We start from the raw sequence: 51,901 nt of genomic DNA, 5'->3' as shown, positions 1-51,901 counted from the left end.
GGAATATCGTTTATCGACAACTTCGGCGGTTACAGAAACTACCCCGGTTATTGAAGTCTTTTTTCGGTCATCCGGACCTGGCGTATATCGCCGGGTGATGTTCGCTTACTTTGTTTCTGATTAGTAGCTTTCGGTAACCACAGAGAGGCCATCGAGTTAGGACGATGCCATGCTGGGTTAAAGGTATGGGCGTTGAGCTTTCGTGGGTACCACGACGGCAAGCGAAATCCCCGCCACGCGCGTCTTCTCCAACTAACAGTAACTCCTAACGGACGAGCTCACCGTTCGATAGCGACGCAAGCTATCCCATCACTTACCACCTCAAGGGAGGTGAGCTCGACTTTAAATCTAAGGAAATCATTTATGAGAAAAAGAAAAGTATTACCACTAGTTAAAAAGGCCTTGGACCAGGCTGTTCATGACCAAGCCCTGTCGTATGGTGCTGCTGCCTCGGTAGCATCCAAATTCATAAAATTTCAAGACTATATGGAGAAAAAAGGATATTCAGGAAATCTGAAAAATATTACTAAACAAGATGTTTTGGATTATGCCAAAACGCTTGAATGCTATAGCACCGCCTATAAGCATGGCCTAATTTCTGCTGTTAATGTGGTTTTTAAACACATTACCCACGGAGTCTGGGTTCCCGTGACAGGAGTTAAGGATTGCGGCTTAGAGAAAAGGAATTTTGTGCGTACTGAGAAACCGTTAGAAGATTATCACTTCGACATTGAAGGTTTATTTCACTCTCTCATTGATAAAAGAAATAAACGTGCAACGATTGTCGCGCAAACATGCTTGCTTTTTGGACTGAGACTAAAAGAAGCATCACTTTTAGATCACCGGGAAGCACTGATAACTCTGATTGAAAATCAACTTATTGAGGTTAAGTACGGTACAAAAGGAGGGCGGCCTAGAACTGTGAATGTTGAACCAGACGAGCTTGCAATCGAAACGCTCACTCGTGGCGCCGCACTTCAAGCTAATCATTATTCAATTATTCCAGAAGATAAAAAGTGGATACAATTTTGCCGATCCGAAATAGATCGTTATAGAGACCACTTGAAAAATGTCGGGATAAATTCTTACAAAGAACTTCGAGCGATCTACGCATGTCGTAAATATTATCTTAAAACCGACATCGCCCCACCAGTTTACGGGGGAAAGGCAAGTAAACAACTAGATTCTTCTGTGAGAAAAGAAATCGCGGAGGATTTAGGGCACAAAAGATCGTCTATTTCCAATTCCTACATTGGTAAATCGAAAAATGAAAAAGATAGCAAGTAAATCTACAAGCCTAAACTTCAGGCTCAAAAACTATTCTAAAAAAGGTGGGAAAAAACACCGTAATCGTCAACTACAAAGGATTTATAAGTTCATAAAATATTGTGATTGTCCACCTGACCAAATAGGAAACCGTCATGTGACTAAGTTTTTTGAGGATAATATTATGGCTCAGTCCACCAAACGTGACTATTACTATGCTATCAAGCTCCTATGGCACATGTTGGGGCGTAATAAAAACCCAAAAAAACCAAAAGTATTGGAAGATTGTTTATGATTACTCTTATAAAGATTTATTTTAGTAATTTAGATCATTAACTGAACTTTTTTAATTATAGCCAGGAAGTTGTCACCCAGACCCTACTATCTGATTTCTAGTAGTAGAGCCTGAGCATCGATACCTCCTGGCGTATTTTTTTGTATTAGGAGCACACCTCTTCAGTCACTGTTTTTTTTTGCATCCATCTCTCTTGGCAAGACATAGGCCTACAGAGCCAGTGCAACTGTCAACAGACTTCGATCAAACGTAATCTCGTTTTCCGTTTGTGAGCAGCCATCACCGTTACTTCTATAGTTTTTACAGCCCCAGAATTCCCCATAACGACCTTTACGCTGTACCATTTCTGCACCACATTTGGGACAGACCGGAACCCAGTTCAAGCATTCCGGATTAATACAAATCTTGAATCGGCCAGCTCGGCGCATTTGGGATTCGCACTGAGCGCAACCTCGCTCACGGTGCGTACAAAGAGGGTATTTGTTACAACCAAAAAAGCCTCCGAATTTACTCTGCCTTGGAACCATGGTTCCAGTTTTGCATTTCATACATTTGAGCATGTGAAGCAGTTGCTGGCTGAGTGAGGTCGCGAATTCATTCAGCTCGACGTCGTACCCTTCCCTTAGCAACTCGACTACAAAATCTGAAGCTACAGCCATATCGGCAATCATATAAACGCGATTTCTAGCCCGTGTGAGAGCGACGTACAACAACCGCCTTTCCTCAGCATTGGGGTGTTTCTCTTTTCCTGGCAATAATGCCTCAAGGAGGGGGTGCGTCGTTTTCATGGATGGGAAACCGTGCTTGCCAGTCTCCAATCCAAGAACGATCACATAATCGGCCTCTTTTCCTTTAGAGGCATGTACCGTATGGGACTCCAGCACAATTGAAGGGTAGCGTTCGGCAATATGCCGCAGCTCTGCCCTGTCCGGTAGATTAAAGCCGTAACGCCCCAACAAATAGACACTACTGCCGGGCTCAGCAATCTCCGCTATGCGCGCAATAACCTTCTCCAACCGGCTTGGCTCGCCAGGGCTTTGCTTTTGCCTGTTGTCCTCGCGAAGAAGCGATACCGATGGTTTTATGACTTTTTTTAGACTGTTTAGCTGCTTCTTAACCTGTGCGGGATTCTGGAGCACAAAACGCGTTGCCACATCACCGATACCGCTGTTGAAGCGGAAAGTAAGGTCAAGTGCCGTTACCCTGGTGGGCCCGAACTTTTCCGGAAATGCGGTTGTAAAACTGAGATCACTACCCGTGAAACGATAAATCGCCTGCCAGTCATCCCCTACACAGAATAACGAACTATCTTTGACAGAATCCCGAAGATACTTAACCAGGCGGGCACGGGCATCTGAGATATCCTGAAATTCATCAACCAGGATGTATCGCCAAGGACTGACAAAGCGACCGTCTCGGACATACTCAATGGCCTTGCCGATCATGTCATCGAAGTCGATGTGACCTTCCCTGTCCAGCAACACCTGATAGTCCTCAAGTATCGGCTGGAGCAGCTTCAAGGCCGCCTTTACTTGCTCCTTGTTTTCAGCTTTGGCAATGGAGGCTTCCACTTGCCCAGGCTCATAACAGTTCGCACGATACCTTTTCAGCAAATCCGCCAGCAAAGCGGCAAACGTACTGATAGCCCCAAATTCACGCAACGTTGCCAAGACAGCTTCCGGCGGAAGCGGCCGATACTCCACCCCATTTTCAGCTAATTTTTCATCGAGCGCTTCAAATAGCACTCCTTCTACCAGCTCGTAGTGATACAGCTCAACCAGACAAGTGCCTTTCTCGGCATGAAGTTGTCGTTTCCAGGCCATTCCCTGATGGTAAAGCTCCCTATCAACATAAGGTGCAGTATTGCCATCCCGATCGATTCCGTAGTACTCGATATAGACACCATGCTCCGGCAGGTAAAAATCAGGTTGGTACTGGCGATGTAGCGGGTTTGCCGTCTTATGCTCATAAGCAGGCTCATATTGATACTCGATGCCTTGCTTAAAAAGGTAATTCGCGACTAGACACTCACCCAAGCTTTTGACCGCCTCACCTTTTAGCGTACGGATATCGTTAGCAAGGATATAATCAAAGTATTCCCCTTCTGTATCGAAATCGAAAGGGTTTGCTGCAGGGTAGAGATAATACTGGAAGTACCTGATCACCAATTGCCGGTAAGAACGCACCTTCAAATGCTTTTCAAACCACTGGTTCACCTGTAAAGCGAGCTGTCGGTCATCCTCTGCGAGGGGGGTCAGGGACGGTTGCTGTCCCTCTACTTTGGCAATAATGTCCTTGCCCAACTTGTGAAACGTACTTGCGGCAACCCCACAGCGCCCTAGCCGATTATCAATTCGCTCTTGCATTTCTGCTGCTGCTTTGTTCGCAAACGCAAGCATCAGAATATCGCAAGCCCTGGCTTGCCCGCTCTTAATCAAATACCCGGCGCGACCAACCATGACACTTGTCTTACCGGTACCCGCACCAGCCAACACTAGATTGTTATCTTCATCGACTACGCAAGCCTCTCGCTGACGATCAGTAAGCGGCTGACTTTCAACGGATGCAAAAAACTCGTCATAGAGCTTCAGTTGACGTGCCACATAGCTTTGGCGTAGTTGTTCAAGGTCTGACTCCTGCCAGCCGGCTACATCAGCTAACCACTGAAAAGGCACTTCTTTGATACCTTCACACCATTCAGCCTCCGGCACTCTTACAAATCGCCTCAAAACCTGCTGCGCCATTTCTTTAGCTAAATCTATTCTCGACTGCCGAGGGTACCCCTTAGCCAATAACGACCGAATATTGTCAGCGGTCTTCGCCACTTCCGGGGCAAGCTGCTTGAGCCAATGCTGGCGTAGCCAACGGAACAAGGCTTGGGCCTCTTTTTTTCTGAGCCCTGAGAAGGTTTTGGGGCCGACATCTGTTTGCAACACCAGTCTGGCAAAAACCATTCCCTCTTGAAATGTAGCCTCATTCGCTAATGACTCAGCTAGAATCAAGTATCTATCGCCGTTTTTTGTGACAACCTGCAAACCGCCATTAGCTAAATTGAACGTTGCAGACTCAGCTCCAAAGAGGCGCATTAGCCAGTGGGGGTCAATTTGTGTAGAAGAGGACACTGAATTCATGACGGGAAATGACTCACAATTTTATATGACGCCTTGTCGCTTTGGAGCGGCGCAGAAAGGTATCATCCTAACATTATCACTGATCATTGAGTGGCAAGACACCGGAGATTCAAACAATCAACGGTTGATGGCCTCGTTTACTTCCCGGATACCGCTCCGGCGCTAAGGATATTCCTGGTGATAACCCCCGTGGAGTCTAAGTCCCACACCACTGTGATTCACTGCCAGCACAATGCCCTGCTCGACGTTTTCTGCCACCAGGGCGCAATAAACAGAAATCGCCAATGCTTCCTCTGCGAACCAGCCTAGCCGAGTTCTTGGATAGCTATATGGTGTAGCTTGCCGGACTGACTCAGCTCAATCGCCTTATCCAGAGACGCCAATGTCTCCTCGTGACAACGCTCTGCTACCAGCAATGTCTTGGCGGTACCCGCATTGCCCCGGGACAACCTCTGCTGTCATTGCCGGCGGTCTATAGAACTCCCGGCTAATCCCGCACAGCACTCAAACACGCCATACCGGGTGCAGGTCACGCCGACTGTGCAGGTCCTGACCTGTCAGATTAATCAATAACATCACACACGGTGCGCTTAGACAATGTGTTCTTAGGCGCACTTCTAAGTAGAAATGTTCGCAAAATAGTCAGCATCCCGTCATTTGCCCGGTCAAAGTAAATTTAAACTTAAGCGAGACTATCAATTGGGAATATATATGGAATATCGCATGCCAACTCTGAAAATGATCGGAGCAGCTGAAAAAAATGCAAAAGCTCTAAACATCAAAATTCCCTGCATTGTTCTTATCGACTACGATGCTTGTTGGAGGTTCAACGAATACTGTTGGTTGCTTCAGCCACCTCGATACAAGGACGTTAGATGGGAATTTGAATTCTGCTACTTTGCTGGAATTCCTGTTGCTCTGAAGGACTTTAAATCAAAAGTGGGATTTCTATTCTGGTTTTCCGTTCACTTCAGAATCTTTGTGGTATCAGAGGTGAAGCCAAAAAAGTTAATAGATTTAACATGCTACCCATTTTTTACCTATTCGAGACGAAAAAAATTGGTGATTTGGTGCCTTAGACAAGTACTGAAAGATTAAATAATACAAGAAAATTTATTAAGCTGAAGTAGCTTTGACAGTCGAATTTTGGAATCTAAGGTTAACCTTACAGGCTCAATAACTCGACTTCAGCATATTGCTGGCCACCGTTATAAGGATCGCAGTGGTCCACCAATCCTTGGAAATAATCATGGCTCTTGATCCGCCCGCCGATATCCTCGCCCTTCCCTATGTAGGCCAATGGGCCCTCGTCATCTTCGCCAAATAACAAATATACACCGGCGTCGCTGTCTTCCCATTTCTTTAAGGCGGCTCCAAGGCGCGTGAGCGGAGCCATTAACACATGCCCGTCCAGTTAAACACCTCGACTGTCAGCATGCCATCGAGTTTTCCATCGATGAAGAATAGTTCGAGAGACTGGCCTTTATTGTTAATCATCATGTCCCACTATCGTTAGCTCGACTTTTGACTGCTTTACCATGACTACCTTCGGGTTTGAAACGAAAAGCTCCGCCGCCCAACCACTTGAAAATCACGCGAGTCAGCTAGTTTCTGCTCGTATTCCACATTGGCTCCATTCAGTCGAAGGTACCGCTTTGTCTTGCACGATTTGCAATCTGTCGCAAAGCCACTGGGTTGTTGATGAATCAGCTTAACTGGACTTGAGCAAACCGGGCATCGCTCAAGTGCCATGATTTCCTTCTGTCTTCTGCCCAGCTCGCTGACTTGATCAGCTGCATTGTCATCGAAAAGTGACCGCTCAACCCTGGAAAGATCTCCCGTGGTCAGAACCTCTACAACTCGAATCTCATGTCGTTTCGGTTCTACTACCAAGCCTTTAATTTCTTTGGCAATTCTTAGCGATTTGGCTGGGACTTTTAAGATCGGGCAACCGTATCCAGTCACCAGTTCCCTCTGTAAAAGCTGGTCAATTACATAACCAAATCTTTCAACACCATAAAGGTCGAACGGCGATAGCTGCACCCATACGCCGTCGGTAGCAGCTTCAGTGGAGGACAAGTGATCGTCACTCAAATTTGGCCAAGCCAATACTCTCGATAACGTGCCGTCAAGATTTTGCTTAATTTGAGGGACCTCTGGACGTTCGCCCAGCCCCATCCAAGGAACAACTTCCAAGAGGATTTTTTCTAATCCGCTTGAGTCATTGGAAGATAAAAGCAAGTGCCAGTTGAGCCCTACTTGTCTTAATACAAGATTTAGCCCGGCCCAACGCGATGAAAGCTCAGTTCCGAGATAAGGCACCAAAGCATGACGAAGAACCAGACCGGCGTATCTCGAATAGGTTACGTTCAGTGCTTCGTTTCGCGCCCTTCGTTCCTCAGGCGTAGTCCGCTTACCGCCAATAACACTCCTTAATTCATTCCAAAGGACAGGTAAATGGCGGTAATGCTGATCATGGCTCAGGATATTCGTAAGATGCAGCCCATCTCCAATATTCGCGGTGCGACTCACCAACAGGTAAAGGCCTCTCTGCTTGAGACCTCGAACTATCCCAAGTGCATTTTCAAGATGTTCGAGCGTCTCGGCGAGCTGTTCGGATGCTTTGCTGGTTGAATACTGCGTAAAGGCTTTTCCCCAAAGCCTGCATATTTCGTCGGTCAGGCGATGATGAAGATCATTGGCTCCATAAAATTCCAACGCCTCATTAACGGCGGACTGAATCTGCTTTAGCGTGCCGACTCGTTTACTCAAATACTGCTCGATTTTGTCGAGCAGCCGTGCGTACACACGATTTTCATAAATATTAAAATCGTCCTCGCTAAACCGGGCCTTCACCCTCTTGGGTATAACGCCCGACAATGTCTGACGCTGCCAGCATTCAGAATGCGAGGCCAGGTGAACTAACGCACCTTTGGCCAACTTCTTCGCCCTGGCGACATCCGTGACCTCTTCTTCATAGTGCAGGTCCAACCTTGGTCTCATCGATATCTGATGAAGATGCCCTGCTCCAATGATCTCCATCAGCTTCAAGTCAAATGAGTTCAGATGACTGTCGTCATCAACTACACCCTCAGGCATTAATGGAGATGCCAGCTCAGTCTCACTCTCAATGCTTGAATCTATCGTATCCAGGATGCGCTCGAATAACTCTGATTTCTGGGCAATTGCCTTGTCCGGCAGCCTAAAAGATTTTCGCTCCCCACCCACATTGGCAATTTCGCTCCCATCATCGACCAACAGACCGCTCGCTGCCACACTCAAAGATGATGAATCACCAGCCATCAGCTCAGCCAGGTAACGGCCGGACTCGATAACGTCAGGCAGACGATCGATATGTTGCCCGGTCAACCGATCCACCCACATTAAAACCCGCCCTCTTTCCGTTTGATGTCTTTCTCCAAAAGTTCAAGTGAGGTCGCCGGAAGGCTATCCAGGCTCGCTTCACTCCAGAACGCTTCCAGTGAGGACATCAATTTTCGAACAGAATCTGCATTTACATCGAAACGACCTGTCACCTTACCCTGTCGCATTATTCTGCTAGCGAGCAAATGATCCAGTGCCTCACCACTGGTAGCCCCTGATGACATCATAACGGGGACAAACCTGAGTGCCTGCTTCTCAAAGCGGTTGCCCCACCCCAGACCAAAGTCATTTTCAAGCTGTCTCGTGAAGTCGTTCTCGGTTAATTTACCGAGCAAAGCTTTCACAGAGGCGGCGTGTTTCTGGCATGCAGTATCAAAGGCGTATTGCAGAGAACTGTATGAATAGCTCGCAGGCGGATAATCCTTTATACGGAAACTGTGATCCTGCTTCGGAAGCGTCATCACATGGGAGCGATCATAGGTCTTGTCAGCTAACTCATTCGTCGTCTCGTCATGGTTTGCCGTACCGATAAACCAAACGTTATTTGGAACAAGAATCTGACGACCATCCATCAGCATTCTTGGTGCCCCGGGCAACGCTGTTTCAGAAAGGCTGATTAGTCGCTCGGCCGGATTATTTTTTTCAAGAGCGGACAAGAATTCTGCGAAATATTGCTCTGGCCGAGAGAGGTTCATCTCATCAAGCAGGATCACATTACAAGAGTCTTGCCAGCGAGGGGTCTGTGCCTTATATAGAGCTTGCAAGCAGTCCTTCTCGTAGAAACGGCGCTCAAAGGCGTTGAAATGACCCAGCAAATCGTCGCGATCTCTCCAGCCTGCCTGCACGGCTATGTCCTGACAGAACCCTCCCATGGCCTTAGCAAAGGCCTTCGCAAGGCTCGTTTTACCCGTGCCACTAATTCCTTGGAACACGTGTAACTGACTCATAGCCAAACCGCCGAGAAGCAGCCTGATATCCTCAATCGGATAGAATAGCTCCACATTCTTTTCAGCTCGGGCAATACGGTGCTGAAGTTCTTCTGCAAAGGACTTCAAATCTGGCACATGCTCAAGCTCGATGCTGGCCTGGAAGGCTTTATCAGTGTCCATGATCGACATCGCCGGGAATGCTGTTTTGGCCTTTTGCGCATTGGTCAACTGATCAATACGGGTTTCAAGATCGTCAATGTGGATTGTTAGCGTGTTTTTGTGAGACTCGAGAACCCGCTTCTCCCGGGCAATGGCTTCAAGCTCCGTAGCAGCCACACGCTTCACGCTCAACTCTCGACGCGCTTCGTCAAGTTCCGGGCGCAGAGCGGTGATGTCTCGCTCCAGGTCTGACACTTTATCCCGTAGATATTGATTGTCTCGCTGCAACTCAGCGGTATCTGAAGATTCCAGCTGTCTTTTAAGGTCGCGATTTTCAGACGTCAATCTCTCTAAATTCTCAAGTATTTCTGCTGGAGAGCGCTCACCCAGTGCGGAACCCAACTCCTGGAGGTCATGCAACCGTTCTTGTAGCGTCTGAACCTTTTCCCAAGCCTTCTCTCTCTGTGCAGATATCTTCGCCAACTCGAGCGCAAATCCCTGGCGCTCGGCTTCCACTCCCTCAGCTATGCGATTATCTAGCTCAGCTTGCTCTGTTCCGAGTTCTGACCACTCCCGCTCCAGCCTTGTTCTATCGCGACTTAGCTTTGCCTTTGTCTGGCTGAGCTCGTGCTCCCTCGCATCAAGTTCGTCAATTCGCTGAGTTTCTGCCTCAGAACAGCTATGCCTGATTTCTCCGAGCTTTCGTGCAGCCTGCTTTAATTCCTCTCCAAGCGCAGTCTTCTGATCCTGCAAATCCTTCAGATCTGATTCTCGCTGGACAATAAGCTGACGCTGTTGCTCTTCCAGTTGCCTCAGTGCTTTTTCATTTTCTTCTGCAAACCCTGCCTCTGCATTCGCCTCTCTCTGCTTGAGCAATCGCTCGAGGCTCAAAAGATTATTTTTCTTGTTGGCTAACTCAAGCTCCAGCTCGTCTATGTCAGCAATTCGTTGCTCCAAAGCCTCTCTATCTACCTCAACCCGCTCAGCTTCAAGTTGCAGGCGTTTGTTTTCGGCATCGTTTTCTTCACCGAGCTTGCTGGCCTGCTCCCAGCGTTGGAGATATTCCTCGTTGAGCTTCTCGTGGTACTTGCTGAGCTCCTTACATATCTCGGCAAATCGCTCAATCCAACGCGCTATCGCGGGAGAGTCGTCAGTTTTCTGGAGCGAATCCAGGACCCGATCGATCAATTCTTTGTCGACGTCAATTTCTATATTTGAACCAGTCGCTTGATAGACTTTCGACGCATTCTCAAATGAAGCTGCCCAAATTGGAGCAAACTTTTCCAGTGACGCGGGCTGACGCGAAGATGCCGTCGGGGCTCCCGTTGCCACCGGCGGTGCATTACGCTTGTTTCCATTCTTTTTAGCCATTACATCCAATCCTTAAAGCATTCCGTGAAATTCTTTGCATACGTAATCTGTGCTATCACGACATCCTGAGTAATCTCTGTCGACTTCCGTTGATTGAAGCGACTCTGCCCGTGACTACTCTGGTTTCGAAGGTCAGCAAGATCTAACAACTTCAACATTTGTAAGTCCTCAGCTTCCAGGATTTTCAGCGGGTGCTGATCTTCGTTAAGCGCCCCCATTCCGGCGGCGAAAAGCAAGGCTTTAAGTGAGCTTGTGGGGTTCTGGCATGCTCTTATGATCTGACGCAAATCCTGACGCGCCAGTGTTCGGACGACATCATGAGTAAAAGATGGAATCCCAAGTGCACCGAGAAGCCGCTCATTCAAACTCCAGTCCGACTTTCTGCCAGGGGGTAACTGGCCAACATTTGCCGGGTATGTTCTGATAAGCCACTGCATAACCACTTCTAGAAGCTTCTGACAGTCACCCAGAGCAGCCTCCAAATCAGAATCCCAAGTCGTGCCTGATTCAATCTTGCGCTGCCACTTTAATAACCTCGCGAAATATCGCCTTATGTCAGACTGAGCCTCTACCCACGGGTACTCGATCAAAATATCCAGTTCCGTTCTCTTTTGAAGCTCTCTCATCCACTCTTCATTGGTTAACTCTCCTGCGTCAGGAATACCAATCAGCGGCGCCAGGAATTTCCGGAGATTAGTGTCTGAGTCCAGCAGCTGTTGTATTGGTTGCTCAAGCCACCATGCGCTCTCTCTGAGACCGAACGGATCCTTTACTGACCAGAGTTCGTCTCCCTCTTCATCCCCCGTTACCCAAACAACAAGCCTGGCGGCCTCCGGTGAATCGTCCAGCCGCTGAAATCCTTGCAATCGCACTAAATCGGATGACGAGTGCCCACCGTGCAGTTGCTGGCTGGCCCGAAAGTCTTTCCGATAGTCACGGTAGGCCCGAGCGAGTGACTCGTTGTCTAAAGCAGGCAGGTTTTGCATTTTTGGTCCGGCGAGATAGGGCCGGAAGGTATGACCGGTCCGCCTCTCAAGAGAAAACACTGGAAACCTGGCTTGCGGATCTAAGGGCTCAATTTGTTCGAGCCTCGTTACCATTCGTGGCCAGAAATTTCCGCTTATCGCGTCCTGAATCAGGAAGCCAGCCTTGAGATTCGACGACTCATCTTCCTCATCGTCCAGCAGCTTGTGTCCTTTATCCGTCAGAGCATCTGCGTCCGAGGTCAACAAGCCATGACTAATCCCTTGCGCAACGATCAGGGCGATCAATTCCGGGTGTAGACCAGTCAGAGCGGCAATATCATCCTGTCTGTCGCGTTTGGCCCTGATCAGTCCGAGAACCGCCCGCTGAAACAAATTCAACTCGGGCTGCCTTGGCTCAGGATAGAGAACTCGATGAACGAGGATCGGCCAAAGAATCGCTTTTGATTTTGACCTGGGCCGATCGATGAATTTGAGGTAGCTGCCAGTTTCAACGAACGCTGCCATGGGCACCTCCACATAGTTCGTAGAAAGCTGCCAGCGCAGGAACAGCGTCTTCGGCATCAGGGTTGGTGGCAAGGTTGGCATCACCAACGCAAATCAACATTTGTCGCTGACGACTCATTGCCACGTTCATTCGGTTTGGTAACCGTAAGAAGCCGAACTGCCGATTCAATTGCTCTTCCCTCGCAGCGTCATCATCCTGCTGAGTTTTTGCTGTATGTGCAGGTTGATAAGTTCTCACGCAGGACAAGAACACCACATCAAACTCCTTCCCTTGGAAGGCATCCACTGACCCAACCCTTAGCCGCTCTTCTTGGCTCAATGATCCATCCGCGTTCTGTTTTCTTGTCCACTTGAAATCATCATGAGGTTCGAACCCGCCCTCTTGTCTGACCATTAAAGGCTTTCCGTCAATTTTCGTCTGCGCCAGTTTTTCCATGATGAGATCGCGCTGAGCGGCATAGAATGTAATCACGCCAACAGAGACGGATTCTCCACCGGCCACCATCACCCGCCGAACTTCATCCACGATACGCTCAGCCTCTGCTTCTCTAACGCGACTCGTCCCTCTCTTGCCAGCTTTGCCCTCTGTGAGTGGAACGTTAACCCATTGGCATACACGTTCTTGGTAGTGACGGCTCAGCTCCTTCATGCCATTCAGGAACGAATCGGAAAAAGCAAAATCCTCTGCCTTTCGACCAGACTGAACCTTTCCAAGCCCCGCAGCCTCGTAGAAATGTTTGCTCACAAAATCCCCCAAAACAGGATGCATACGGAACTGGGTATCGAGCATGACAACTCTCCGGATGTTGTCCTGCCGTTCGAGATCCTGGAGTTTCACTCTCAGTCGCTCAAACAAGCTTGATCGAAAAGCTGCCAGTTGCTGCTCTGTAAGGTCATGCTCCTCCTGCAACTGTCCCTCAATGTTGGGTTCGAGCATATGTGGTAACTGCCGATCATCACCCACCAGAACAATGCGCCGCTTGGCCATTGCCATCGGTACAAATAGGTCCAGCGGATTTGCCCTAGCAGCCTCATCAACAACCACAGTCTCAAACTCGATTTCGGTAGCATCAAAACCCGCAATCGACTTTAGATTGGCCATTTGCTGGCCAGCCGCTTGCTGGCAGGTAGCACCAACCACCATGGAGTATTCATCAACTACTGATCGAGCAGCCTGGCGATCAAGCCTGAGACTATCGGAGAGCTGCTCAAGTACCCAGGCGACGCCTTGCTTGCGCTCCTGAACCTTTCTTTCGATCAGCCGTTCCAGAGTGTTCAACAGCTCGAGACCTCTCGAATCAATTTTGAACCTGAGCGCTGGGGGCCGGTAATCTGGCAGGTATTGATCGAGTAGTCGGTTCTTAAGGCTAGCGAGCTGTTTGAGGGCCGCATCATTTACTTGTTCGGTGTCAGCCAATTCCTCGAGCAAGGAGAGATTTTCAGGATTACCACCTGGATCATTGCGCTTCAGCCAACTCAGTAAATCCCAGGCACGATCAGCCCCGTCGTCTTGAAAAGACACCGCAGTATCCCGTAGCGCCCTGATCTTTCGCAGGGCATTGGGGTCCATTCGCCCTTTGCTGGCCGCGACCTGACGGTTACGCCCCAACCAGTCAATGTACTCCTCCAGTTCCGCCTCTGTTCTTGGTGGTAGGATTAGCCCATAGGCTGAGAGCTCCCTGACTCCATCAAGAATTCGCTGAAGCTCATCGGCAAGTCGGGCGGGTTCATAACCAGCCACTCTTGCAAAGGTCAGGGCTTCGGACAACTTCTTGATTTTCTCCAGCTCTGGATATCTTACGTACTCCAGCTCAATCTTTTCTTTAAGATGCGCTGTCTGCCGGTCCAACCAGGGGTCTATCAGAGCAGCTTCGTCAGCAGCACCACGCTTCCCACCTACTCTAGTTGCCGGTAAACCCAGCACATCACTGCGATCCAAAGCATTATCAACTGCATCATGCTGGAAACTGCTGATGAGAACCTGCCCGGAAAGGTTCTGATCCTGTGATTCCTCCGCCAGCCGCCTTTGCAAAGCCGCAATTACCTGAGTCTTGCCCGTGCCAGGCGGGCCAATAATGATCGCCAAATCTGGCGTATTGAGCGCAGCGTCCAATGCCTGGATCTGCTTTTCTGTTGGCTTTCCGCCCTTGAACGTCTCTTTGGCGTAAGGTGTGAGCCCATCAATTCGTCTTCTGCGAGCAGCCGGAACAGCAACGCCCTCCAGGAGCCATTTCAATTGTGGCAAACGTTTTCCGGAATCAATTGATTGCTTGGCTGCAAGCCGGCGCTTACCTGCGGTGCGGTGTCCCGCCAATGAAAGATACAGCCAACCCTCTTTCTCGCGCGGCTGAACAGATTTTCGATTGGAGGCTGGCCTGAAAATTAAGTGATCATGTTTGAAAACGATCGTACCTCGGGGCGTGTTCGCAGAAGCATTTTCGCTTTCATCTGTCGTCAACTCCTCTGTCCAATCTGGTGGGTTCATTCCGATATCCACCTGGCGGTTCGATGGCAGATCAAGACCACTCCAACGATCGCGAAACTCTCGATAATCATCGGGTGTTCGCGGAATCAGGCGCCAGGCGTTCTCGCGCCCATCTTCAAATGCCTCCCAGTCTACAAATCTCAAAGATCGTAATGTCTCCGCCTCTTTCAGAGCGTTCTGCCATTCCTTGTCGTTGTATAAATTCCATAATTCCAGATAACTTTCGTTATCGCGCAACGTCGCATCCAGGATGGCTTGCTGAGAGCCACTGTTCAGCACAGCCGCTACGGATGCATCTACAAAATTGAACTCTCCAGTTAATAACGAGAACGCACTGTCTTTCCTGACATTGCGAGTGACTCTTTTGACCAGCAAGGCGCCATCATCCCTGCGTTCAATATCTGCTCGCCAACCGTTACCCAACAACTGAAAACTACCCTTGGAAGCTCGGTTGGAGAATCTCGCAAGGGTAAGCCAGCGCTCATCTTCTACTTCCACGACGAAATGGGATTCAAACCAGCGGCAGGCCAGGTCAACATCCCTCTCACCTATCTCCTGTTTGCCATAAAGGTCATCAAGGATCAGCTCATCAAGGCCAAGCTCCAGCCCCATGGGTGCAATTTCGACCGGAGTACAGTACTGAACAAGCAATTGGCCTTTGCGGGTTGTGGTTAACAACCATTGCACCTGGTCGCGCTGCGCCAGACGTTCAAAAAGAATTCGATCAACTGGACTGCAGCTAACAATGACACGAGCATTGCCCTGAATAGCCATCCAATCATCATCGTATGGCTGAAAAAGAACCCTTTGGCCGGCCTGAAAACCACTTAGGTCTTCTTTGCTCGATAAGGTGAGCAAGTCCTCGGAAAACAGCGGAAAGTCTTTAAGCTCCATGATTGATCACCACCTGAACTGCCAGACGATGTGCTGGTCTGTCAGCTCACCGATGTGAATCCAATACGGCGTATCGTATTTCCCACGGAGGCTCTCCTTCAGTCCCTGATAGCCCTCCACTGGCTTTATCGTGCTACCGCGCTGAACGTGAAGGGTGCCATCCGGTAACGGACGGATTCCTAACCCCTTCTCTGTGTACTCAACTTTCAGGTGGTCTTCCGGCCAGCGGTCATAACTGAAAGTCGGCATCAACCGCTTTAACTCACGTTTGTCGCCAGGCTGCAGGACGACCTTGCGGCCAGTGGGCACCCAGTCATCCACCTCCGGAGCGGCGCCGTCTTCATGGGCAGGAACAATGAACTCCTCGAACAAAACCAGGTTGTCATCCAGAGGAGACGGACAAAAAAAGCACTCTGCGTCGTCCTCATTGAAATGCGCGGGTAAAAGATTATGACCGCCACAGCCTTCGCAACTCACCATGCGCTCGTCGCATTCAGTCAACGCCTCCAACCACTCCGACATGGAGGGACGCTCCGCCGGATTAGCCAGCCCATCCTCAAAGCAACGTCGGAACAGCTCGGGCAAGCGGCTGTGTTCGATGAACTGCACAGGAAGATTGCCCGAACACTCGTTGTCAAAATCTTCGGAGTGGTTAATCCAGGGATGCTCACCACGCAGGGCCGCCTCTTCATCCTCTGGCTCTCCATCATTAACCACGTCGCCCTTGAACGGATGATTGTGGGTCAAGAGTTGGTAGGCGATAACCGCAAAGCTCCAGGAGTCCGTGAGGCTTGAAAGCAACGAGTCGCCCCGCACAACCTCAGGAGCGCCGTAATCAACCGTGTGCAGAGTAAGGCCGCTATGAGATTCAAGGCCGATATTGTCACAGTCGATCAGCCAGGTTTCGGCATGTTCAGGATCGTCTGAAACAAAAATATTGGACGGTGAGAGGTCGCCATAAAGCATGCCTTTCGAGTGCAGCTGATTCAGTGTTCTCGCCAGCTGACAGAGAACCCGAACACGCCTGCGAAGCCCGCCCTGTTTTAGGTAGTCTTCAGAGGACGCATCCCCAGCTTCGATGAAACTATCAAGCAGGCTTTGCAGAGGGACCAAGCCATCCATAAGCTCCATAACGTAACCGTTACGAGGCGGAGCAAGCATGATCAAAGGCTTGGAGAGTTTTAGCCCGCCAAGGTCCTGTCTAACCAGCCACTCGATGTGCCGACGCCAGCGCCCTATCGCCTGATCATCTTTATTCGTGAAGCCTTTTACGAGCACCTGGGGATGACTAGTTCGATAGACGACACCCTGCCCGCCCTGACTCATCTTCTGAACAAGCTGATAACTAGCTCCCTTAGTATCCTGAACAACGCGAGGGGCTTTTTGTTTGGTTGCTGTACTCATGTGCTCAATCCATTCTAAAAATGCTTGCGATGGTTTTGTCATCACCATGGCGCGGTGTGGACCACTGCTGAAGCTCGCTCTCGAGCCAACGCTTCATTCGTCTCTTGCTGCTGCGCCGCTGGCGTCGATAAATGGCATCGAAAAATGGTTCCAGCTGCTCGGGGATGAGGTCATCCGAGATTCCGTCCGTCATTAGCAGCACACCGTCCCCTGGCGCGATCAACTCAATATCAGCGCCGGTGGCGCCCACAGTGTCCGCCTGTGCAAGCGTCGTCGTTTGATTGCCAAAACCCTCCCCCTGCACCGTTAAAACCCGGAACCTGCCCTGGCTTCGTATGAGAGCCAGGCCATCCCCGGCCTGCCCAATAATCCCTCGTCCGTAACTATCAACCCATGCCCAGAGACAGGTGGTCTCATAGTCGTCATGGCATCCCGAGAACTCGGCGCGCCAATTGCGACTCAGTCGTGATAGAACATCGGCACTGGATAAGGTGGCACTTCCGTCGAGAATAACCTCACGAGCTAACTCAACTGCTCGCTGTGAGCCAATGTGGCTAAAACGACGGCTCCCCAACCCATCAGCGACTGCAATAAACCGACCGCCATCACGCCCGCGCACAGAAATAGCATCCTGATTTGGAGAACCATCTTGTTCGTGGGCTGGACCCCGGACCGAAGCCCCGGCTGATGCCAGCCTCATCAGAATTCCCAGTCCTCGTCGTCATCGGCGGGAATCTGTAGCGGGGCCGACTGGTTTGGCTTAGCCGACTGACTGCGCGCACTGACACTCATCGTGACCGCACGAAAGAACCGGTGAATGTCACGGGCGTTTTCCGCATGGAATAGCGGCGCTTCCGGATCATTCGCAAAATCACTCAGCATGGCCTCGTCCGCATCGGAACCAATGGCCATGGCAAACCGCGTTGCCTTGGCAGCTCGCTCACCATTCACGAAGCTTTGGAAAGGCCCCTGCCAGTCATCATTCGGATAGCCATCGGAGATGAGAACCACCACCGGCTTGTAGGCCCGGGAAGGGATGCGTTCCTTGTCTTCAATAAGCTCATTGGCGATAGTCAAAGCGCCCCCGAGCGGTGTCATTCCTGATGCTTCGAGTTGAGTGATGCCCTCAATCTGGTGGGCCGGGGTCAATGGAAGAATCATCTCCGCCTTGTTGCCACCAAAAGCAATCACCGAAACCTGGAGCTCAGCTCTCAGGCGGCTTTCGGATGCAAAGCTCGCCACCATGTCTTTCAAGCCCCGATTCATAGCCTCGATCTTGCCATCAACCGACATGCTGCCACTGGTGTCTGCCAACACAATAACTGGCAGTGGGCGAGCTGTTTGTACCTGGAATTTTTTAAGTTCCGACATCTGTTAATCTCCTTGAATCACTAAATAACGCATCTGACTGATCTTCTCTCCACAGGACTGCGAGAACCATGCCAGAACTTTAAATCATTACCTTTCAATAGCTTGAAGATAAAACTCACAAGGAAGGAAAAGCGGAGGGTAGAACTATTTACTGGAGAGTAATTTTTCTTACCGGCACTTCCTTTGACTTTCATCAGCGCACATTCAGAAGCTGGAAGCCCAGCTCCTTAGTCCAAGATGTGCCAAAGCTCCTTCAGCCGAGTAACCGTGTGCTCCCATTTTGGTGTACGCGGTCTGGCCACTGAATTCTGATTGCCAAACAGACCAACTTCATTGATTGCGCTGGTGACAGGAACCTTGTGAAGCCAATCTACCGGCACAAAATACTCGGCCTCGTCCTCACCACAATCTGCTGCCATGTAATATTGGCCCTGTATCGCCTTATCCGCGGTGATGAACTCATCGGCAACTACCGGATGGCCGGACACTTCTGCTACACCAACGTAGCCCGTACCTGGGATATTTACCCAAACGCGATCACCTGGTTTGAGCATGAACAACGTTTTGCTATACCAACGCCCACCACCTGCGGAAATAAACCCATACTCTGCGGCATCCTCCCAGCTGCGCCCACCCGGCGAGGTGCCAAAGCTGACATAAAATTCACCGTTCCAGTCACCTTTCTGCCCTGTATTTGCTGCACGCTCTTCCGTCTCAACAGGATCAATCATCCAGGACCGACTGAGGTACAAACTCTCCCCATCCCGGAATACGGAAAAGAAAACGGCATTCACCGCAACACTGGCCTTATCGTTGAGGTAGTTGATAATGCGTTCGGTGCTCGCATCAAGTTCAGCGGCAACGATCACCATCTGGTGGGAACTGTTGATCTCGTCCTCGACCGGCGCGACTCCAAACCTGGCTTTGAAGGCTTGATCGAATGTTCTTTCTGGAAGGCCGTGTCTCTCGGCAAATTCCGCGTAAATCTGGACAAACTTTTCAGAGGAGAGATTCTCGACCCAGGCAGCGTAATCGATGGTCTGCGCAACGACATCCCGGGGCGTTTTGTGCTTCTTGAGCTCGATAATGATGATTGAGCCCGTCGCATCAATCGCCAGCAAATCGATGTACTTGCCGAAATCGGTGTATACCTGGCGACCAATCAATAACCAATTGTCGCTTAGGATGGAGATGTCCTTGGTGATTTGTTCTTCAAGTAGCGACTCGCTCTCCAACTTCACCGTTGACAAAGCCTGGGGCTTTTCACCGATCTTCCAGATGCCGTGTTGGACTGCCATTAATATTGCTCCTCAGTGCACTCCTGTCCGGAAACAAACCCCACAGTGGGTTCCGCCAGCAAAGCCATGGTCATACCTAAAACCGCCCTCGCCTGAGAGCGCGTGAACTCCTCATTGCCATGAGCCCCCAACTGACAAATATTCTTGAGCTGCTCTCGAAGACTCATCAGGCGCTCTATAGAGCTCATATCCTTCCGGTCACTGGAATGTGCTTTCTTGTTAGCAGCGGCCGATGCCTGCTTATCCTCACGCAACGCTTCAACCTGCTCGACAATGTGCCGACACTGCATAACAGCATCTTTGTAGTGCCCTATTTCGATAAATTCCTGAGCCTTTGAAAACAATGCCTTCAAATCGCCTGAAGCATTCGGTAGCGGAACTTCGAACAAAAGAGTGTTCCGATATTCGGCATTTCTCAGCGCATCCAGCCACTGTTCCCGAGGCACAGTAATATCCGTGCAATCAAAGCTCGAAGTCAGTTCATCGTCCGATGTAACCAGTGCCCTCAACCCAAGATTCAGTTTAAGATCATTCTCCTCACGATACTCCTCGAGCGAATTTACCTGTGACCCACTGAGTACCATCTCGAAGTCAATTTGCTCACTGCTCGAAAAGCTGTGGCACCGAATGATACGAGTTGAAGAAGGAACCGAAGTTACTAGGGGCCGTAAAGGATCAGCCAAGGCGATCGACAGGGTTATATCGAATAACATCATTTGACTGTGGCAAGGCAGCCGATTACCTCGCATCACAAAGGTAAGGCCATATCCACCAGCCGCCTCCCGACCGTGAACCTTCAATTGATCGAACTCGACTATGTAGTTCCCGTTGTACCTGATAGGTAACCGCATGATTAAACCTGTAGCTCCATCGACTGGGACAAACTCGTTGCCAGTCCTGCTAAATTTTTCACTTTATTGAGAGCCAATTACGGACAGCTCTGCCATCGTTGTTTTCTTGATATAAAGAGCAGTACTTCCTAACAACTTCAGGCCTTCTTCATTAACCTTTTTGATGCTCAACCCAGGCTGGACGATTTCAATATGAAACTTAAGAGGGGTCGTACGAGATCTGTCCCTAAAGGCTGCAAGATCTTTAATGCCTCCCTTAAGAAAACGTGAATAGCCGCGAGGGCGCCACTGCTCCTCTCGTCGTCTGATATGGTGGTAAAGATAATTCAAGTTCAAATGCTTCCAACGCACACTGCGCTGAGCCTGGCCGCAAACCTCGTAAAGATCCTTTAAACGAGCGCCTGGCTCATCATCATTGGAATATTTCAGGTGGACCAGGGTAAGAAGCATACCGTCATCCAGCATCTTCAATGCAACCAAATCGGCAGCTTCACCAGATCCATCATCGTTAATAATGAGATCATATTCATTGCAGATGTGCATAAAGTAACGCCACTGGATGGAACGATCATTCTGTCCATACCCCATTGATTCAACGCGGATGTCGGTACCTTGCCAGTCAAAAGGAACTATGTCGTCCTTTCTGTACAAGCCAACGCTTTCACGGACATGGACAATCTGAGCGTTGTAGGAAAACGCACTGTCAGCATAATGAATGGTAAATGGGTCAGACACCATGTATTCGGGCAAAGAAACGGCATCCGAATCACCTTTCTGAATGGCGACTTCGGGCCCATCTACTAACTCGTAATCATAGCCTTTAGTCGTGGCCTCATCGTCGATGACAAGCTTATAGATAGAAGTCTCTGCGTCACAGCGAATAGAAATTCTAACGCTGCCATCTTGCTCTCGCCCGTCTGTTTCCACATCCACTGCGAAAAGCGGCACGGACACCTCACCAAAAAATACATCCACCTTATCCTCGAAGGCGGTTAACAACTGCTCTCCCAGCTGCACTGACAGCGGATAGCTCTTGTGAGGAGCGCGCATCCGCTCCGGCCTCAGGAAATTCTTAGTAAAATTGTGTTCAGCAGGCTGCGCAGAAATGACCTTATCCCAAGCTTTTTTGGCCCAAGCACACCAATCAGCAATCGAGCCACGTTTTTGTGGAGACCAAACCTTTCCCTTCCGCTGCGAACAGCCCCACACGACCCGGTTTCCGGACTCATACCCCAAAGCTGCGATATTGCTCAAGCTGGAGCGTTCTGACTCAATTAGCGATAATCCCTCGGTTACATTTGGACCAAAATACTGCGTAAAACTAATGGCGCCTTCTTGTGCCGTCCCGAGATTGCGGGCTAACGGGTATTCAATTCCGTTAAAGACATTAAAGACTTGATCGCCACTAATCAGTTCGCACTGACCTAGAGCTATCGCCTCGGCCAAAGCTTCCACACGAAAAGTTTTATAGTCATTGGAGAAAACGAAAAGGGCATTTCGTTCTTTGTCCCAATGCGCGATGAGTAGTTTGAAGTTTGTGTCTCTGAGGTCCTTATAAGATCCCCATTTCACTGGCGCAGATTGGATCGCGAGTACCACCAGCAAGTTTTCATCGGATGAAATCGCATGCCAATACTCATCAAATTTGGGTAGTTTCTCAACGAAGCGCTCAGGCTCCCAGTTTTCACATGAGGTCCGAAACAGCGTCGCAGTGTAGGAAGGTTCAAGATTCCACAAGGATATCTGCTTGTGCAAATCACCTTGCTGCTTCAGCGAATCAACAACCTCCTGAAGTCGGACTTCGCGCTCAATGCGATTCTCGGATAGGCGTCTCAAGACGCTATCCCAGTCCGCCCCCTGGGAATACAGATTCTGTAGTTCACCTTCCACATCAGGGTCCGCAACATTCATCACAACACTTGCCTTCCCCAAACGTTCTTTGTGACTGACCCTCGTAAAGCGACCAATGAACTGGAGTGTTACCGCCAGGCTTTTGTGGTGGTCATGCAAGGCTGCGACTTTTAAATTAGGCAAATCATAGCCCTCGCCGAGCATATCCACGCAAATGACAATCTTGGACTTCCTTGCCAAAAGGCCTTCAAGTCGTCTCCTGATCTCCGGTTTTCCGTAGGTAGAGTGCACTACGACTGGCTTTAAATCCGCAGCAATGCCCTCGTAAACGGAAAGCAGCGCCTCCGCTTTAGACTTGCTTGACGTTCGAGCCATCATAAGATGATCCAATCCTTGGGCCAGATCCTCTCGCAAGCGTTCCACAGCCACTGCGGCTATTTCAGTATCAGTCCGATCCTCGTAGTACTCTTCAACCGGCAGGAGATCCACATGGGTAAAATATCCAGCGCGCTGTGCTTCCCCCATGGTGTAGTTAAAGATAACCCGACCACCCAAGGCTTTTTTATCGTTACGGAAGGGTGTGGCTGTAAATTGAAGAACCTTTTTGCCTCGAAAACGTTCAAGAACCTCTAGCCAAGACTTAGCAGAAATATGATGGGCTTCATCAACAAATAAATGAGAGCAATGTTCACAGAGTCGGTCGACAGCTTCTGGCTTTCCTGCTGAGAGAACGCTCGTAGTTGCAACGATCACATTTGCCGAATTTGCGAGTTTGTCAGCATCTTCCGTGGTGCGAATTCCTGATTTAACGACTGCGACAGCGGGGAGGTTAATCCCTCCAGGCACAACCCCCAATTCGGGCAGATAACCTAAGTTCAAAAACTTGCCTGCAATCTGGGTTCGAAGGGAATCGGACGGAACGATAACCAAGATTTTGTCGCACTTTTGGTAGACCATGGCTGCCAACATAGTCTCCGTTTTACCTGTGCCAGTTGGTAAAACGACGGTTGCGGGATCTACCTCTCGATCAGTAGCAAAGTGGGCAGATATTGCATGCAATGCCCCAAGTTGTGGCCGACGAAGACCCAGTATTTCATCGTCTAGATTCTCTTCTTTAAAGAAAAACTTTCCGCTCCACGATCGAGTTATTTCTTTTGGAGATAGTCCGGTAAGTTCATCTGGGATCCTCTCCCAGACAAGTTGAACCTCGGATGACAATTTGGCTATGTCGAACGCTCTTTTTCCTTTTAGCACCAGCGCGCCCTCCGGACAGCGTCCTCTCGCACCCGGTCTCTTAAGATAGATGCAGTCAAAAGGTGGACACAGCCGGCTGTCAAGTTTTAGGTAACCCTTATGCTCAGAAGCTTTCAATGTTGCGTCGACACACCTCGATCGCACCAATAGGCGCCGTGCCGAATTCCCCCCCATTCTCTTCGTTATAGCGTACTGTTCAGGAAGAGTGAGAGTAACTTTCAGTGGTTCAAACAAATCCATCTGGTTTGCCCTTACAGATCGCCGGAAAACGCATTTTGACTTAGTGAACCGAATAACGACTCTTGGTCTCTTAATGACAGGGACTGCTCACGCTTGAGCTGAGAGATTTTTTCGTATTGCTTCAGGAACTCGTGTTGGAGATCTTCCGAAGGTAATGCGATTGGTGTCTTAGCAATCAAACCCACGTTTAATGTCGGTTGAGCGACGGCCCGAGTTTCTCTAGCAAAATAGCCTTGGACGACTGGGTTCTGCAGATAGCGATATAAATACTCTCGGTTAACACTCTCTCGCACGGGAATTCGGGTTACTGCTCGGGCAATATTCCAACCCTTCATTCCGTCACTCACCCAACCCACTTTGCCGATACTACCGACGCAAGCAATCAAAATCTCATTACCTTTGAGCCGTGATTTTCTATGCTTTCGATCAATAGCATTTGAAACTCTTCGCAAAGAGGAGAGCTCTGGAGGCCGGTCACCCAAATCTCCTGAACGAACGAGGGGAATCCCATTCGAGTCATGTTCTCCGGGCTGAACCACGCCGTAATTCAGTTTATCTTCAGGGTCAATCAGGCTGCCCAACTCGACTATTCTCCACCCCTTCGGATTTGTCACCGGATCACCAAACATATCCAGAAACACAGCCCGAAGGAATTCATCAGCGAGCTGAATGGCTTCCTGGCGTTTGCGGCGAATGGCATCGGCTTTGTCGAGGATGGTGGCGATGCGTTTTTGTTCGGACAGCGACGGGACCGGAACAACATTCTCCTTTAAAAATTTAAAGTGCCTACTGTATCCCGCCGACTCAATCCGAAGAGATCTTAGATAGTGGTACAAGAACTTCTTGTCTAAGTCAGCTTTAGGTTCCAGAATCTTGGCGCCATCTGCGCCAAGACAAAATGGCTCGCTTATGAACTTGAACAATCGCGTATGATCACCGAACACAATCGCTGGCGTTGCCGCATTTGCCAGCATCCCGGGGTCATCAGTATAGCCTCCGAATAGACTTTGCCCTTGATCAACCACGGGGTACGTACCTGCATTTAGGTAGTCCTGCTTTGGAAGTTTCGGATTACCTGCGGTTACATCTTTTACCGCTTCGATGAACGGGAGGACGTGCCAATGCGGAGGAAATCGACTCATACCAACATCCCCTCCAACTCATCTAGATCGGCCAAGATCTCTTTCTCCAGTCCTTTGAGCCGGTCTAGAATCACCTTAGGGTCTTCATACTCCTCCTCCTCGTACACCACTTCCTTGTAGCGGTTGATGGAAAGGTCGAATTTATTGCTGGCGATGTCGGAGGCGCTTACTACAAACGCCTTTTGAGTTTTGTCGCCGAAGGCTTGTTCAATGTCTTCCGCCCTGGCATTGGCTTCCACCAACTTGCGATACTGCTTCCATCTGGCGATAGCATCCGGCAAGTCATTGCTACCCTCGCCTTTCAGCTCAGTGCGTTTATCATCAAGGCTGAAACCGTCGGCTAGCAGATCGTAGAACCAAACACGGTCTGTAGTACCGCCTTTTGTGAACATCAGGATCGCCGTACTCACACCTGCATAGGGTTTGAAAACACCACTGGGCAGACTGACGATACCTTCCAGCTGGTTGTTTTCGATCAGCTCCTTGCGCAGTTGTTGGTGGGCCTTAGATGAGCCAAACAAAACACCGTCCGGCACAATCACGGCGGCACGGCCACCCAGCTTCAGGCCTCGGAGTATGTGTGCCACGAACAGCAGCTCGGTCTTCTTGGTTTTTACCAGGCCCAGCACATCCGGATTGGTGTTGGTTTCGTCCAGGCTGCCCTTGAACGGCGGGTTGGCGAGGATGACGTCGAAGAAGTCTTCTTCCTGTTCCGGGTAATGCTCTTTGATGGATTTGTTGAGGCTGTCCTGATAGAGAATGTTGGCCCCGTTTACCCCGTGCAGCATCATGTTCATGCTGCTCACACGAAGCATGGTGGTGTCGAAGTCGAAGCCCCAGAACATCTGTTTGTTGATGTGGTCTCGGTAGGGTTCGAGCATGTCCCCGGTGTAGTGGAGGTTGCCTTCTTCATCGGTAAAGGTTCCCGCTTCACTGGAATACTTTCTGTTCAGGTACTCCATGGTTCGAGCCAGGAATCCTGCTGTTCCGCAGGAGGGATCGCAGATAATGTCGGTGGGCTGCGGGTCGATCAGCTCGATCATCGCATCGATGATGTGTCTGGGGGTGCGGAACTGGCCATTGATACCTGCCGTGGTCAGTTTGCTCAGCAGGTATTCGTAGATATCCCCCTTTACGTCGCTCTGGGTGAGCGGCAGGTTGTTAACCATTTCGACCGCTGAGACAAGTACAGATTCGTTCTTAATCTCCAGATCCGCATCCTGCATGTATTCGCCGATGTGTCCCAGTGCCTGGGCGGCGCTGCCTTCTGTTCCAAGTCCCTCTTCCTCTGAGTGCTGGCCGAGGCTGGCGAAATACGGATATACATGAAGCTTCAGATGCCGGTGCAGCTCTTTGCCACTCATGTGGTGGAAATTCTTCCAGCGCAGGAGCTGGCCTTCCGGAGTATCCGGGAACAACCGGTCAAAGGGTTTGCCAGTTCGCGCCGCCTTACGCTCTGCCATCTCTTCCTGCATGTCCAGCATCCGGGCAAACATAAGGTAGCTGATCTGCTCGATGACGGTCAGAGGGTTGGTGATGCCCCCGGTCCAAAACTTTTCCCAGAGCTTGTCGATGTCGTTACGTAATTGACCTGTGAGCATTTAATGGATCTCTTCATTCGATGTTTCATCTGAGGTCTCGTTTTCCGGTTCCTCAGATGGAGTATCAGTTTGATTGGTCAGGTGCTGATCAGAGCCCTGCTCTTCCAGCATTTCTTGCTCCTGTTCTTCCGGCTCATCGAGCGGTTCAACAATCAGGGCAAGGCGCTCAGACTCGAAGTCTGTATGGGCAGGCTCGATCTGTGGCAAGGATTTGCTGACTTTGGTTGAGAGCTGGCTAAAACGATCCACCTTGCCATAGAGCCCCTGCTGGCCTGCCAGAGCCGTAACGGTGTTGTTGTAATGGTTGCTTACGGTCTTCAGTGTGCCGCCTAGCTTATTCAGCCGGTCAGCAACCACACAGACCTGGTTGAAAATCTCCCCGGCCTTCTCGGAAATTTCCCGGGCCTCGGCGTTGCTTCGCTCGATCATCCACAGATTGGAGACTGTGCGCAGAATGGGAATCAGAGTGGTGTGCGAGACCAGTACGATATTCTGCCTATAGCCGTATTCAAATAGCCCCTTGTCGTACTTAAGGGCCTCGATGTAGGCGGGCTCTATGGGCATGAACATCAACACGAAGCTGGGGCTACGCATGCCGATGAGGCTGGTGTAATCCTTGCTGCTCAAATCGTCGATATGGCGCTTCACCGCTTTAACATGCTCATCCATCGCCAGGCGTGACTCCTCAGGCGTTTCCGCGCCCACCGCTTTATCGTATGCAACCAGGGAAACCTTGCTGTCGATGATGATCTGTTTGTTGTCGGGCAGGCGGATCAGGTAGTCGGGGCGTTTCTTCTTGCCTTCCGCGTCCTTGAATTCGCCCTGAGCGTCGTAGTGCTCGCCTTCGATCAGACCGCTCATTTCCAGAGTCCGGCGCAACTGAACCTCACCCCATGCACCTCGCTGCTGAGAGTCGCCCTTCAGAGCGGAGGTCAGGTTGTTGGCTTCTGCACTCATCTTCATGCCGATTTCCAGAACGTCACGAATCTTTGCGTTCATCTCCGTCTGGCCGCGCACGGAAGATTCATGGACGTCATTCACCCGCTTCTGGAACCCTTCAATTTGTTCCCGGAAGGGCTTAAGCATGCTGTCTATACTGCTCTGGCTGGTTTGGGTGAAGGTCTTGCCTTTCTCCTCGAAGATCTTGTTCGCAACATTTTCGAACTCTTTGGTGAGGGATTGCTTGGCCTCACCCAGTTGCTGCATCTGTTCTTTGAAGTGCTCTTCTTTGCGCTCCAGTGTGGTTTTGAGTTCCGTGTGTTCACCGCTGAGGGACTGGTAGCGCTCCTGAAGCTCGGCGTATTTATCCTGTTGAGCCAGCAGATTTGCCTTAGTTTCCTTCAGTTGCTCTTTGGCATCCGAGCTTGAAGATTCGAAGGCCCGCGACCTTTTGCCTTCTTCTGCGAGCCTTTCTTTCAGCTGACTGACCTGCTCCCGTTCTGCCTGAAGATCCTGATCTGAGCGCGAGAGTCGCTGACGAAGTTCTTCTACTCGATCCTGATGGGCACGGTTATCTGCCTGAGCGTTTTCCAGCTGTTTCTCTGTCTCGTGAAGGCGCTGGCGCGATTCTTCCAGCCTCGCATGCGCAGCCGAGAGCTCATCTTTTTGGCTCTGGAGCTCGCCGGTAAGCCGTTGCTCGTTGGATTGGGCGCCGGCCAGCAGCGCTTGCAAGCGGCTTTCTGCCAGATCCTTTTCATGCACAGAGGCTTCGAGCTCTTTGATGGCAGTCTGGGCAGCTTCGTCACGTGCCTTCGCTTGCTCCAGGTCCTCCTGAAGTTGCTCCAGTTGCGTAGCAAGCCGGGTAGACTTACGGCCTTGCAGCACAGATGCCAGCAAAAAGCCCAACCCTGCCAACACAGCGCCAATCAGGCTGGCCATCACGATCAGTTCTGTGGTCCATTGGATATTCTGCATCGTTATCCCTGTAGCTCTGTGGCTGGTGTTTCTGGTTTCAGGAAAGGTTTCAGTACGGTGATCAACTCGCCCACATCATCCGGTTTGAAAACACCGTCGATTCCTTCGTGGGAGACTGAGGTAAACGGCGCATCGTAAAGGGTTTCGACGACGATGGAGCCATGTTGGGCGATGTAGTTTTTCAGCAGGTTCATAAACCGTACCTGCTGAGCAGTTAGCGTCGGGTGCGCATGAAGGAACTGTTTGAAGTGTTCCTCGACTGCCTGGGGATCAAGACCAATGATTTCTCTGACCGTGACATCCAACTGGTCAGCCGTGCGTCCGTAAAACTGATTCAGTACATCTAGGCTGACCCCGGGGTTCGTGGTTAGGATTGTGGATGTCAGCGATTTGAGATCAGACTCGGCGATTGTTTCGCCATTATGGATTTTCTGAAGAATCGGATTGTTTGCGAGCATCTTATCGAGAATACCCTTCAAGCGCCGGCGGTAGATCATGGCTTCGTTTGCGCCGGTGATGTAGACCTCGCGCTCACTGATCCAGACCTCCCCATCCTTGGTTTTCGTAGTTTGCGTACCGGCACCAGGATAAACCTGAGACTTCCGATACTTCATAATGCCACGCAACTCCAACCGGGCATTTTCCAGCTTTGCGATACTGGGATCCGCCCAGAATGAGGCACTTTTTACTTCTTCGATTACTTTGTCTTTCTGACGAACGGCCTGGATATTGACTGCTAGCCTCTCGACTTCGGCTATGAGCGCCGTTTTGCCATCTTGGAAACAGCTCGCCTTTTCCACCAGGCAGCGCTCAATCTCTGCCATGAGTTTGTCGAGCGCTGTGGCGTGTTTATCCCGAAGTACCCGGCTGGACATAAGCGGGGCTATGGTTTCGGCCAGAAGGTGCTGCGTTCTAGCATCCAGTTTGTCCAACAGATCCGTCTGCTGGAGCTGATGAACCACTCGCAGGTTACGGCGAACGGCAATACTTTCATCCGGCAGGTCATTGATGTCTTCCTTGAGCAGGCGTACACCAACATCGTAACCGGCGGCATGATTCTGCTTCAGGGCCGCTTGTGCGAGGGCCAATCGTTCCTCGAAGGTGGCTTGGAGGAGTGACTTGCTGCCGGTGTCTTCCGGCTCTTTGTATTCCTCTTCGAAGAAATCAAAGTTGCCGTAGTGATCAAAGATCAGGAACTCGGTTTTGTCCTGTCCGGGACCAAACAGGTTTGGACGCAAGCGTGTGCCGCGGCCAATCATCTGCCAGAACTTCACCCAGGATTTAACCGGCTTGGCAAAGACCAGGTTAACGATCTCAGGCACATCAATGCCGGTATCGAGCATGTCGACGGAGATGGCAATTCGGAAATCGTTATCCGGTTTTTTGAATTCTTTGATCAGGCTATCCACATGGGGAATGTCGTTATGGATAACCTTGCAGACCTTGGTACCGTATTGGGGGTACATATCGCAGAACACCCTTTCGAGATGCTCTGCGTGGTCTTGCCTCTGGGCGAAGATGATCGTTTTCCCAACCAGTGACCCGGTTTCATCTTTGATACCGTTTTTAATCAGGTTTTCCAGGATGACCCTATCTGTTTCCTCACTGAAGATTTTTCGACCGATGTCTTTTCCGGCAATCCTGGTATTGCGGGCCTCTTCCTCGCCCAAGTCCTCTTCTAGCTGTTGCTGTTGCTCGGGCGTCAGATCGGTGTAATGAATACCGTCGCGAAGGAATTCGGTGGTCAGGTCCTTTACCCGGAACGGCACCAGATAGGGTGGCTCGTTATTGATCGCCGCATCCAGCCCAAACTCGAAGGTTGGGTCTGTGGTTTCACAATCAAAAATGTCGAAGGTGTTACGGCTGATAAACTTGACCGGTGTCGCGGTAAGACCGACCTGCAAGGCATCGTAGTAATCGAACAGATCACGATATTTGTTGTAGATACTGCGGTGACTTTCATCGGCAATGATCAGGTCGAAGAAGCCCACATCCAGCTGAGCAAACCGGTTCATCATTCCGGGATAGGTGGCGATGTAAATGCGTGCGGATTCGTCAATCTGGCGGGTTTCACCGATGATGCAGCGCGGCTCACTCGGCAGATTTTGCTTGAACGCATCATCAGCTTGAACACGCAGCTCTTTTCGGTCACACAGGAACAGAACCCGCTTGGCCCAGCCAGTTCGCAACAAAAGCTCAGCGAGGGCAATGGCTACGCGCGTTTTGCCCGTACCGGTTGCCTGGATGATCAGCGCCTTGCGCCGTTGATTCTGGAAATGTGCTGCAACTGTTTTGATGGCTTCAATCTGGTAGGGACGGTCTGCAATCTTGAGCTCCGGATTGAAGCGCTCCAGTTCAGCAGCGCGATAGTGGCGCTGGTAAATCAGGTACTCCAGACTTTCCTTGCTGTAGAACCCATAGACTGGGCGATAGGCGTTGTATTGGTGGTCGTCCCAGATAAAGGTTTCATAGCCATTGCTGTAGAAGATGACCGGGCGCTGGAACCCCATATACTCGAAAGAGTTGGCGTACAAGCGAGCTTGCTCGCGGCCAGCCTGAAGGTTAACCGTTCCAGATTTCTTGGCCTCGACCAGCGCTAATGGCTGCCCATTGTCTCCCCAGAGAACGTAGTCTACATAGCCCTTCCCTGAGGGGTTATCTGGGAACTTTACCTCTACTTCTTGGCCAACCTGGGCAGGATTGCCAATGTCCCATCCCGCCTTCACCAGCATCGCGTCGATCAGCTGAGCTCTGGTCTTGGCTTCGTTCCATTGGAGGGAGTCAGCCGCCTGCTGGCTTCGCTGTTTACGGGCTTGCTGCTCAGGTTCAGCTGGCGGCCTGAACGCCTCTGCCTGCTTGGCGCGCTCACGGTCCAGTTCGTCCATTACTCGATCGAGCTCTTCCTGCTGCTTTTCTATATCTCTCTTGTAGCTGGAGACCGACTTTTTGAGCTCAACAATGGTGTTGGTCGGATCTGGGATTTCTTTGAGAGATGGCAGATTCTCCTTTGGTTCCCCGCAATAGGTGAGCGCCATGTAGCCCGCCAGCTGATGTGCGGTTGAGAGCGCCATCTTTGCGCTTCGCAAATCTCCCTGGGCACCATGTGCGGAATCATTGCCTTGAACACGAAGAAAGTTGATCTGATGGATCAATGACTTATCGACACAATCAGCGAATACCGGATTTTTAACCAACTCATAGAAGCTGGACTGAGGCAATCTCGGCAGAGACTCTTCTTTGTAGATGGTCTTGGTCATCTCCTCGGCAAAGCTGCGCAGCCTTGTAAGGGCGCTGCCGGGGTCGACGTGAAGAACGGCCTCTGCCAAACCACCAAGATTTGCCAGGACGTCGTACTTTGGCCGAAGAAACTCAAAATTGACCGATTTCATAAAAGATACTCTGCTCATGCTGATCCCAATGCGAGGACCATGCCATTATTGTTCGATTCCGTATTTTTCGATCCAGTTGCTTAAGGTTTGCTGGCTTTTCAAGCCAAGAAGTTTGGCCGCCTTCGTTTTGTTCTGCCCGGTGTGAGCCATCGCATTCTGGATATAATGCGCCGCGAGCTCTCCCATTAAATCATTTAGATCAACACCTTGACTCACATCATGGTTTAGCAGCTCGGGCTCACGCTCTGGCATTGTGAACAGTGCCTGCTGTAATTCGGCGCCGGTTATGTTCACCCCAGCGCTCCAGAGCGCTGCCCTTACCAGAGTTGATTGGAGCTCCCGGACATTCCCACGCCACGGATGCTGGAGGATAATTTTTTTTGCATCGGAAGAAAGATTCTTACTGGCAAATACTGAATCCTGCTCACCTTGAGCTTTGAGTAACATATCTGCAAGTAACGAAAGGTCACCTTCACGGTTGCGAAGGGGTGGTAGGTGCAAAACGCCAACGGCAGCACGGTAGAAAAGGTCCTCCCGGAAATGGCCATCTGCGACCTCTTCTAAAAGGTTTCGGTGTGTCGCTGTAATGATGCGCACATCTACAGTCAGTTCTTTGTCACCGCCGACCGGGACCAGTCGGCCTTGCTGCAGCACACGAAGCAGCCGAACCTGTGACTGGGGGGACAGCTCCCCGAACTCATCGAGAAATAAAGTGCCCCCATCTGCCTGCTGGAACACACCAGGCCGATCCGCAACCGCACCGGTAAAGGCGCCCTTTTTATGGCCAAAGAGCGTTGAATCAATCAACTCTTCCGGAATGGCTCCGCAGTTCAATGCGATGAAGGGTTTCTCACGACGCGGACTGGCATTATGTATGGCTCGGGCAAACAACTCTTTTCCTGTGCCTGTCTCTCCATAGATCAGGACTGGCGCGTTGCGCTCCGCTAGTACCTGCGCTTGCTGTTTTAGCAAGAGCATCCCCGGGTTCTGGGTGACAATATTATCGAACGCGGCATTGATAGGTACCCTGGAATCAGCCAGCGCACGGAACTTCGCATCTGAAATTTCGGAAACCGGAGGAACAAACTCTGCGGCTAGCTCAAAAGGTATCTCTACCTTCTCAACTCCCCTTTCCAATGAGGATTGGTAAAAAATAGCTGGGTATCTGGTTTTGCCCAGAAGTATCCAAACGGCCTGCATGGCAGGGGTGCCTGGACTCAGCAAAATCGACAACTCGGTTTCTGCGGCCGAAAGCCGTTTCAGGTGAGGCTCGACTGTAAGATAGATCTCACCAAAATTGACTGGAGAACTGAGTTTGGCTTCGGTGGCGTGGATGGGAATATCAACTTCGCTCTTCAGCCAAGAAAGGTATGGCTCCACCTCTGAGCTGGGATAGGAAAAGAGCAATTGAACCGCGTCGACATCGATATTTTTAAGCGTCGAACGGATAGGCCCCGATGGGACTTGTTGGTCAGAAGCCGCAGCCTTTAAGTCATTGCCTCCAATCCAGCTTATCAGGGTCTTATGCACGTATTTCGCCATCCATGAACTTATTAGTCAGTTACAAACTACCCATCATAGCGGCCAACAGAATTAGTGTCTGTTGCATGTTCTAACTGTTTCATTCTACTCTGTTTTTTCCCGCCATCATTGCTGGTCAAGGCCTACAGAATCTTTCCAGCCTATGGCACTTACGATCCCCCAGTTACCTTTAGGGTTCGGCCTCCGCCATTTTGCGGTTGGCATCCGCTCTAGATACTCAAGTGCAGCAAAATAATCGGCAAAGCGTTGCTCTGATCCTTTTTCGCCCACGGTAAAATATCCGTTTCTGTTGCAGCTATCTCTGCAAAACGAACTGCCATCCCTCGCATAGGGTACCTGCTTCTCAGTGCTTACTTGAACCCTTGCTGAAATTGAGTCAGAAACCGCTTTGCTCCGGCTGGGACCAGCTCCTATAAACGCTTTCTGAAGGGCCTCCCTGGCCGTGGCATCTAATTCCACCCAGATTACTGCCCCCGCCTTATGACGGTATTTTACTGGATGGGAGAGAGGCCTAACCTCCCCTAACACCCAGGCATGATTCCACTTGTAGTCGTGCTGCGTGTAGATCTCTGGGCCGACCCTGTGTTTTAACTTGTTGTTAGAGATGTCTTGAAGAGACATAGGACCCAAGGAGCTCAAGATTGAAGCCACGCCGACAACAGTACCGCTACCCTTTTCAATGAGGGCAATAGGGCCTCGTATTGATGTTCGGGTGCTTCGCATTTCCCAGGTTTTCTCTCCCCTGAGAATTTTTCCTATCCACGGCTGATCAATAATTAGTCCACGGCTAACATCAACCCCGACATCCGCCGGGTCCTGCTCTCGTTCATGTGCATCGTTCGTCATAGATGAGTCCTTTCGTTAATGATCCATACTACTGTCTTCGTAAATCGCAATATCCGTAGCCCAGCCACCGGCATTGACTAACCGACCATCCTTATCAAGCTCCAACATTCTTTGTACTTGTGCTTCAAGGCCAAGATCAAAATTGAAATATTTCAGATCGTGGCGGAAGGCTTTCATTTCCCAGTAGCCCATGCCCTGATCGAAAGCCAACTTGATCGTACGCCCCGAGGCCAATCCAATGCTAAGTATCCGACGGTGGGTAAGTTCACGCCTATCATTATTGACTTGAAAGTCTACCTGTTTGGCCCCTAGAGCGGCCCTAAGAAACGCACCCGAGACGACGCGCTGCGTTTCGGCGTTTACCCAATCGTCCCACGCCATTCGACTATCCCGACGGCCATCGCCAGGCATGGTGATAACAGACAATGATGTTTCATCGCCTATCTCCACAGCTTTCAGGATGTTGGCGAGCATTACTACCGCCCAGGGAGACTTGAGATAGCGATCCTCGTACTGAAGCGAAACAATCTTGTCTTGATCAATGGCTTCCGTATAACTCGGAGCCTTTTGCTTGAGTACGCTCCAGAAGTTTCGGGCCAAATCCTGAATTGAGCCGTTCAGTTCAGTGGTCAGTTCTACCACAGCGGCGCCGCTAGGCTGAGCCGACCAACCTGCCATATCCAAGCTGCTAGCCGAGAAAACAGGCTCCTGATGTGAACAGACCCACAAGGCCTGATCATCGCCAGTCAGCCAGTTTTCACCGGGACTCTGGGCGTTTGTGCTGTTGGTGATCAGAGTAACGAGCCCATCCTTTTCAAGCTCGAACTGAAGCGGCATTCTTATATCTGGATTTGGGTGATCCTCGTCTGTTTCTGAGACGTCGATACCAAATCGGCCGAGATTGGCGAGCTCCTGTTTGATCTCCTCACTCAACGTGGTGCCCTTCGGCAAGATCAGAGTTACTCGCAAGCCATCAATAGCACGCCATCCCATGAGTTTCCGTCGAAAATCAGGGTTGCCGAGATCCCATTCGCTGGGGTCTCCTTTTAGACGCAATGAGACAGCTTTCGCACCTTTGTTAATCCAATGCCGGACAAATCGCTCAGGATCATACGGCCAGTAGGCTGCGCCGGGAACAGAAGCGAAAGGTTCAGGTAAACAAAGATGGTCTCTGATACCGCTGTGAGCGACCCATTCCAGTGCCGCCCTACGGTTCAGCTCGTCGAATTCCACCCGGCTGTCTTTGCTGGCAAGGCAGGCCGCACAGACATTGTCGCAGTTGGCCGGGCATTCAAGCTTTTTGAGCATCTTTTCGATGAGTTCTGCCAGATTCTCTAATCCCGTCAGAACAAAGCCCGCGCCACCGGCAACGTCGTCGTATACCTGGATGACGTAACGGGTTGCTCCTGTATCGAGGTCTTTGTCTTGCCGGACCCCGAAGCCCATTTCAGTGGTCGCAATGCCGAGCTGGTCTGCAATGGTATCCCTCAGCGCGACTGCCAGGGTTGTGGCAATGACCCGGCCGTCTTCTGAGGCCGGTATCCATTCACCGGTAATCGGACTCTTGAGTATGAGTTCCAGGACATCAGTTTGAGCCTGGTACCCAAGGTAGGTACCGGCCATAACCTGCTCGCCCGAACAATCTTTCTCTTTGTGGCTACCCGCATTTCCTCCAATGGGCCGGTGAAACTTGTCAGGCTGAAGGTCTTTCGGCTTCTCGTGATTGGCAGACATGGAATCTGCGCGCCCGCAGCTCATACATACCGCATATCCGGTTCCATTTTCTCCACCCGAGTGATGGAAGACATGCCCTTTGTCGCCGAATCGGATGAAACCGCAGCGTTCGTCAGGCAGTGAAATCACATTCTCATCTACGCTGATCCGGGGCTTTTCAACGGGAATGAATTTCTGAGAAGTAACGTCGTTACTCGTCGAATCGTAGAAATCCGTGGTGAAGCCAGCCGGTCTGAGGACCCGTTTGACGTATTTCGGGTTAATCATGTGGGAGCACTGTGTGCATGACAGCTCATCACTGTTCACATAGGCATACTCTCGGTAGCCATGTGCACCGCATGTCTGACAACTCCAGGCCAAATCGAACTTTTGTGCCCCACCCTGCGCGCTGTCGTAATAGGAATACAAGGTCACACCGGCAGAGCGGTATACACGGCCATCAATGACAACCTGGGCTCCAGGAGCATATTCGCGGATGGCGATCGGTAGGCCCCTTGATGGTTTTTCTTTGTAAGTAAAGATGTTGTCCTCGCGGGACTTCTCCTGTTTGCGGGCGGTCCTATTGATGAAATCTTCGACGTTGTAGGTATTGAGGTTCACTACGTCTGTGGGAAAGCCATACCCCGGCAGGAAAGCGCGGGCCGCCAGGTCGCGCAGTAAGTACTCCTCTTCGTGGCGTTTTTTCTCGAGTTCCAACGCTTTTTTGTATGCGTCATCCGACGCTTCGCGATGCCGTTCGTTGAGGCGACGGTATTCTTCCCGCCAGGATGATGACAATCGTTGGATCGCTTCTTTACAGTCGGCTGCCAACACGGCAAAGGATGTGGCGGATAACGCGGTATTTTCTCGAGTGATCCGGCCAACTCCTTTCACCACGTTGTTTTCTGCTGATCCGGCGGCCAGTGTATCCAGCCAATCGACAAATCTTTCACACACCGAGGGATTACCGCCGAAGAACCAATGAACATTTAATCGGGTGCGATCATCCTCACTGTCCGTTTCGGACTTCAGGAAGTTCGCCAGCAAAAATGAGTTGACGTGGCGTTGAACTAGCGGCGCAGCGCTGAGGGTAATCACCGGCGCGGGAATGGCCGTTACCCAGGGCCACTGAGGATTCTGGAAGGCCCGGGTATTGTGCGGATCAGGTTTACACAGCGTGTAGGCGACGGCTCTCGGCTCACTGCGCCGGCCAGCCCGACCCGCTCGCTGCAGATAATTGGCTGGGTGGGGTGGTACGTTGTTCATGACCACCGCCGAAATACCGCCAATATCGACGCCCATTTCCATGGTGGTGGAACAATTGAGAACGTTGATTTTGCCTTTTTTGAAGTCGTCCTCGTATTTCTGCAGGCGCTCGGCAGCTTGCTGGGCCGAGTGTTCGGCGGTTCGGTAGTAAAAGCCGCCCTCGGCCGTACGGTCTGAAATGTCCGTCCAGAGGTTTTGCTCACGAAGTGCCGCAATAACGTCATTTTCCGAAATGCGTTTTCGGATTGCCCGAAGCACACCTTCCGCCTCCCCTTCCGGGGCTAGCGAGGTGAATTCGGGCATCTCAACTCTTGTGCACCGATACATCTCTACTTTGGCCTTGTTGGGCAAGTAGGGAGTCAGCCCCCGGAACGTAGTGTCGATGAGTCGGTTTGTGACCGGGCATACCCAAGCCGATTTGGGCAGAGAAAAGGTCAGCGTTTCGCGGGTAAGCGCATACCCCCCACCCTGCGTTTGCAGGATCTGTGCTTTCACCAAAGCTTGCCACGCGGCCCTGAGCCATCCGTTCAGCTTGTTACGATTCGACTCTAAGTCAGCAGTCAAACCTGTGCCGAGAGAAAGCACCTTGACCAATCGGGACTGCGAGCCCTTTTGATGCTGAGGCCACGCCTTGTCTCTGGTACCGCTGACATCGCTGCCCGGAGCGTATAGCTCTTTCGGCGCAAACCGTGCCCCCATCCAGGAACGCTCCGTCTCACCAAAGCGCAGAAAGGTGTTTTCCCGCACGTGAAAGTCCAACGCGACTTTCAGAAAATCTTTCCAGTCTTGCAGGGTTAACCGGGATTCGCCTTTTCCATCAGCGGAGGGAGCCTGAGTTTCTATCCAGAAGTCTGGCGTGTTGGTGACCTGCTCCAGGCCTTTGTAGCCAACAGCCACGAGACCCAGCGTTTCCGTGCTGTTCTGGTTTTTGGGCCGGCGAGCGTATTCTCGCAAGAGGAGAACCCGCGCCATTGAATAACTGCCCTCATTGCCTTTGAACAACTGTGGGTTGGCGTAGCGGTTGTAATCCAGAATTGAGTATTTGAGGTCGTTCGTGGCGGCTAGATCCTCGACCAGTTCAGGCCAGGGAACCTCCAAACGGTCCTCTGAACTCCCCCCACTATTGAGTTTCTCAGCTTCAGACCTTACCCCCGAAGCAGCAGCGTGCAGACCCATTTTCTCAAGCTGCTCTGCTTGCTGTACTAATTCTTCATAGCTAGCCGTCGGAGCATTTTTAGGGCCGGCGTCAGCCTTTGCCTGCTTATTTCTCAGTATCTGAAATACTAGCCCTCTTAGGCGCGATCGCTCCGCCTCCTGCTGCATGCGCACCGCCATGCGAGCGGTGCCCTGGCGGCTATCGGTAAAGGTGATCAGCTTACGACCACGACCTGGCAGGGATTCCGGAGAGGCCCCGTCACAATCTTCACGAGATGGATCGGGACAAAACTCCAAAACTGTTGGCACTGCGTTGCTGACGTAGAAAGGCGCCCCTAGATACGACTTGCGCAGAAATCCCCCTGCTGTTTTTCCAGCGCTACCACAGTTCACGCAGATCGCATCACGTTCATCGGCCTGTGAAATCGTAATGCTGTTTTCGGCATCCAGCTTTCCAAGCTCTGCTGTGTCCAGATCCAGATCTTCAGAAACGAAGCCTTCATGGGGCGTGGGCGCAATGACGGCGCGCCCTTTTAATGAGCTTCCAGCTCTTTCCGAAATGCCGCTGTCATCTGAGTCATCCTCCTGCAGTGAGAACTCATCACTGACATAAGGGCTGGCCTGACGCAAGTACGGATGGGCATGCTCAGCTGTCAGGTGAGGTGTTTTGCAGTCGTCACAAAAACCGGCTTCGTACACGGGCGAACCACAGTCACACTTCCCGCGCTGCTGAACATACACCTGGCCAAATGGCCAGTCTTTCAGATCTCCGGATTTTGCAGAGCACCCTGGGTTTACGCAGCTCCAGAGTCCATGAAGCATGCGTTGAAACAAGTGGGCCCGTAATTTGAGGAAAGGCTCCTGTTTATCCGACGGCTTGGTATCGGTCAGCAGATCCAACCATTCCAACAGCTCCTGCTGTTGCTCAACAGCGTCCTTACTTACCAACAGAGGCCCCACAGAGCCGATCAGATCGTTTAGGCTGACCGGCTTTGGTGAGTTGACTACCGTATTCCGGATCAGCTGTGCCGTTCTGGATTTGCAAAGGGCGTCGAATCTCTTGGGCGCGGTTGTGCTTCCCACTTCGATTGACTTCAACTGTGTCAGTGACATGCCGTTGTCATCGCCGTCAAACTGGATTTCCGGAACCTGACGCTGACCACCAATCACTACAACCTGGTGCAAAGGAACACCAGCCAGACCCGCAAGGTATTCTCTCAATCGTTCTTCAGCCTTCTCATCAGCGATGGTCGCAGATGTGGCGACAAACCGGATATCTGAGGCTTCGCGGCCGAAGGCTTCGACTACACGGCGAAGCAGTAGAGAAAGCTCAGCAGCTTGAGATCCGATGTAGGTGTGGGCTTCGTCGAGGACAATCCAGCGAAGAGACTGCGCTTCCCGGGACTTCTGAATGATCGGATCATCCACCTGACGGACGAGCATATACTCAAGCATTGTCGCGTTGGTCATTAGAATAGGCGACGGATGCTCCCTCAGCTCCTCCCGTGAGAGGATTTGATTGGGTGCCTCTTTCTGTTCTTTCCGAACAGAGGCTCTAGATTCTTTAGTGTTGCCGTTGTAAAGACAGAACCTGATGTTCTGATCGAACGGCCGTGTCCAGGCATCGAGACGTTCCCGCTGCGAATTGATCAATGCGTTTAGAGGGTAGAGAAACAGCGCTCGCACGCCTTGCAGTGGTCTCTTTGTCTGCTGATATTCACTGACGAGATCCTGCAAGATCGGGATCATGAAGCACTCGGTTTTGCCTGACCCGGTCCCAGTGGTGATTACTGCAGACTGTGGCTTTGCAGCGAGCAAGGTTCGCCAGGCAGTCAACTGGTGCGTGTAAGGCTTTATATTCGGGTCGAACCGATAGTTTTCGTTGGGCGCATTGGCCAAAGCAGAGATGACTTCACTGCTGAGCAGTTCGCCCTCAAGGGCCTTAAAGGTAATATTGCCCGGCTCCCACCCAAACGTGTGCTCGAAGACCGGTGGCGCGAGAAAACAGCCCTCCTCGCCCAATCGGTTGCTCATTTGCTTTGCCAAATGGGCTCGCAATACGGGGTCACCCAAGCCCAAGATGCTGAGCGTGGACTCCCGGGTACGCTCTAGTGATTGGTTAATAAGATCCTTGAAATAACCACTCATTTTGATTCCTTATTCTTCTGTTTCGAGCAAAAGATTTGAGAGTACCAGTGAATAGGTAGGTTCATACCAAGCGTCACGGTCGAAGTCCGAAAGAACCCGAACAGCGAATTTCAATTCTGGAAGCGATTCAGCGAGGTCTGAAAAATTGGCTTTTCCTGCTGTGACCGCCGCCATAAAAACAGGCAGGTAAGCCACTGCTCTCGAAAACCCAACGTCGGGGAGGGTCGTTATTTCCGCCGGGAAGCTCTGCTGGTGAATCCAGTTTGTGAGCTCCACCTTGAACCATTCCGGCCATCTCTGGTCGTCCGCATGATTACGTCGCAAATCTTCAAAGCATATCTTCGCAAAAACGTAAGGAACCTGTTCCAAGTTCACGTGCTTTGGCTCTCGCAAATAGTTCGAAAGATGCATAAAGCAGGGAATTGCGTTAGCGACGCTGCTTATCCGATCCTCTACGAGTTTTTCAGCTAATTCTTCGGGGATGCCCTGGTCGACAAGAAAATTGCTCTGACCAGCCCGAACATCGATCCAGGTCTGCACATTCACCGTTTCCCAGATCACTGCAAGCTCGTTACTCAACCGCCTACAAAACGCAGGATCAAACTCTAGCCGAAAAACTGCCGCTGCTATCGCTGAAGTATTGTTCGCCAAAGCCTTCCAACTCTCGAATGCCGACAAGGGCAAAGCGCTGTATTGCTCTTTAAGGGCACGAAGATAATCCCAACCACTGTGTGAGAAATCCCAGGCCATCGCCGAGATGACTTGATCAAAAGCATTAGGATTGTGCACTGGGTGAAATGCTTTGGCGGCCGAATGCAGGGTGTTTACATGAGATTCGGATGTGTTAGCAGAGTCCTCCGTAACCCAGACCGTTGGCCGGAACTTAACGTTGGACTCAGCCGGCGGAAATAGTAACCAAGGACCGTTTTTCATCATTTTCGGTGGGATTTCGAATACCCCCATTCCAACGCCTTGGGATACCCTCTCTGGAACCTCAACTGGAATTGCCCGGGGGTCGTCGAGTCGCATACCAGATACTCTGACTGAGTTCTCTGATTCACATAGAGTATCTGTAACTACTTCGAGCCTTCCTGCCGGTGATGGGCCCTCAAGACGGGCATCGTAACGAACGATATTGAGCTGTTTTAGGATGCGATCTGTTTCGACACTAATGCGAACAAATGCGTCTTGATTGGACGTTGTTCCCAACATCTGTTGAATATCTTCCTCGAACGCATAGAGGCTAATTCTTTGCGCCTGGGCATTCACCGTGAAAGGATAATGACGACGAAAATTGGGAAGGTGCGGACACACAAGCTCAAGAGAAACAAAGAATTGTTCTCTCGTGTCGGGCTTTGGTGTCAGCGTCATAGACATCCCTATAAGCTGATCGAGGGATATCAAGCCACCTTTAACTTCAGTGCCCACATCGTCATAAAGCTGAGCCCCAGTCCTTGGATAAGGTAATCTCAAAATCACTGGATCACCAGGATTAAGGCTATCAGAGAGCGCAACGCTAACCTTTTGCGGAACTTGCCCTCGTGCAATCGGCTCCAGGGTTATCTCACAACCATCGTCTATTAATTGAGTTTCGGCCCGTATAGCATCATCAAGTATACGAACCGCAAGCTTCCTCCCACTCCTCAGAATTATTTTGGCGGAGCTGTGAGTGGAAGCGGGAACCGAAATTACTCGCAGATCTTTGGGTATAACACCAATCTTTCGGCGAAGAACGGTTTCTCCTCCCCTCGCAACGGCGCTCAGACCGAAACTGCCAATTTCATTTTTTTGATAATCGAATTCCAGGGGTTTGCCATTGGCGAGCAGACTGATGCACTGGTTGTCGTCATTTCCAGAAACCCTGAGGTTTGGCCACCCCCTATAGACAAGATTGGGAAGTGTGTCGTACAACGACACCGTTCCGGCCAAAGTTGGCTTTGTGATCACTGCATTTGGGTCAAACCGCACAACCACTCGCGAATCCGCACCTACGAAGGTGATGTCTTCCGATACGCGGATCCATTCTGCTCCCAATTGATCACGTCCTAACAGCTCACTCTTGGATAAATCCTCAGAGCTCAACGCCGGGGGCACTCTCACCAACGCATATGAAGCCGCCAGGGTTGTAGACGCTGTTGAGGCTAGTTTTAACTGCCCTTCGTCCTCAATGAAAATTAGTGGCAATGATGCAAAATCGACTTCGCTTCCCTCGAAATAGAAGGCATCGATTCGCTGTCCGTTCGATAGAAGCTGAACGGTCAAAGGGAGCTCCGGATTCACCCGGCCAACTCGAATTACTCGGTTGTTAATCTTTAACGTAATCTGCGAACGATCGTCATTCACTTTGCCATGAACAATTCCTGATCGCCTTAGCAGTTCATCGCCTTCGTAGAAAGCGACCTCTACCCTAGTGCTCTGAATGGGGGCACCTTCAAGCGAAATCGAAAGTTCTGAAGGCAGAAATACCTCTGTTTCGAGCGCCCAATTTTCATAGGTGCCTTTTAACCAGTGATCACAGGAAAAGTTTTTCTCGTCTGCTTCAATCCGCTTTTTCTCAGATCGACTCTTGCCAGCATCTTTAAGCCATTCATTGATGAGATTGCGCGCATTACCCTCGCTCACAGGGAGAGGAGAAAGCTTTCGCCAGTCAGGTGCATGCTCGTCAAGGTAATCGGCCGGATCTTCAATTGATGCAATGGGATGGGCTTCTGCAATTCCCATCAGCCACTCAACAATGGATGCGATCAATAGATATTTTTCATGGGTCCTAAATGTCTGCGGAAAATACTGGGCGTAATTCGACACAGTCGAAGCTATGTCGCCGCCTAACTGCTGGACTCGATAATAGTTAGAAATCGTCCCACGAACAGCCCGACCGAAGCCGTGCGTGTCACTCTGAATCAGGCGCCAGGGTAATCCACCTTCATCAAACAGAGAGCCAAGATAATCATGACCATTGGTTCTCAGGCGAATTGGACGTCGCCAAAACTCCAGCCCTTTTCTGACAATTTCTGAATGACGCAAACTTGGAAGCTTGATTGAAAGCGGTTTCTCGAATCCCTCCCAAGACCATCCGAGGTTGGTGCCGTCGTATTCTCTGCGATATTTTTCAGCAACGAAAAGACAGAAAGCAGCCGACCAATATACCGAATGCACGGGACTCTCGATATCGGGCAAAGTCTGTCTCAATAAAGTCGGAAGATAGGCAAATTCTTCATCAGTCACGTGGTATAGGTATAACGGACTTCCATCTGGCCCCGAAATCATACCTCTAATGAACAAAAACTCATTCACCCAGGCTTTTGACTTACTTCTCATGCCCATATCCATTTGAAAGTCCTTTTTACGGCATTTCTTCTTTTGCTTTGGACGATTTAATTGACCATAGCTACTGCTTTCGCCAGCTAAATCAGCAAAAATTTTTATAATCTGCGCCTTACTGTTCCTGGACCCAAGTAAAACACTTTGCTTTCAACCTTTGTGCTCCATCGAACCGATATGCGCACAATTTTCCCCCGGGCCCACCTGCAACGCTGTAATCCAGGCAAGCAATGCGCTCATTCAGTGGAGCCGGCTCCCCTTTCATCCAGTAATGCCCCACAAACAGCGGCTTCTCACCGTCGTAACCAGGTAAAACATGAGAAGCTACTGGCTCGTGGGGAATTTTATCGATGACCTCTTCCGGTACCATGGCAAGATCGCGATAGGTCAGCTCACCCTCGCGCCACCATTCAGTGCGGATGTTGGTTCGCTTATTCTTATCTTTGTCGAAGAAGTGATGGTCGCCCGGAAGCGGAATCTCCAACCCTTTGAGAAGAGTTTCAACGGCCTCATAGGCTTCTGAGCCCTTTCGACTTGCCGCCTCCCAGGTGCCAGGAAGTAACCGATTTTCTTTATCGGTGTACTTGGCTATGGCCGCAAGATGCTCCGGGTGCCAGCAGGCATGTACTACCCGAAAATCCGGTAAATCCAAATACACCGGCAAGGTTTTGAACCACTCGATCATACTGTGGTGCAGCTCGCTCCCCTCACCTACTTGCTCCAGAAAGGCTCTGTGCTGCTTAAGATTCTTATCAATATGGGGGCGAAGATGTTCACCAGGGTTTTGCGGGTCTTCCGTAGCCCAGGCTACTGCGTTGAATTCGTGGTTACCCATCACCGCCAGAGCGTGGCCCTTCTCAACCATGTTTCGGGCAATGGTGACGGTTTCTAACTGTTCCGGGCCGCGGTCTACGAAGTCACCCAGGAAAATGACCTTACGCTCGGGGTGCTGCCACACGCCGTCTATTTCGCGATAATCCATCTTGGTGAGGAGGGCTTTGAGTTCAGTGGCGTGGCCGTGAATATCGCCGATCAGGTCGTACATCTTTCGTCCTTGTTTGGTAAATCTCTCTGCTCAGCCAGCCCGCCAAGTTCAGAAAAGTTAGGCTGCGTTGCATTCCGAGTATAAGCAATACTGCGTGAAGTTGGAGTGAATTCCAACAAACGTAACTATTGTTTACATGTTGCAAAGTGTTTTTCGCCAATCACGTGGTCATTCATCCCTCCTTTTGTTGATAAATTTATTCTAAGGGACGTCTGCGACAATATGTGTCGCCCAACTGGCCTAGACTGATCGCAGTTGAACTGAACAGGGAGAAAACGATGAATCGTGCCGAAAAAGAAATGCTCAAGAAACGCACCGCAGAACGCGAGGGTTTGTCCGAGGAGGAGTGCCGGAAGCTGGATAAGCTCAACAAGCTGATCCACGATGTACACTACGAACTGTTCCCGGAAGAATACGATGCCATGATGGATTCCATCGCAGATGCCAATGACCGTCGCCGTGGTATTAATCCTATGAGTGTGGACTACACCGAGAAGGTAAACGCCCGACGGAAAGAGCACGGGGTGCCACCACTGGGAGCTAACGGATTGCCTACCGACGATTCCAGTTGGGACGTTGCACGGGAAGAAGCGTTGCGCCGCTTAGGATGAATTGGAGAATTCGCATTGCCCTACCCCATAGAAGAAAAACTCGTTATCGCTGTAGCCTCCAGCGCCCTGTTTGACCTGTCCGAGTCTGACAGGGTGTTTCAGGAGCAGGGTGCCATTGCCTACCGGGATTACCAGGAAGAGCATCTGGAGGTCCCGCTGGACAAGGGGGTGGCGTTTCCGTTTGTTCGGCGGTTTCTGAACATCAACAAGCGGTTTCCGGAGAGCTCGCCGGTGGAAGTGGTACTGCTGTCCCGCAACTCCTCAATCACCGGTAAGCGGGTGTTCCGGTCGATTGAGTACCATAGGCTCGATATCTCCCGGGCGGCGTTTCTGGAGGGCAAGTCACCCTACCCCTATATTCCGGCGTTCAATGCGTCTCTGTTCCTGTCGTCCAATGAGCAGGATGTTCTAAACGCCATCGACTACAAATACCCGGCAGGCACGGTGCTGCCGTCCCCTGTGGTGGATGACGAGGACGATTTCGAGCTGCGTATTGCTTTCGACTTCGATGGGGTGATTGCCGATGATGCGTCGGAGCGGGTTTATAAAGGTGGTGAGCTGGAAGCATTCCACGCCCACGAAACCTCCAAGGCCCGCATTCCCCACAGCCCTGGCCCACTGGCTGATCTGTTCAGAAAGCTGTCACTGCTGCAGCAACTGGAAGATGAGGCGCAGGAAACCGATCCGGATTACCAGCGCATCTTGCGCACCGCTATCGTCACCGCCCGAAGCGCCCCTGCCCACGAGCGTGTGATTACCACCCTGGAACACTGGGGCGTGGATGCCAATGAGGTGTTTTTCCTGGGCGGCATGAAGAAAGACCGCATTCTGAATGTGCTAAAGCCTCATATGTTCTTCGATGACCAGCGCAGCCACCTGCAGTCGGATGCGGGGAATGTGCCGATGGTACATATTCCGTTTGGGGTGGCGAATCATACTCAAAGCGACAAGGTTAGTCGCTAACTGGCGCTAAGCTCTCAGTCCTGTCTACCAGTCTGTGGAGCTCGCTATGCGCAAAATCGCCGTTATCGGTTCTCGCCACTTTACTGACTACGACCGCCTGGAGCGTGTGCTCCAACCCTGGCTGCCCGCGCACATCATCTCTGGCGGTGCAAAAGGCGCGGATGCTCTGGCAGAGCAACTGGCCCGGGAACACGAGCTGCCTATTGCCGTGATCAAACCCGACTGGAAACAATACGGCCGTGGGGCCGGCCCGATTCGTAACCGTACCATCGTTGATACGGCGGATCTGGTGATCGCCTTTTGGGATGGCAAATCCCGGGGTACCGCGTCCGCCCTGAACTATGCGCGGGCCAAAGGTAAAACGGTGATTATTGAATCCTTGGGGGAATGACTCATGCGTTACCGATCCTTCGCGTCCGCTTCAGTCCCTGCTTTAGCGTGTCCTCAATCTCATCCCGCAACCACGCCGGCTCCAGAATATCGCAATGCACCGCCTGAGCGGTGAGCCACCAGCGCAAGTCCTGAGTGTCGCCCACGGTGACGGCCATTTCGAAGGTCTGGTCATTAATCTCGGTGGTGATCTGATCAAACCCCAGTGGGGATTCGATCAGGTGGTTCAGCACCGGTTTGTCGCAGCGTAACCTCAGATACACCGGCTCATCGGATTTCAGAATGCCCATGGCGCCGGAGTGGATGTATAAATCCAGATCGAAATCTTCCGGGCGCTCGATTCGCTCTTCCACTACTTCACCGGCCGTGGCCCTGTGCAGCACCAGCTGGCGAACCCCTTCCCTGCCTTCGATGGTACCAATCAGGTACACGTTCGGGTCCCGGAAGATGAGCCCGAATGGATGCACCACAATCTCTTCCGGCTCTGGCCAGCTGCGAGCCTGGTAGGTGAGTTTGCACTGGTATTCCCGGAGCAAGGCTTCGGTGACCACTTCCAGAACATCGGCATCAACGGGCGGGCGCGCACCTCCTAATCCCCGATTGATCACCCTGACCCGGTCTGGCCATTGGCCCAGGGGGTTCTTTTCACGCAACAGCGTGCGGTGGGCTTCATCGAAGTGAGGCTTTAAGTGGGACAGCGCCCTTGGGGGCAGCATTGGTGAGAGGTAGGCCTTCGCCAGCTCAAACGTGAGTGCTGCCGGCAGATCCAGCGCCGGTATGATGTCCATGGTCGCATTGCGGTCGAACGACCAGCGGTAAGGCCGGGAGTTTTCATCAACCAACAAAGGGAAATCCGCACTCAGCTTTTCCAGATCCCGCTGGATCGAGCGCATGGTGACCGAAAAGCCCTGCTCTTCCAGGCGGCTCGCCAGTTCGGTGGTGGTGATGGATCTTGGGTACCGGGGCACCATCCGGAGCATGGTGAGGTAGCGAACGGCCGTGTTGGACATAACTGGATCCTTGTCTTTTCTCGAAGTCGACAGCATAAGCGACACATTCTGACGCTACGTCATGCTAGATTCTTGTGCTGGCCAAGTAAAGCCGGTGGCCAGTTCTGCCAACGACACAAGGAGCCCTGCCCTGAATAAACACAATTTTGCCTCCCTCCTGCTAGAACATGGGTTTACCCCAAAGACCTACGATTTCGACGCCACCATGCTGGGGTTCCAGCACGACATCTTTAATGCCCTGATCCACAACGACCCGGTGTTCAGCGAGCAATCGTTCATTCGCGAGCAGCCCGATTGCCCCGATGCCCTCTTGCGCTGCGAGCTCGTCTCCAAGTCAGATGATCTTTCCGCAGTCGTTCAGCATTTCTATGCCCGATGGTTTGAAGAGCTTCGCTATTCGAATTCTGTGCTGGAGTTGCTCAATCTGGAGATGCACGAAGATGCCGCCAGTATTCACGTGCTAACCATCAGCAAAGCCAATGCGATGACGTTTGTCTTTAACATCCAGCGAGGTGCGTGATGATTCTGATTTTAGCTGCGCTGGGTGTGGTGCTCTGGGTTGTGGTGTCGATGCTGTGCACCAGCTATTTCAATGACCACGGTGTCGGCTGGGAGGAATGGGAAGCCTTCCCGGTGTGGTTAAAAATTCCGATTCTGGTGGTTGCGCCGGTGTTTTTTATTTCCTGGTGGGTTCGTTAAAAACAGCTAACCATCGGCAGAGATAACCTCCACACCGCCTACCGGCTCCAAGTTATGAGTACTCCGCACCGGCTCGCACACCAACGGTGCAGAAATATGCGTTCGAATCAGCCCCCGAAACGCATCCGTCTCGTGAAATTCTGGATCCAGCCACAGATCAAACTCCTCTGGCCGCAGCATCAGCGGAATGCTTTTCGGGTGGATATGGCTGAAGCTCGGGTGCGGCGGCAGCGTGATGACGGTGAAGGAATTCACCTGCTCTTCCCCGAAATGCCAGGATTGCCAGAGCCCCGCCAGTGCAGTGGCCTCATTCTGCGGGTGAATGTTGTAGACCTGCTTACCCTTCCATTCGTGAAATGCGCTGACTGGAATAATGCAACGCTTGGTCGGATACACCTTTTTCCATAACGGACTGCTGGTCAGCCGATCACTGCGGGCATTGAAGGTGTGAAATTTCGGGTTGGGCCGGAAACCATAGCCGTTCGGGTTCGGCTCAATTAATAGTGACCAGATCCCTGGCAACAGGTACCGGTCATCCGCCGCTTCTATGACAAACTCACCGATTCCGCCCGGCGGGACGTTGTGCTGGGGTCTGGGTGCGACACCGGGCAGTCCCAGTTGTTCCATCAGCGCTTGGACTTCCGGAGAGTCGGTTACGTTGTACCGTCCGCACATAGCTGCATCCTTGGCCGTTCTTTCTGAGGCAGTGTAGTCAACGTTTTACGGCTTAGGCGACCCACACTGTCGTATGGCTGGATTATCCTGCCTGAAGATCGTCGAAGAGCTTGATTGTATGACCAGCACCACCACCGTTTACGACCTGAGCCAGATACTCAATTACCCGATCCGGGTTGAGGTTAATCGTTGGGATTCAGAGCATCCCCTGCGTTGGGCCAGCTATAACGATGAGGGTCAGATTGCCTCTGGCCAGTTCCTGGAGCCGCCCGGGTTACCGCTGTTTACGCTGGAAGATGATGAAGGAAGGCGCCTGTGTGATGCCCTGCCGAAAGCAGTATCAGCCATCACTGCGTTGATGCCCGCCATGGACTTTGTGCTCGCACAGGCCTGTGCGGCTTCGGCAGCGGCTCGGGAATTGGCCGAGGACGCTCCTCTACTGTTTATCCTGGCGGTGGATCATGCGCGTGAACAGTCCTGGTCGCTCGAACGGTTTAACGCGTTTCTGGCCGGTAAACGCTCCGATATTCTTAAAGCAGTTGGGCTTCCGGGCAGCAGATCCCTCGTTCGATTAGTCCGTCGCCTGGCCTTGTCACCTTTATTACCCTGGGAGCTGGAAGATACTCGCGCCGCACTTCAGAACCCCGAGTACTTAGCCTTGATGCGGCACCACCCTCACCTCCATGTGAACCACCTTCGTTTGCTGAATCGCGTTCGGCAACCGTTGTGGCCCGGATTGCTGAATCTGGTGGACGAACACACCTCGGCTGTGGAGCTGTCCTGGCTATGCCGGATGATTCGGGATTCGCTCGCCATGGCCGGCGGTAACGAACAGGCCCTTGCTGCAATTCATTCCAGAGAAACCCTTCAGGCCCAACATGACCGTTTGGTTGAACGTTTCAACCGGGCAAACAGCCGAAACTCCGAAGAGAAACGCCAAGACCTGGCGAAGGAGCTTTCTGAGGAGCACGGCGACTATCCGAAACCGCCCCTTGCCCCAATCGATGGTATAGAGCCGTTGGGCTCCTGGTTGGAACTTCTGGAAGAAGGGGCAACCATGCGCCATTGCGTCGGCAGCTATGACGTGCCGGTCGCCCTCGGGGAAGTGTTCATTTACCGGATGGTCCAGCCGGAGCGTTTAACCATATCGCTCGAGTATCAGAATAAAACCTGGGTGGTTGGCGAGGTTCGCGGGGTGTGTAATTCAAGCCCGTCAGAGGGTGCTTTGGATTGGATTCGGCGGTGGGTGAATACTGATCGCAAACGTTAGAAAACCCAGACCGATGCAACTGTGTGCAGCCTGCTGACTAGCCCGAGGAAAACCAATGTGCAGCATGGTCGCAAAGCGAGCATTAGTTCTGAGGAAAAGCTGGCGTTTATTAGCCGGATTTTTCTGACAATAAGCGGTAATGAAACTGGGTCAGGGTCACTGGAATCAGTGGCAGCCCTGTGTCTGGAATACGCACACCGTCCCTTTTTTCTTTACGGTGAAGGTCATGGTTAGGAGAGCTGTCGCTAATGAAGACAGTAAGTACAAGCTGGATCTATTTGATTTCTCCCCTATCCTTGAATGTGTGAACGAAGCCCCTGGTTATCCTTCCTGGTTTAGTGCATTTCCGGATCACGTCGGCCACTCTCGTTCTTGGTGGAGCTCGGTGCGGAAATGATGGTGGCATCAACAATGCTACCTTCACGCAGCATCAGGCCGTTTTTCTCCAGCTGCTTGTTCACTTCTTTGAGCAGCACTTTGCCGAGACCATACTGCTCCAAAAAAAGACGAAACTTAAGGATTGTGGTTTAGTCTGGTAGACGATCAAGCTTCAGGCCAGCGAACTGGCGCATAGATTCGATCTCGTACAATGCGTATTCCATGGCCGGATCGCTGAGGTTATCGAACAACTGCATGCAGTGAACGTGCAGCATGGCCGACAACGGATAGGGAGGCCGTCCGTTCTGGCCATTGGGGTAATAACGGGCTACTCTCTTTTCCAACTGCTTCCCCGGAATCAGCTTATCCATCCGTTTCAAAAAGATCTCGCGGCGGGTTTCGCGCTTCTTGGTCTGGTACTCGGCTTCGGAGAAGGTGATCTGGTCCAAGGTGGCAACGATCCTATGCGGTTGACAATGGCCATATTATTGCTGATTTTGGGGACTTATTCAGAGTCTCCTTAAACTCCAAAATAGTTTTTTTTGTAACAATACATTGAAAAGCGAAAAAAACACTTTAGGATAATTGATAGATAATACTCGAAGGAGCACTCTTTCTCATGAGCAAAGATAAAAAAGAAAGTGAATATCTGAATGTTTCAGATGATTTATTCGATGCCAGATATGGACCAGAGAAAGTTAAATCAAGCTTTAAAGCTTTGGGTAAAGGATTATTTAATGTAGGAAAATTTGCAAAAAAAGAAATTCTACCAAGAGTTGAAGAGGCATGCGCCAAAATGGAATCTGAAAGGACTAAACGCTGAAATAGGCATATCGAGCGCTGCGAGCGCTTTGCCTCTTTAATACTTCACCCCCAAACTAAAAAGGATTGAAAAATGGCTTCAAATAACAAACCAGAAAAATTCGAGAATAGTCCGGAATACGACGAATGGTTTGAGAGTGGCGGTAAGGACGAAGATCGGGATTATTACTACAACAAATGGATGAAAAGAGTGACCTTCGGATCTAAGGAGGGTCTGATTAACGCCTGATTTATCGCTGAATCGCTTTTCAACTCGAAAAAAAGCCATTCAAGCGCGATTTTGGCGTTATCACCCTCTGTTTTGTTCGATTTTTGCCTATTTCCCGCC

34 protein-coding genes are annotated in these 51,901 nt (G+C 51.1%); 9 read left to right on the top strand and 25 right to left on the bottom strand.

Annotated elements, in window-relative coordinates:
- Positions 1–363 precede the first annotated feature (363 nt).
- Both ARC85_RS18070 and ARC85_RS18065 read left to right on the top strand, forming a co-directional pair.
- Entirely contained in the window at positions 364–1,287 is a 924-nt protein-coding gene (locus ARC85_RS18070; protein WP_286715714.1) for an integrase domain-containing protein, read from the top strand.
- On the top strand, positions 1,268–1,561 hold the full coding sequence (locus ARC85_RS18065; protein ID WP_286715712.1) for a hypothetical protein: 294 nt from the start codon (positions 1,268–1,270) through the stop codon (positions 1,559–1,561). Before ARC85_RS18070 ends, ARC85_RS18065 begins: the two co-directional genes overlap by 20 nt.
- A gap of 209 nt (positions 1,562–1,770) precedes the next feature.
- Here ARC85_RS18065 and ARC85_RS18060 read toward each other — a convergent pair whose 3' ends face one another.
- The 21 genes from ARC85_RS18060 to ARC85_RS17960 all read right to left on the bottom strand — a co-directional run bounded on the left by ARC85_RS18060 (position 1,771) and on the right by ARC85_RS17960 (position 44,755).
- Complete coding sequence (locus ARC85_RS18060; RefSeq protein WP_286715710.1) at positions 1,771–4,692, bottom strand: UvrD-helicase domain-containing protein; 2,922 nt, start codon at positions 4,690–4,692, stop codon at positions 1,771–1,773.
- A 1,165-nt stretch (positions 4,693–5,857) separates the two neighbouring features.
- A complete protein-coding gene (locus ARC85_RS18055) occupies positions 5,858–6,088 on the bottom strand; it encodes a GIY-YIG nuclease family protein (protein ID WP_286715708.1) in 231 nt (76 codons plus the stop codon).
- Between the two features lie 146 nt (positions 6,089–6,234).
- Positions 6,235–8,076: a hypothetical protein gene (locus ARC85_RS18050; protein WP_286715706.1), complete on the bottom strand. Its 1,842-nt coding sequence runs from the start codon at positions 8,074–8,076 to the stop codon at positions 6,235–6,237.
- Positions 8,076–10,535, bottom strand: a complete 2,460-nt coding sequence (locus ARC85_RS18045; protein ID WP_286715704.1) for an AAA family ATPase — start codon at positions 10,533–10,535, stop codon at positions 8,076–8,078. The genes ARC85_RS18050 and ARC85_RS18045 overlap by 1 nt, the downstream gene beginning before the upstream one ends.
- Positions 10,535–12,025: a hypothetical protein gene (locus ARC85_RS18040; RefSeq protein WP_286715702.1), complete on the bottom strand. Its 1,491-nt coding sequence runs from the start codon at positions 12,023–12,025 to the stop codon at positions 10,535–10,537. The genes ARC85_RS18045 and ARC85_RS18040 overlap by 1 nt, the downstream gene beginning before the upstream one ends.
- Positions 12,009–15,404 carry a DEAD/DEAH box helicase gene (locus ARC85_RS18035; protein WP_286715700.1) on the bottom strand — a complete coding sequence of 1,132 codons (3,396 nt, stop codon included), beginning with the start codon at positions 15,402–15,404 and terminating at the stop codon, positions 12,009–12,011. The genes ARC85_RS18040 and ARC85_RS18035 overlap by 17 nt, the downstream gene beginning before the upstream one ends.
- 6 nt (positions 15,405–15,410) lie before the next feature.
- Positions 15,411–16,808, bottom strand: coding sequence for a protein kinase domain-containing protein (locus tag ARC85_RS18030; RefSeq protein WP_286715698.1), 1,398 nt, complete (start codon positions 16,806–16,808; stop codon positions 15,411–15,413).
- A 4-nt stretch (positions 16,809–16,812) separates the two neighbouring features.
- The gene (locus ARC85_RS18025) at positions 16,813–17,508 is read right to left on the bottom strand and encodes a PP2C family serine/threonine-protein phosphatase (RefSeq protein WP_286715696.1); all 696 of its coding nucleotides are present in this window, start codon (positions 17,506–17,508) and stop codon (positions 16,813–16,815) included.
- Positions 17,508–18,179, bottom strand: a complete 672-nt coding sequence (locus ARC85_RS18020) for a vWA domain-containing protein (RefSeq protein ID WP_286715695.1) — start codon at positions 18,177–18,179, stop codon at positions 17,508–17,510. The genes ARC85_RS18025 and ARC85_RS18020 overlap by 1 nt, the downstream gene beginning before the upstream one ends.
- A 227-nt stretch (positions 18,180–18,406) precedes the next feature.
- Entirely contained in the window at positions 18,407–19,477 is a 1,071-nt protein-coding gene (locus ARC85_RS18015) for an endonuclease NucS domain-containing protein (RefSeq protein WP_286715693.1), read from the bottom strand.
- Positions 19,477–20,328 (bottom strand): hypothetical protein, encoded by an 852-nt coding sequence (locus ARC85_RS18010; RefSeq protein ID WP_286715691.1) that lies wholly within the window; start codon positions 20,326–20,328, stop codon positions 19,477–19,479. Before ARC85_RS18010 ends, ARC85_RS18015 begins: the two co-directional genes overlap by 1 nt.
- Before the next feature lie 63 nt (positions 20,329–20,391).
- On the bottom strand, positions 20,392–23,433 hold the full coding sequence (locus ARC85_RS18005; RefSeq protein ID WP_286715689.1) for a DEAD/DEAH box helicase: 3,042 nt from the start codon (positions 23,431–23,433) through the stop codon (positions 20,392–20,394).
- Positions 23,434–23,684: 251 nt separating this feature from the next.
- Entirely contained in the window at positions 23,685–24,815 is a 1,131-nt protein-coding gene (locus ARC85_RS18000; protein ID WP_286715688.1) for a restriction endonuclease subunit S, read from the bottom strand.
- On the bottom strand, positions 24,812–26,416 hold the full coding sequence (locus ARC85_RS17995) for a type I restriction-modification system subunit M (RefSeq protein ID WP_286715686.1): 1,605 nt from the start codon (positions 26,414–26,416) through the stop codon (positions 24,812–24,814). The genes ARC85_RS18000 and ARC85_RS17995 overlap by 4 nt, the downstream gene beginning before the upstream one ends.
- Positions 26,417–28,330, bottom strand: a complete 1,914-nt coding sequence (gene rmuC / locus ARC85_RS17990) for a DNA recombination protein RmuC (protein WP_286715684.1) — start codon at positions 28,328–28,330, stop codon at positions 26,417–26,419.
- Between the two features lie 2 nt (positions 28,331–28,332).
- Entirely contained in the window at positions 28,333–31,719 is a 3,387-nt protein-coding gene (locus ARC85_RS17985) for a DEAD/DEAH box helicase family protein (protein WP_286715682.1), read from the bottom strand.
- A 45-nt stretch (positions 31,720–31,764) separates the two neighbouring features.
- On the bottom strand, positions 31,765–33,249 hold the full coding sequence (locus ARC85_RS17980; protein WP_286715681.1) for a sigma-54 interaction domain-containing protein: 1,485 nt from the start codon (positions 33,247–33,249) through the stop codon (positions 31,765–31,767).
- A 117-nt stretch (positions 33,250–33,366) separates the two neighbouring features.
- Complete coding sequence (locus ARC85_RS17975) at positions 33,367–34,107, bottom strand: ASCH domain-containing protein (RefSeq protein WP_286715680.1); 741 nt, start codon at positions 34,105–34,107, stop codon at positions 33,367–33,369.
- A 15-nt stretch (positions 34,108–34,122) separates the two neighbouring features.
- Positions 34,123–40,389 carry a DEAD/DEAH box helicase gene (locus ARC85_RS17970; protein ID WP_286715678.1) on the bottom strand — a complete coding sequence of 2,089 codons (6,267 nt, stop codon included), beginning with the start codon at positions 40,387–40,389 and terminating at the stop codon, positions 34,123–34,125.
- 9 nt (positions 40,390–40,398) lie between these two features.
- On the bottom strand, positions 40,399–43,719 hold the full coding sequence (locus ARC85_RS17965) for an STY4851/ECs_5259 family protein (protein ID WP_286715676.1): 3,321 nt from the start codon (positions 43,717–43,719) through the stop codon (positions 40,399–40,401).
- 106 nt (positions 43,720–43,825) lie between these two features.
- Positions 43,826–44,755 carry a metallophosphoesterase gene (locus ARC85_RS17960; RefSeq protein ID WP_286715674.1) on the bottom strand — a complete coding sequence of 310 codons (930 nt, stop codon included), beginning with the start codon at positions 44,753–44,755 and terminating at the stop codon, positions 43,826–43,828.
- Positions 44,756–45,033: 278 nt separating this feature from the next.
- Here ARC85_RS17960 and ARC85_RS17955 point away from each other — a divergent pair, with 278 nt between their 5' ends.
- From ARC85_RS17955 to ARC85_RS17945, 3 genes are read left to right on the top strand one after another with little or no spacing between them, the layout of a single operon-like run.
- Positions 45,034–45,366 (top strand): hypothetical protein, encoded by a 333-nt coding sequence (locus ARC85_RS17955; RefSeq protein WP_286715672.1) that lies wholly within the window; start codon positions 45,034–45,036, stop codon positions 45,364–45,366.
- 15 nt (positions 45,367–45,381) lie between these two features.
- Complete coding sequence (locus ARC85_RS17950) at positions 45,382–46,329, top strand: 5'-nucleotidase (RefSeq protein ID WP_286715671.1); 948 nt, start codon at positions 45,382–45,384, stop codon at positions 46,327–46,329.
- A 46-nt stretch (positions 46,330–46,375) separates the two neighbouring features.
- The gene (locus ARC85_RS17945) at positions 46,376–46,720 is read left to right on the top strand and encodes an SLOG family protein (protein ID WP_286715670.1); all 345 of its coding nucleotides are present in this window, start codon (positions 46,376–46,378) and stop codon (positions 46,718–46,720) included.
- Between the two features lies 1 nt (position 46,721).
- Here the strand turns inward: ARC85_RS17945 and ARC85_RS17940 are convergent, their stop codons facing one another.
- Complete coding sequence (locus tag ARC85_RS17940; protein ID WP_286715669.1) at positions 46,722–47,729, bottom strand: helix-turn-helix transcriptional regulator; 1,008 nt, start codon at positions 47,727–47,729, stop codon at positions 46,722–46,724.
- A 94-nt stretch (positions 47,730–47,823) separates the two neighbouring features.
- On the opposite strand from ARC85_RS17940, the gene ARC85_RS17935 reads away from it, so the two are divergent.
- Both ARC85_RS17935 and ARC85_RS17930 read left to right on the top strand, forming a co-directional pair.
- Positions 47,824–48,249, top strand: a complete 426-nt coding sequence (locus ARC85_RS17935; RefSeq protein ID WP_286715667.1) for a hypothetical protein — start codon at positions 47,824–47,826, stop codon at positions 48,247–48,249.
- On the top strand, positions 48,249–48,428 hold the full coding sequence (locus ARC85_RS17930) for a hypothetical protein (protein WP_286715666.1): 180 nt from the start codon (positions 48,249–48,251) through the stop codon (positions 48,426–48,428). Before ARC85_RS17935 ends, ARC85_RS17930 begins: the two co-directional genes overlap by 1 nt.
- Before the next feature lie 6 nt (positions 48,429–48,434).
- Here ARC85_RS17930 and ARC85_RS17925 read toward each other — a convergent pair whose 3' ends face one another.
- Positions 48,435–49,103, bottom strand: a complete 669-nt coding sequence (locus tag ARC85_RS17925; protein ID WP_286715664.1) for an SOS response-associated peptidase — start codon at positions 49,101–49,103, stop codon at positions 48,435–48,437.
- A 118-nt stretch (positions 49,104–49,221) separates the two neighbouring features.
- Between ARC85_RS17925 and ARC85_RS17920 the strand changes: the two genes are divergently transcribed.
- Positions 49,222–50,373, top strand: a complete 1,152-nt coding sequence (locus ARC85_RS17920; protein ID WP_286715662.1) for a PcfJ domain-containing protein — start codon at positions 49,222–49,224, stop codon at positions 50,371–50,373.
- A 335-nt stretch (positions 50,374–50,708) separates the two neighbouring features.
- Here the strand turns inward: ARC85_RS17920 and ARC85_RS17915 are convergent, their stop codons facing one another.
- Both ARC85_RS17915 and ARC85_RS17910 read right to left on the bottom strand, forming a co-directional pair.
- Entirely contained in the window at positions 50,709–50,873 is a 165-nt protein-coding gene (locus ARC85_RS17915) for a hypothetical protein (RefSeq protein WP_286715661.1), read from the bottom strand.
- 27 nt (positions 50,874–50,900) lie between these two features.
- Complete coding sequence (locus tag ARC85_RS17910) at positions 50,901–51,200, bottom strand: transposase (protein WP_286715659.1); 300 nt, start codon at positions 51,198–51,200, stop codon at positions 50,901–50,903.
- A 170-nt stretch (positions 51,201–51,370) separates the two neighbouring features.
- Here ARC85_RS17910 and ARC85_RS17905 point away from each other — a divergent pair, with 170 nt between their 5' ends.
- On the top strand, positions 51,371–51,574 hold the full coding sequence (locus tag ARC85_RS17905; protein WP_286715657.1) for a hypothetical protein: 204 nt from the start codon (positions 51,371–51,373) through the stop codon (positions 51,572–51,574).
- Positions 51,575–51,901: the final 327 nt, after the last annotated feature.

This window comes from Marinobacter sp. tcs-11 (genome assembly GCF_002049515.1).
GTDB lineage: Bacteria > Pseudomonadota > Gammaproteobacteria > Pseudomonadales > Oleiphilaceae > Marinobacter > Marinobacter nauticus.
This window is presented reverse-complemented; position numbering and strand designations above follow the sequence as displayed.

What these genes read in the sequence shown, in the direction of transcription:
- ARC85_RS18070 (WP_286715714.1), top strand. Translation starts at nt 364, where the DNA reads ATGAGAAAAAGAAAAGTATTACCACTAGTTAAAAAGGCCTTGGACCAG.
- ARC85_RS18065 (WP_286715712.1), top strand. Translation starts at nt 1,268, where the DNA reads ATGAAAAAGATAGCAAGTAAATCTACAAGCCTAAACTTCAGGCTCAAA.
- ARC85_RS18060 (WP_286715710.1), bottom strand. Translation starts at nt 4,692, where the DNA reads ATGAATTCAGTGTCCTCTTCTACACAAATTGACCCCCACTGGCTAATG.
- ARC85_RS18055 (WP_286715708.1), bottom strand. Translation starts at nt 6,088, where the DNA reads ATGGCTCCGCTCACGCGCCTTGGAGCCGCCTTAAAGAAATGGGAAGAC.
- ARC85_RS18050 (WP_286715706.1), bottom strand. Translation starts at nt 8,076, where the DNA reads ATGTGGGTGGATCGGTTGACCGGGCAACATATCGATCGTCTGCCTGAC.
- ARC85_RS18045 (WP_286715704.1), bottom strand. Translation starts at nt 10,535, where the DNA reads ATGGCTAAAAAGAATGGAAACAAGCGTAATGCACCGCCGGTGGCAACG.
- ARC85_RS18040 (WP_286715702.1), bottom strand. Translation starts at nt 12,025, where the DNA reads ATGGCAGCGTTCGTTGAAACTGGCAGCTACCTCAAATTCATCGATCGG.
- ARC85_RS18035 (WP_286715700.1), bottom strand. Translation starts at nt 15,404, where the DNA reads ATGGAGCTTAAAGACTTTCCGCTGTTTTCCGAGGACTTGCTCACCTTA.
- ARC85_RS18030 (WP_286715698.1), bottom strand. Translation starts at nt 16,808, where the DNA reads ATGAGTACAGCAACCAAACAAAAAGCCCCTCGCGTTGTTCAGGATACT.
- ARC85_RS18025 (WP_286715696.1), bottom strand. Translation starts at nt 17,508, where the DNA reads ATGAGGCTGGCATCAGCCGGGGCTTCGGTCCGGGGTCCAGCCCACGAA.
- ARC85_RS18020 (WP_286715695.1), bottom strand. Translation starts at nt 18,179, where the DNA reads ATGTCGGAACTTAAAAAATTCCAGGTACAAACAGCTCGCCCACTGCCA.
- ARC85_RS18015 (WP_286715693.1), bottom strand. Translation starts at nt 19,477, where the DNA reads ATGGCAGTCCAACACGGCATCTGGAAGATCGGTGAAAAGCCCCAGGCT.
- ARC85_RS18010 (WP_286715691.1), bottom strand. Translation starts at nt 20,328, where the DNA reads ATGCGGTTACCTATCAGGTACAACGGGAACTACATAGTCGAGTTCGAT.
- ARC85_RS18000 (WP_286715688.1), bottom strand. Translation starts at nt 24,815, where the DNA reads ATGAGTCGATTTCCTCCGCATTGGCACGTCCTCCCGTTCATCGAAGCG.
- ARC85_RS17995 (WP_286715686.1), bottom strand. Translation starts at nt 26,416, where the DNA reads ATGCTCACAGGTCAATTACGTAACGACATCGACAAGCTCTGGGAAAAG.
- rmuC (WP_286715684.1), bottom strand. Translation starts at nt 28,330, where the DNA reads ATGCAGAATATCCAATGGACCACAGAACTGATCGTGATGGCCAGCCTG.
- ARC85_RS17985 (WP_286715682.1), bottom strand. Translation starts at nt 31,719, where the DNA reads ATGAAATCGGTCAATTTTGAGTTTCTTCGGCCAAAGTACGACGTCCTG.
- ARC85_RS17975 (WP_286715680.1), bottom strand. Translation starts at nt 34,107, where the DNA reads ATGACGAACGATGCACATGAACGAGAGCAGGACCCGGCGGATGTCGGG.
- ARC85_RS17970 (WP_286715678.1), bottom strand. Translation starts at nt 40,389, where the DNA reads ATGAGTGGTTATTTCAAGGATCTTATTAACCAATCACTAGAGCGTACC.
- ARC85_RS17965 (WP_286715676.1), bottom strand. Translation starts at nt 43,719, where the DNA reads ATGGATATGGGCATGAGAAGTAAGTCAAAAGCCTGGGTGAATGAGTTT.
- ARC85_RS17960 (WP_286715674.1), bottom strand. Translation starts at nt 44,755, where the DNA reads ATGTACGACCTGATCGGCGATATTCACGGCCACGCCACTGAACTCAAA.
- ARC85_RS17955 (WP_286715672.1), top strand. Translation starts at nt 45,034, where the DNA reads ATGAATCGTGCCGAAAAAGAAATGCTCAAGAAACGCACCGCAGAACGC.
- ARC85_RS17945 (WP_286715670.1), top strand. Translation starts at nt 46,376, where the DNA reads ATGCGCAAAATCGCCGTTATCGGTTCTCGCCACTTTACTGACTACGAC.
- ARC85_RS17940 (WP_286715669.1), bottom strand. Translation starts at nt 47,729, where the DNA reads ATGTCCAACACGGCCGTTCGCTACCTCACCATGCTCCGGATGGTGCCC.
- ARC85_RS17930 (WP_286715666.1), top strand. Translation starts at nt 48,249, where the DNA reads ATGATTCTGATTTTAGCTGCGCTGGGTGTGGTGCTCTGGGTTGTGGTG.
- ARC85_RS17925 (WP_286715664.1), bottom strand. Translation starts at nt 49,103, where the DNA reads ATGTGCGGACGGTACAACGTAACCGACTCTCCGGAAGTCCAAGCGCTG.
- ARC85_RS17920 (WP_286715662.1), top strand. Translation starts at nt 49,222, where the DNA reads ATGACCAGCACCACCACCGTTTACGACCTGAGCCAGATACTCAATTAC.
- ARC85_RS17905 (WP_286715657.1), top strand. Translation starts at nt 51,371, where the DNA reads ATGAGCAAAGATAAAAAAGAAAGTGAATATCTGAATGTTTCAGATGAT.